Source organism: Snodgrassella sp. B3882 (assembly GCF_026535915.1).
GTDB lineage: Bacteria > Pseudomonadota > Gammaproteobacteria > Burkholderiales > Neisseriaceae > Snodgrassella.
The window spans coordinates 658,628-716,298 of record NZ_JAFNPF010000001.1 but is presented as its reverse complement, the minus strand read 5'-3'; the positions used below and the strand labels follow the sequence as shown (position 1 = coordinate 716,298).

Below are 57,671 nucleotides of genomic sequence, written 5' to 3'. Positions count from 1 at the left end.
TGCGATCGGAATTGCAGCTGCAGTGGGTTTTGTTGCCGGCATCCTGATTGGTCGCGGTCGCAACTGATTGTTTCGCCATTCCATTTTTCAGGCAAATTCCGCAAGGATTGCCTGAATCTTATTTAATCATTGATGGACGAAAGCATGAGCATTGGTAACTTTCGACGTAACCTTCGTCAGTTAAAAATCTTTCTGACTTACGGAAGTGAGTTGATGTGGATTCGAGCGCGTATGCTGCGACTGGATGCAATCGACCAAATTAAAAGCATCATTTTATTGATTTCCATATTGATTTTTACAGGTGTATTTTTCTTTCTGGGCTTTATCACCTTACTATTTGGGTTGAATGTTGTATTAACCCCGCAGGCCAAAATGTGGACTTTCTTTGGACTGGCCGGTTTTTTTATGCTGATGATCCTGATTTTCCTAGTGATCATCATCAAACTCTGGCGCAAACAAAACCATTTTATGACCGCAACCCTGAATGCCATCGAAGAAGATATCAGTTTTCTGAAGCATAGCCATGAAGACAAGGAGCATGACCAATGAGTATTAAAGAAAAACTGACGCCGTCCCAACAACGGGAATTGCTTAATTTACAGGCGCAAGGTGCTCGTTTGAAATTAATAGCAGAACAGTTAAGTAAACACAAAATTCAACCCAACTCCAAACTTTGGCAAAAATCCTTAGCCTTAGCTGAAAAAATTCCGCTGGATGGTTTGGCCTTGAAAATGGCCAGCAAGCCGAAGCGTTTACGCAATAAACTTTTGGTTGGTGCTGTATTGATCACCGCGTCCCTGATCAGCCGTAAACTGACTCGCCGTTAACGACAACGACTACACACAGCTAAATGAGGATAAAATAATATTTGTGTTCAATCTTAATGAATGGATTGAGTAATTTCATTGTTTAAATTGTAAACAATCAAAAAACCTCCGCGGAGGTTTTTTTCAGACTGGCAATATCATGGAAGAGATGAGTGCCGATTGTATAGATTTATAGTACACGAAATCAGAGCCTGTACATTTCTGAAAACAAATCACCATTTAATTATGCCAACAATTAGCGCCTATTTTCAAAACAGTGAACTTTTCACAGACTAATATAAAATTGTTTTGATTATACAAACCTCTTAAGAAGATAAGAGGTTTGTTGAAGTGCAAGATTAAATTCCGCGTAGCAGCTCATTTACCCCAGTTTTAGCTCGGGTTTTGGCATCAACTTTTTTAACGATCACTGCGCAATATAAACTATGACTACCATCTTTACTCGGCAAACTACCTGAAACCACCACCGAACCAGCAGGAATTCGTCCATAGCTGATTTCACCAGTTTCACGATCATAAATTTTGGTGGATTGGCCAATGTACACGCCCATAGAAATGACACTTCCCTCTTCCACAATCACGCCCTCAACAATTTCCGAACGCGCGCCAATAAAGCAGTGATCTTCAATGATTGTTGGCGCCGCCTGTAGCGGTTCCAATACCCCACCAATGCCGACACCACCACTCAAATGAACATGTTTACCTATTTGAGCACAAGAACCAACTGTCGCCCAAGTATCAACCATGGTTCCTTCATCAACGAAGGCACCAATATTGACAAATGAAGGCATGAGCACCACATTTTTACCAATATAACTGCCGGCACGCACCACTGCACCGGGAACTGCACGAAAACCAGCTTGTTGAAAATCAGTGGTTTGCCAGCCGGCAAACTTGGTAGCAACTTTATCAAAATAGCGGTTAACACCATCATCGGTGACCACGTTATCACTTAGTCTGAACGATAACAGTACAGCTTTTTTCACCCATTCATTAACCTGCCACCCATTTCCAACTTTCTCAGCTACCCGAATGGAACCGTTATCAAGTTGGTGTAATGTTTCCTGCACTGCTTCTTTTACTTCAGCACTTACCGAAGTTGGCGTTATATCGGCACGATTTTCAAAAGAAGATTCAATTATTTGTTGTAAAGACATAGAAGTATCCTAAAGAATTAATGATTCAAAGCAAATGGTCTGCACTCAAGGGTTCGACACCCTGTTTGACCAGTATTTGTGCCGTTACCGTTTCGGAAAGAGAGCGGCAATTGAATTGTTGCAAATAAGCCATAAAATCTTCATGTGCGATTTCAGCTGCACCAAGACTGGCTAGATGTTGAGAATAGACCTGGCAATCAATCATGGGGACACCAAGTCGCTGTAAATAACGCACAGCATGCACAAAAGCGATTTTAGATGCATCAGTAGCCAGAGCAAACATTGATTCGCCATAAAATATTTGCCCCAACAAAACACCGTATAGACCGCCAGCCAGATAAACCTGCCCGTCTTCATCCAAATACCAACATTCAAATGAACACGCATTTGCCTGCCGATGCAGCTGACGATAAGCATCCTGCATTTCCGGTAACAGCCAAGTACCATTTTGTCCTGCTCGAAACGTAGCCGCACAAGCAGCGATCACCCGATCAAAAGCATAATTAACCGTTACTGCATAACATTTATTCCGCAGGCTTTTGGCCAAAGAGCGGCTCACCTTCAACTGGGATGGAATCAACACCATGCGTTGGGGAAATGACCACCACATAATAGGCTTATCTTCATCGTACCAAGGAAAAATTCCCTGCCGGTATGCAGACAGCAAACGTTGCGGTGTTAAATCACCACCTATAGCGACCAACCCATCCCGCTCGTTATGTGCCTCGATCACATTCGGAAAATCCAGACAGCAACTATCCAGATCAATATCCGCCCATTGAATTTGCATACCGTGCCTTAGTTTATTAAGCCAAAGTTAAGCGCGCTCAGTACCCTGACATTCACCACATACGCCGTACATGTACAAAGCATGATCTACAATGCGATAACCATTGTCATCCGCAATCTTCTTTTGCAGTTTTTCAATTTCATCACTACAAAATTCAGTCACCTTACCGCATTTGATACACACCAGATGATCATGATGATCGCCACGGTTTAATTCATAAACGGCTTTACCACTTTCGAAATGATGACGTAATAAAATATTGGCTTGTTCAAACTGAGTCAACACTCGGTAGATAGTGGCAACGCCGATTTCCACCCCTTCATCGAGCAAAAGACGATAAACATCCTCCGCACTCATGTGCTGCTCTGGTCGAGCTTCAAACAATTCCAGAATTTTTAAACGTGGTCCAGTTACCTTCAGACCGTTATCTTTTAATTGAGCGATATTATTATTCATGATGCCTAAATTTACCACTTGATGATAATACTCGTTATAATACGCAATTTTAAAGCAATTGCCCACCACACTATTCTACTTATATACTGCTATACTGCCATTAAGCTTGCAGTTTGTTTACCCTATCCTTGAGGTATGCGTATGAAAAAGATTTTCTGCCTATTGGCAGTGGCTGTTGTTGGTTTGAGTGCCTGCTCAACCGCCAAACTCGCTCAGATCCCTTCCTATAAACTGGAAATTGTTCAGGGTAATGAACTGGATCAAACTATTCTAAATACCCTTCAGCCGGGAATGAGTCGTGAACAGGTTCAAATGCGACTGGGAACGCCATTATTACGCGATCCATTTCATGCCAATCGTTGGGACTATATATTTGTCGTTTCCCGCGCTAATCACATAAAAGAAGAAAAAAAATTAACCCTTTATTTTGATAATGAGGGTAAACTGGTTCATGCAGAAGGAGATGCACTACCTGTAGCACAACCTGTTATTACAGATGCAACCAGCTCAAGGGAGAAATAAACAATGAATACCTCATCTCGTCTGAAAATAGCCGTCGCTGGTGCCAACGGTCGCATGGGGCGGGCATTAATCCAAAGTATTTGCCAAAGACCAGATTGTATTCTTAGCGGCGCCATAGAGCGCGTAGGATCACCGGCAATCGGACAAGATGCAGGCTTTGCCCTTGGCATGGATTTGGGCGTGAGCATTAGCGATAGTCCGGAAAAAGTCTTAGACAACACAGATGTACTGATTGACTTTAGTCGCCCCGAAGCAACCCTAAATAATTTAGCCATCTGTGAGCGCCTTGGGGTTAAAGATGTCATCGGTACAACGGGTTTTGATGAGGCGGGTAAACAGCGCATTGCTGCCGCAGCCAAACAAATCCCCATCGTATTTGCCCCAAATTTCAGCGTTGGCGTTAACCTGACTTTTGCCTTATTGGATACAGCTGCACGCGTTTTGAATGAAAATTACGACATTGAAATCGTCGAAGCACACCATCGTCATAAAGTTGATGCACCATCCGGTACCGCCCTGCGCATGGGTGAAGTCATTGCTCAAGCTTTAGGACGAGATCTGAAAAAATGTGCCGTTTATGGCCGTGAAGGGCATACTGGCGCCAGAGATCCGCAAACTATTGGTTTCTCCACCATTCGTGCTGGCGATATCGTTGGCGATCATACCGCCTTATTTGCCACTGATGGTGAACGTGTTGAAATCAGTCATAAAGCTTCCAGTCGTGCCACCTTCGCCAATGGTGCGGTACGCGCTGCTGTTTGGCTAAAACAACATGATCGCGGTCTGTATGACATGCAAGACGTACTTAATCTTAAATAAATTCAATCTATACAATGAAGGCTAGCATACAGCTAGCCTTCATTTTATCCATTTAATCCTTGCTGTTTTGTCCAAAACTTGCCAAACCATAAGCAAGTAAAACTGGACTAATACAATCAACCATATCAGAACTAATTAGGCAGCCATCGCATCGCATTTTTCTGCACATTCATTGCAAGCCTTAGCGCAATGCTGACAATGATCCATATCGTATTTTCCACATTCTTGAGCACAGGCACGACAAATTTGGGCACATAACTTACATACGTCCATCACAAATGGACTATCCAGAGACATAAAATTCACAGCCAGGGTACAGATTTCTGCACATTGCATATCCAAATGAATGCATTTTGCCATCATTTTGACATCATCTTCACGCAAACAAGCCACTGAACAATAACGACATAAAGCAATACAGCGATTACAGGCTTCAATACATTCTTTAAATTGCATGGCATTCATGGTTTATCTCCTCATAATAAATTTAATACTCTGATCTGAAAGCATATTTCCAGAATTAGTCTATAAAACCAACGTGCTCATTGCAATCAAAGGGTATGTAAATTAATAATTTAATGAAATTTTTAACCAAAATAACTAAACTGTAAGACTACGGCAAAGCAATTGATCACCATTGCTTTGTCGCCACTAAATCCAACCATATTCGGCTCAACCAACAAAAGCGATTAAGCCAAGGTTAACCAACCATAGATTCAGCGTTGCAAGCATTACAACCGTCAATGCAAAAAAATAGAGGCAAATAGCCTCTATTTTTCATCTGTTCTAGCAACCGGAAAAGTTCAAACCCGAAAGCCGATCCTCATCACCCAACTAGTTCATACCTTGCGACCAAACCACTCAATTTTACCAATTACCTCTATGTCATTACCGTGATCGCTATTTAAATCAATCGTAAAGGGTTCATAAGCGGGATTCGCTGAAGTAATCAATAATTTATTATTGGGTAAAAGCTGAGTACGTTTAATGATCAGATTATTACCCATGCGTAAAACATACAAACCATCACCTCCAGCTTGTTTGGCAAGATTAATCAAGACAAGATCGCCATCATTCAAAACTCCGGCCATACTGTCATCTTTGACAATCAACGTACTTAAACTGGTGGGCTCCACATTCAAATTATTTTCCAGCCAATTGCGGTTAAATGCCAGATTACACGTTAACTTTTCTTCAACTGCATATTGATAATCTTGTCTTGATTCAAGCGAAAACATCGGAATAAACGCATAGTCATGCACATTGATCGAAGTTAGTCTGGCAGCATAAGCCGGCAAAGTTTCATTGAGTCCGGCGACAGCCTGAGGTAAATCAGGATGAAGCTCAATCGTAGTCAAATCATCGTGCAGAATAGTTTTGGGTCCCTTACCCGTTGCCAGCCATAACAAATTTACCTTAGCAACTTCCGCAATCTTAATGAGATTTGTTGTACTAGGTTCCGCCCCTTCTTTAACCCACTTGGAAGCTGTTGGATAAGCCACCTCTACCCTGCGAGACAATTCCGAAATACTACCAAGAATTTTTACTACTTCCTGCATTCTTGCTGCAAAGCCGACATTGAAGTCTTCCATATCTTGTAAACCTTAAAATTCAAACTGCACCACAGCATCAGTTAAATAAAATAATATTAACAATCAATAAATTAATTTTTATGTTTCATAAAACTGACAAAATTTAAACTTTAATTTAAAAATATCTTGCTAAATTTAACTTTTGGTATATAATTCAACCTATCAAAAACTCAAAGTAAGAGTAAAAAAATAAGTTATTTACAATTTAGACATTAAATTTATAAAATTAAGCCATAATTGGCTTAAAAGTTAGGATTTAAAATTTGTCAATCTTAAGTTATAACTGTGATGATTAAGAGCATCACAGCATAAACAAGCAGTCAAAACTAGCCATTTCCTCCTCATCTGGAAACAATGACAGATTCTTAAACAATCAAATCATCTGCAACTCTCCAAATTAAACTATAGCACAAATAATTGCAATGAATAATATCGCAGCATAGCATATTAATTAAAACTTAACGAGAAAATAAATAGATATAAAATCAATGACTAACGTTCAAACGAACCTGATCAACTTCACCACGGCTAATGTCTAATACAAACAAATAATTCACTGCAAATCAAAATATTAATCCAACATGATAAAAGCAAGTTAAGTTACAGTCATCAAAACAAATTTTTCTCTGTTTTCATGACTGTCAACACTGCATCAAAATGAATAAAATATTTATCTGGAATAATAGATTAAATAAAATCACCCAATAATTATGCCATAATAATTTTCATACCGCAGCTTTGGCAGACAGTCATTAGATTAGCTATCCACGTTGCCAAACGCCAGAATTTCCACCCTCTTTATGCAGCAATGCCACATTACAGATCATCATGCTACGGTCAACCGCTTTCAACATATCATAAATAGTCAACAACCCCACGCTAACTGCAGTCAAAGCTTCCATTTCCACACCAGTTTGTCCTCGTGTCTCGGTTTGCGCAGTGAGCGTAATACAACGCTGATTATCATCCGTGGTAAAAGAAATATTCACATGAGTCAGCGCCAACAAATGGCATAATGGTATCAGAGTGCTGGTTTGCTTCGCAGCCTGAATAGCCGCAATACGCGCCACTTCCAGAACATCGCCCTTTTTATTATGACCATGCAATACCTTATTATAAGCAATCTCATTTAGCATAATTTGCCCACTGGCTACAGCTACTCTTTTCGTGTACTGCTTATCACCCACATCAACCATATGCGCTTCACCTTGCGCGTTGAAATGTGTTAGTTCTTCTGAATTCATCATTCGTCACTGACAGGCTAAAACTGCTATATTACAATATAAACTCCCTTTTAGCTGCTCAGACCCCGGCAATGAATAAAAATGAAATATTGAAAATCGGCTTAGTATCCATCAGCGACCGTGCTGCAACTGGCATCTACCCTGATCAAGGCTTACCCGAATTAAAAAAATGGCTGCAACAGGCAGTCATCAATCCTTTAGAAATGATCGAACATCTCATACCGGACGAACAACCGCTTATCGAAAGCACATTGATTCGATTAGCTGATGAAGATCGCTGTCCGTTGATTTTAACCACAGGTGGTACTGGTCCGTATCTACGAGATGTCACTCCTGAAGCGACCTTAGCTGTTGCAGACCGAGTCATACCAGGTTTTGGAGAACTGATGCGACAAATCAGCTTACATTTCACTCCAACAGCGATCTTGTCACGTCAGGTGGGCGTATTACGTGGCAACAGCCTGATTTTAAATCTGCCCGGTAAACCCTCTGCTATTGCAGAAACCCTTGGTGGCGTTAAAAACAGTAACGGCGAAACCCTGATACCGGGCATTTTTGCCTCCGTTCCCATTGCCGTAGATGCTGTTGGGGGTCCACTCATTCAAACAGATGCCCATTTTTGTCCGGTTGTCAGTCCCAAACGCTAAACCAGTCATCTGATCATTTCGACTGTGAAGCAAGATCGGGTTGAGCATTGTTCATTGATCAAAATCATATTGACCGATCACATCACCTTTCGACTAACAAAAAAACAGCCTGTATTTCTACAGGCTGTTTCTACAACAAACAGTGATTACACGTATTTATCCACTTCTTCCAAAGTCGCTTTAGCATCACCAAAGCACATCTTCGTATTTTCATTATAGAACAATGGATTGTCCACACCAGCATAGCCAGACTTCATAGATCGTTTGAACACAATCACATTTTGTGCTTCCCAAACATGTAACACTGGCATACCGGCTATTGGGCTACCCGGATCCGTTACCGCAGCAGGATTAACCGTATCATTGGCGCCAATAACCAACACCACATCCGTTTCCGGAAAGTCATCATTGATTTCATCCATTTCCAGCACAATATCATAAGGCACCTTAGCCTCTGCCAGTAACACATTCATGTGACCTGGCAAACGTCCAGCGACCGGATGAATACCAAAACGCACATTGACACCTTGTGCGCGTAGCTTATTGGTCAAACTGGCAACCGCATTTTGCGCATGTGCTACGGCCATACCATATCCAGGGGTAATAATCACAGAGCTGGCATTTTTCAGCATATCTGCCACAGCTTCCGGCTTAATCTCCTGTATTTCACCAGCTGGCGCTTCGTCGCTGCTGCTGGCAACCGGATCAGAACCAAAACCGCCACCAATAACCGATAAAAATTTCCGATTCATTGCCTGACACATAATGTAAGACAGGATCGCACCAGAAGAACCAACCAGCGCACCGGTCACAATGAGCAAATCATTATTTAGCATAAAACCAGCGGCAGCAGCAGCCCAGCCTGAATAAGAGTTCAGCATAGAGATCACCACCGGCATATCCGCGCCACCAATAGAGGCAACCAAATGATAGCCAAATGCCAGCGCAATAATTGTCATCACCACCAACGCAAAAGTAGAACCACCGACACCAACAAACCAGAACAACAACAATAAAGACACCACCAACGCGCCTAAATTCAACAGATGCCGATTAGGCAACACCAACGGTTTACTGGCTATCTTGCCATTAAGTTTACCCCATGCCACCAGAGAACCAGTGAATGTGACCGCCCCGATAAACACCCCTAAAAACACTTCAACCAGATGGATCGTGTGCATATCATAAGCAACATCAATCGGGTAAATATAACTATTAAAGCCAACCAATACCGCAGCCAGTCCGACAAAACTGTGTAACATAGCAATCAGTTCTGGCATTTGGGTCATTTCCACCTTTTTGGCTTGATACAAACCAACAGCACCACCAATGATCATTGCCAAAATCACCCAGCCCAGACCATGTGCGTCCTGACTAAAGACCGTTGCCAGCAACGCAATCGTCATACCGGCAATACCAAGATAACAACCTCGTTTGGCACTTTCCTGATGAGAAAGACCTGCCAAACTCAAAATAAACATTATCGCAGCAACAATATATGCCGCTGTCACAATACCATGAGACATTACGCTTCTCCCTTACTTACGAAACATATTGAGCATGCGGCGGGTAACAGCGAAACCACCGAAAATATTGACACTTACTATAGCGACCGCAATAAATGCCAAAAATGAGACGAAACCATGCCCCTGCCCGATTTGCAATAACGCCCCCACAATAATGATGCCAGAAATCGCATTAGTCACAGACATCAACGGCGTATGTAACGAATGACTGACATTCCACACCACAAAATAACCAACCACACAAGATAAAACAAACACCATAAAATGATTGAGGAAAGCCACTGGAGCCACTGCGCCTACCCAGATCATTAATATCACCGCAACAGCCGCCCAGATCAATTTCGTATAAGGAGAAGAAGGTTTAGCAGCCGCAGCCGGTTCAGGAGCTGGTGCAACCTGCGCTTTAGATTGTGGCGCAGCGGAAACCTGAATCGGTGGCGGTGGATACATCAAATTACCATCATGAGTCACCGTCATATTACGAATAATCACATCTTCAAAATTCAGCTGCAGTTCCCCATCTTTATTCGGCGTTAGTAACTTGGCCAGATTAACCAAATTAGTACCGTATAACTGCGAAGACTGACCAGCCAAACGATTGGCCATATCCGTATAGCCAATGACCTTCACACCATTAGGCGTAGTAATGATTTTTCCTGCTTCCGTGTATTCACAGTTACCACCAGTAGCCGCCGCCAGATCCACCACTACCGAACCTTCCCGCATACTGTCAACCATCTCCTTAGTGATCAACTTCGGAGCCGGTTTTCCCGGAATAGCAGCCGTAGTAATAATAATATCGACTTGCTTAGCCTGATCGGCAAACAACTTCATTTCTGCTTCAATATAAGCGGGGCTCATCGTTTTAGCATATCCATCCCCACTACCACTCTCTTCTTCCTGATAGTCCAGATGTAAGAATTTACCGCCCATAGATTCAATTTGATCAGCTACCTCTGGCCGCGTATCAAACGCGTTCACAATGGCGCCCAACTGACGCGCAGTACCGATGGCAGCTAAACCAGCCACACCAGCACCTATAATCAATACTTCAGCCGGTGGGACTTTGCCTGCAGCGGTGATTTGACCAGTAAAAAAGCGACCAAAATTTTCAGCCGCTTCAATTACCGCACGATAACCACTAATATTTGCCATAGATGACAAAGCATCCATTGCCTGTGCCCGAGAAATACGTGGCACCATATCCATCGCCATTACCGTAATATTTTTTTCCTGCAACGCCTGGATCAATTCAGGATGCTGAGCCGGCATAATAAAACTCACCAGAATTGTCCCCGGTTGGATAACGGCGATTTCTTCCATATTCGGTGCATTGACTTTAAACAGAACCGGACACGCCCATACAGCTTTTGCATCAGTAACCGTTGCGCCAGCCTCACTATACAGTCCGTCAGACAAGCTAGCTGCTTTCCCGGCATCATGCTCTACAACCACTTCATGACCTAATTTAATCAGTTGAGCAACGGTTTTTGGAGTTGCCGCTACTCTGGTCTCACCAGCTAGAGATTCGCGTGGAATACCTATTTTCATTTAATTTCCTTTCCCAAGGACATGCACTTAAACTAATATCTGATCAAAATGTTAGCGTATTCTTGTATTACTTTTTAACTTTAGACAATCCGATGCAGCAATCATTTCATTGCTATCAAATCCGATCATTTGCGCCAGCATCTTGCAGATTCCATTCAGGCAAAGCAGGTAAAAAGCCTTAAATCAAACCAAGTATAACCTTGTTTTATCAAATAAATGTTGCATTTCCAACTCGGTACACATCATAACAACGACTTGCATCCGATCCAAAACATTTTGCATTTAATTTGTATACTATTTAAAACTCTTTAACAGTACTGTAACAGACTATAAGGAATGTTTGTTGATTTATCAATTCATGTTTGAAATAAATCACCAAATTATTTTAAATTTAACAATTTAATCAAATAGACGGCGAAGAATGCTAAATCCATTTATTTGTTACGATATTATTATGTAAGAATTTCTCTTCAAATACTGAAATTTAAGCTAACAATTCACACCTCAAGTGAGAATTGATTTATTATTCAAATGATTTTTTTAAATAAAAAAAGTACCAAATTTTCGTCATCACTGCTGCTTTTTTTAATCAGTATCTTTAAGAAATTTTAAACAAAATTCAGCATAATTAATCAGGTATCAGCCAGTTGCTCTACTGCATATCCAGAAATTGCCAGCGCGCATTCATCAATTTGAATATCCAAACTTAATCATAGTATGCATCATTTAGCCAAAGAATAGCTTATTATTAAGCTTAAAAGTTATCGTAAATATGATAAAAAAATTTTTTAACCAGCGGATAGTCATCAGATAAATACTTCAAATTCTTTCGCATATTTCGTCGGCGTAAACTCGATCAGCTCGTATTGTGCAATTTGATGAACATAAAACGGATCTTCTTGCATTATTGTTAATGCTTGTTCACGACATTCACCACGACAAAGGATGATACCTCCACAACGGGGTACTTTGCGACCAGAAGCAATAAAATGTCCTGTTTGATAATGATGTTCTAAATAATCCAAATGCTGCGGTAAGTATTTTTCTACTTCCTCAATGGGCTTAAGGTAGGTAAGAGAAAAAATAAACATATTAATTCCTAATTTTATTAATCTGCAAAAAATAAATCTCGACAAAGTGGAATATATAGATCTAAAAATTAACGATTTATATTTTACCGCAGCGTGATTGAGTAAATTTAAGACTTTTGGATGAACTCTATTTTATAGCCGTCTGGATCTTCTACAAAAGCAATCACCGTAGTGCCATGCTGCATCGGCCCAGCTTCACGAATGACCTTTTGTCCTTTGGCTCGCACGGCATCACAGGCAGCATAGGCATCATCTACTTCAATAGCTATGTGCCCATATGCATTGCCCATATCATACTCATGTGTATCCCAGTTATAGGTCAGCTCCAATACAGTGTGATCAGCTTCTTCTCCATAGCCGACAAAAGCTAGGGTAAAACGACCACCAGGAAAATCTTCTTGCCGCAGTAATTTCATCCCTAACACATCCTGATAAAACGCCAATGATTTTTCCAAATCAGTGACACGCAACATAGTATGTAACATTCTCATGGTGTATTCCTTTATCTTTTATTTATATTAAGGATATCATACAACCAAAGTTGAACGATTACTTGATTTTCCTCACCTACTATATCAATAAAAATTCATTTCAAAAGTTTTAACCGTGCAGAAGATGAAACTATTATGCAGACTGCTGCTGATTGTAATGACGATATATTGACTAAATCGATTCAACAAGAGTTAATTTTAACCAACACAGCCTATGTGGTTACATCAACTACCTTTCCCTCTCATAGATATCAATGGTAGCCATACAGACAAAAACAACTTCACGTTTAATACTGCTTTGAGCATAGTTGAAAATTGACCAAATTTCATTGCTCAAACTGGCGATATTTCAACATTCCTTTTTTCGACTTCTTCAAAACTTTTATGGCAACTAAATCTTTTTAAATATATTCAATATTTTTAATAGTCACATGATATCCTACAGGGAGCGTAATTTATTTTGTTCCATATAGTTATTTTTCCCAATGCACCATATCGTAAGGGTAGTATGGTTGGTTTTTTAGGAGGGTATCGTCTAAGCCAAGTATTTTGACCAATGCACCGCTTTCAAAGCACCAATAGCCTATATGTATATTCCATTTGCTTTTATGTCCATCATGCCAACCCAAATCAGAATGTCCTCTATACCACTCTTTTTGCAGGTATTTTTTTAATCTCTCTACCGCTGCGGTTTTATCTGTTTGAGCCAATGAAATAATGTCTTGAGTTGCTTTATAAGGTCTGGGGAATTTAAACTTTGGTGTTTGTTTGCTCCATTGGGTACAGTTTTGTAAAAGAAAATCAACCAGATAATCATTGAGATGATCCCTTTCAACCAAAGATTTTAATTTTTCCAATATATCTGGTTCTGCCTCCAGCATTATACCGATTGATAATATCCAAACCATGGATATATAGCCGGATATTGCTTTCCAACCTTTTTCCATATAAGAAACCGTTATTTTATATTCTTCTATAATGGATGATATGGGTTGACCCATTGAGTAATTCGTTATTAACGTTTGACATTGATAATTGAAAATACGTTTGTATGTCGATTTTATAATTTCATTATTTGGTTTGGGATATTTTTGGATCCCTTTTTTTTCATCTTCTGCTAAACTTTTTATTTCTAACAAATCTTCCTGAATAAATTTACTATTTTTTTCGATAATTTCTTGATATCCTTCCAGGGAGTTTAATTTATCTCTTAGTTCCATATTGTTGTCTCTCTCCAATGCACCATATCGTAAGGGTAATATGGTTGGTTTTTTAGGGGGGGTGTCGTCTAAGCCGAGTATTTTGACCAATGCACCGCTTTCAAAGCTCCAATAGCCTGTATGGATATTCCATTTGCTTTTATGTCCATTATACCAACCCAAATCAGAATGTCCTCTATACCACTCTTTTTGCAGGTATTTTTTTAATCTTTCTACCGCTGCGGTTTTATCTGTTTGAGCCAATGAAATAATGTCTTGAGTTGCTTTATAAGGTCTTGGAAATTCAAATTTTGTAGTTTGTTTTCCCCATTGGGTACAGTTTTGTAAAAGGAAGTCAACCAGATAATCATTGAGATGATCCCTTTCAACCAATGATTTTAATTTTTCCAATATATCTGGTTTTGCTTCCAGCATAATACCGATAGATAACATCCAAACCATGGATATATAGCCGGATATTGCTTTCCAACCTTTTTCCATATAAGAAACCGTTATTTTATATTCTTCTATAATGAATGATATGGGTTGCCTCATTGAGTAATTCGTTACTAACGTTTGACATTGATAATTGAAAATACTTTCGTATGTCGCTTTTATAATTTCATTATTTGGTTTGGGATATTTTTGTATTCCTTCCTTTTCATCTTGTTTTAAATTTTCAATTTTTTCAAAACGTTTTTTAATGAATTGTATATTTAAATCTATAATTTCTTGATACCCTTCCAGGGAGTTTAATTTATCTCTTAGTTCCATTATGGTATTTTTCCCAATGCACCATATCGTAAGGGTAATATGGTTGGTTTTTTAGGAGGGTATCGTCTAAGCCGAGTATTTTGACCAATGCACCGCTTTCAAAGCTCCAATAGCCACTGTGGATATTATGTTTACTTTTATGCGATTCGCTCCAACCCATTTTTTTATAATCTTTAAACCATTGTTTTGATAGGTATTGATTTAAGGCTTGTATTCCTTTTTCTTTATTAGTTATGGCTATATCTATAATTGTAGAATAACTTTTGTATTCATTTGCCTTCATTTCTACTGAGGTGGTTCTTCCGCCCAGTTTATAATTTATCATAAAGTCTAGTAGCTTATCCGGTTCGTGAACGATATCTCTTACTGTGACCAATTTTTTAAAGTCTTCATCATTAATGTTCAGTAATATTGCTAGGCTAAAAGTGAAAAGTAAAATATCATATTGGTCTGTGCTGTAATAAGGAATGGGATTTTCTCCATAAAGGAAATCTTTTGCTGATTTAGCTTCCCCCGTTAAGATAAAAAAGTTCAAATAATCTTGATAAAGATCACTCACTTCTTGTTTTCCCAAGCCTATTGAATATTCTGCTTTGATCAGGTCAATATAATAATTAATGATACTATCTTTTGTCGATTTTATAATTTCATTATTTGGTTTGGGATATTTTTGTATTCCTTCCTTTTCATCTTGTTTTAAATTTTCAATTTTTTCAAAACGTTCTTTAATGAACTGTATATTTAAATCTATAATTTCTTGATACCCTTCCAGGGAGTTTAATTTATCTCTTAGTTTCATATAGTTATTTTTCCCAATGCACCATATCGTAAGGGTAATATGGTTGGTCTTTTAGGAGGGTATCGTCTAAGCCAAGTATTTTGACCAATGCACCGCTTTCAAAGCTCCAATAGCCTATATGTATATTCCATTTGCTTTTATGTCCATCATGCCAACCCAAATCAGAATGTCCTCTATACCATTCTTTTTGCAGGTATTTTTTTAATCTCTCTACCGCTGCGGTTTTATCTGTTTGGGCCAATGAAATAATGTCTTGAGTTGCTTTATAAGGTCTTGGAAATTTAAATTTTATTGTTTGTTTTCCCCATTGGGTGCAGTTTTGTAAAAGGAAGTCAACCAGATAATCATTGAGATGATCCCTTTCAACCAAAGATTTTAATTTTTCCAATATATCTGCTTCTGCCTCCAGCATAATACCGATAGATAGCATCCAAACCATATCAATATAACCTGATATTGCTTTCCAACCTTTTTCCATATAAGAAATCGTTATTTTATATTCTTCCATAATGGATGATATGGGTTGCCCCATAGAATATTTGGCAATTAAATTGTCAGATTGATAAATGAAAATATCTTCGTATGTCGCTTTTATAATTTCATTATTTGGATTGGGATATTTTTGGATCCCCTTTTTTTCATCTTCTTCTAAACTTTTTATTTCTAACAAATCTTCCTGAATAAATTTAATTTTTTGTACGATAATTTCTTGATACCCTTCCAGGGAGTTTAATTTATCTCTTAGTTCCATTATGTTGTCTTTCTCCAATGCACCATATCGTAAGGGTAGTATGGCTGGTCTTTTAGGAGGGTGTCGTCTAAGCCAAGTATTTTGACTAACGCACCGCTTTCAAAGCTCCAATAGCCTGTATGGATATTCCATTTGCTTTTATGATCATCATGCCAACCCGTATCTGAATGTCCTTTATACCACTCTTTTTGCAGGTATTTTTTTAATCTCTCTAACGCTGCGGCTTTATCTGTTTGGGCCAATGAAATAATGTCTTGTGTTGCTTTATAAGGTCTGGGGAATTCAAACTTTGTTGTTTGTTTGCGCCATTGGGTACAGTTTTGTAAAAGGAAGTCAACCAGATAATCATTGAGATGATCCCTTTCAACCAAAGATTTTAATTTTTCCAATATATCTGGTTCTGCCTCCAGCATTATACCGATTGATAATATCCAAACCATGAATATATAGCCGGATATTGCTTTCCAACCTTTTTCCATATAAGAAACCGTTATTTTATATTCTTCTATAATGGATGATATGGGTTGCCCCATTGAGTATTTGGCAATTAAATTATCATATTGATAAATGAAAATACCGTTGTATACTGATTTTATAATTTCATTATTTGGTTTGGGATATTTTTGGATTCCTTTTTTTTCATCTTCTTCTAAACTTTTTATTTTTAAAAAATCTTCCTGAATATATTTAATATTTTGTTCGATAATTTCTTGATACCCTTCCAGGGAGTTTAATTTATCTCTTAGTTCCATTATGTTGTCTTTCTCCAATGCACCATATCGTAAGGGTAGTATGGCTGGTCTTTTAGGAGGGTGTCGTCTAGGCCGAGTATTTTGACTAACGCACCGCTTTCAAAGCTCCAATAGCCTGTATGGGTTTGCCATTTACTTTTATGATCATCATACCAACCCAAATCAGAATGTCCTCTATACCACTCTTTATTCAGGTATTTTTTTAATCTTTCTAGGGCTGCAGTTTTATCTGTTTGTGCCAATGAAATAATGTCTTGAGTTGCTTTATAAGGTCTGGGGAATTTAAACTTTGGTGTTTGTTTGCTCCATTGGGTACAGTTTTGTAAAAGAAAATCAACCAGATAATCATTGAGATGATCCCTTTCAACCAAAGATTTTAATTTTTCCAATATATCTGGTTCTGCCTCCAGCATAATACCGATAGATAGCATCCAAACCATCTCAATATAACCTGATATTGCGTCCCAACCTTTTTCCATAAAAGAAACCGTTATTTTATATTCTTCTTTAATGGATGATATGGGTTGCCCTATGGAATATTTGGCAACTAAAATATTACATTGATAATTAAAAATGTTATCATATTTTGCTTCGATAATTTCATTATTACGTCTTGGGTATTTTTGTATCCCTTTTTTTTCATCTTCTGCCAAACTTTTTATTTCTAAAAAATCTTCCTGAATAAATTTTTCTTTTTTGTTTATAAGTTCTTGGTATCGTTCCTTAGTATTTAGCTTATCTCTTAGTTCCATATTGTTGTCTCTCTCCAATGCACCATATCGTAAGGGTAATATGGTTGGTCTTTTAGGGTGGAGTCGTCTAAGCCAAGTATTTTGACCAATGCACCGCTTTCGAAGCTCCAATAGCCTATATGGATATTCCATTTGCTTTTATGAGCATCATGCCAACCCAAATCAGAATGTCCTCTATACCACTCTTTTTTTAGGTATTTTTTCAATCTTTCTAGGGCTGCGGCTTTATCTGTTTGGGCCAATGAAATAATGTCTTGGGTTGCTTTATAAGGTCTTGGGAATTTAAATTTTATTGTTTGTTTGCTCCATTGGGTACAGTTTTGTAAAAGGAAGTCAACCAGATAATCATTGAGATGGTCCCTTTCAACCAAAGATTTTAATTTTTCCAATATATCTGCTTCTGCTTCCAGCATTATGCCGATAGATAACAGCCAAACCATATCAATATAACCTGATATTGCATTCCATCCTTTTTCCATATAGGAAACCGTTATTTTATATTCTTCTGTAATGGATGATATGGGTTGCCCCATTGAGTAATTCGTTACTAACGTTTGACATTGATAATTGAAAATACCTTTGTATATCGATTTTATAATTTCATTATTTGGTTTGGGATATTTTTGGATCCCTTTTTTTTCATCTTCTTCTAAACTTTTTATTCTTAAAAAATCTTCCTGAATATATTTAATATTTTTTTCAATAATTTCTTGATAGCCTTCCAGGGAATTTAATTTATCTCTTAGTTCCATATTGTTGTCTCTCTCCAATGCACCATATCGTAAGGGTAATATGGTTGGTTTTTTAGGAGGGTATCGTCTAAGCCAAGTATTTTGACTAACGCACCGCTTTCAAAGCTCCAATAGCCTATATGAATTTTCCATTTGCTTTTATGAGCATCATGCCAACCCGTATCCGAATGTCCTTTATACCACTCTTTTTTTAGGTATTTTTTCAATCTTTCTACGGCTGCGGATTTATCTGTTTGGGCCAATGAAATAATGTCTTGAGTTGCTTTATAGGGTCTTGGGAATTCAAACTTTGGTGTTTGTTTGCTCCATTGGGTACAGTTTTGTAAAAGGAAGTCAACCAGATAATCATTGAGATGATCCCTTTCAACCAAAGATTTTAATTTTTCAAATATATCTGGTTCTGCCTCCAGCATTATACCGATAGATAACAGCCAAACCATATCAATATAACCTGATATTGCGTTCCAGCCTTTTTCCATATAGGAAACCGTTATTTTATATTCTTCTATAATGGATGATATGGGTTGCCCCATTGAGTAATTCGCTACTAACCTTTGAAACTGATAATTGAAAATACCTTTGTATATCGATTTTATAATTTCATTATTTGGTTTGGTATATTTTTGGATCCCTTTTTTTTCATCTTCTTCTAAACTTTTTATTTCTAAAAAATCTTCCTGAATATATTTTTCTTTTTTGTTTATAAGTTCTTGGTATCGTTCCTTAGTATTTAGCTTATCTCTTAGTTCCATTATGTTGTCTTTCTCCAATGCACCATATCGTAAGGGTAGTATGGTTGGTCTTTTAGGAGGGTGTCGTCTAAGCCAAGTATTTTGACTAACGCACCGCTTTCAAAGCTCCAATAGCCTGTATGGATATTCCATTTGCTTTTATGATCATCATGCCAACCCGTATCTGAATGTCCTTTATACCACTCTTTTTGCAGGTATTTTTTTAATCTCTCTACCGCTGCGGTTTTATCTGTTTGAGCCAATGAAATAATGTCTTGAGTTGCTTTATAAGGTCTTGAGAATTTAAATTTTGGTGTTTGTTTGCTCCATTGGGTGCAGTTTTGTAAAAGGAAGTCAACCAGATAATCATTGAGATGGTCTCTTTCAACCAAAGATTTTAATTTGTCAAATATATCTGCTTCTGCCTCCAGCATAATACCGATAGATAACATCCAAACCATCTCAATATAACCTGATATTGCTTTCCATCCTTTTTCCATATAAGAAACCGTTATTTTATATTCTTCCATAATGGATGATATGGGTAGCCCCATTGAATATTTGGCAATTAAAATATCAGATTGATAAATGAAAATACCTTCGTATGTCGCTTTTATAATTTCATTATTTGGTGTAGGATATTTTTGGATCCCTTTTTTTTCATCTTCTGCTAAACTTTTTATTTCTAAAAAATCTTCCTGAATAAATTTAATTTTTTTTTCAATAATTTCTTGATATCCTTCCAGGGAGTTTAATTTATCTCTTAGTTCCATATTGTTGTCTCTCTCCAATGCACCATATCGTAAGGGTAATATGGTTGGTCTTTTAGCGGGGTGTCGTCTAAGCCGAGTATTTTGACCAATGCACCGCTTTCAAAGCTCCAATAGCCTGTATGAACTTTCCATTTGCTTTTATGATCATCATGCCAACCCGTATCTGAATGTCCTTTATACCACTCTTTTTGCAGGTATTTTTTTAATCTCTCTACCGCTGCGGTTTTATCTGTTTGGGCCAATGAAATAATGTCTTGAGTTGCTTTATAAGGTCTGGGGAATTTAAACTTTGGTGTTTGTTTGCTCCATTGGGTACTGTTTTGTAAAAGGAAGTCAACCAGATAATCATTGAGATGATCCCTTTCAACCAAAGATTTTAATTTTTCAAATATATCTGCTTCTGCCTCCAGCATTATACCGATAGATAACATCCAAACCATCTCAATATAACCTGATATTGCTTTCCAACCTTTTTCCATATAAGAAACCGTTATTTTATATTCTTCTATAATGGATGATATGGGTTGCCCCATTGAGTATTTGGCAATTAAATTATCATATTGATAAATGAAAATACCTTTGTATGTTGATTTTATAATTTCATTATTTGGTTTGGGATATTTTTGGATCCCTTTTTTTTCATCTTCTGCTAAACTTTTTATTTTTAAAAAATCTTCCTGAATATATTTTTCTTTTTTGTTTATAAGTTCTTGGTATCGTTCCTTAGTATTTAGCTTATCTCTTAGTTCCATATTGTTGTCTCTCTCCAATGCACCATATCGTAAGGGTAATATGGTTGGTTTTTTAGTGTGGTGTCGTCTAAGCCGAGTATTTTAACTAATACACCACTTTCAAAGCTCCAATAGCCAAAAAATATATCTGCTTTGCTTTTGTGATTATCGTACCAGTAGGTTAATTTCATACTCTTATACCAATCATTATCCAGATAATTTTTTAGAATCGCTATCGCTTTGTTTTTATCCATTTCTTTAGTTGTTTCACATAGTGGTCTAAATTGCTCATAAGTTAACTTATTTACCATTGACGGGTAACCTGTTTTATAAGAAATGATAAAAGAAAATAAGTCATCTTTACGGTTACTTTTATGGAGTACTTCTATTATTTTATTGAAATCATATTGATTTGTCTCTAATAAGACGCCAAGCGATAACATTCTTAACATTAATAGGTATTCATCAAAATGAACATCATCTTCTGGTGTGCTGTCATGATCATTCCAGCCTTCTACAAATCTATTTATCACTAAGGGAAATTCTCTCCTTAGTTCTTCAATAGCATATCCTGAAGTGTATTTTGCAATTAAAATATTTAAAGAAATAATGAAAAGTTGTCTTTTTATGGAAGGAATTCTATTTTCAACCACTTTGCCCATTTCTAACCAATTATCAAATTTAAGTATTCTTTGATTTTCGCTATTAATAAAATAATTAAAATAATCCTGTGTTTTTAAATTTGTTCTCATTTTCATCCTTTTTTATGTAAAAATAATATTTTATGGTCAATTTCCTGCTTTTCCTCTAATAATGTAACCATGAGTATCTACTTTCCTATATAATATATTTCTGTAATCATCTAATTTTATTAATTAATTTTTTAATATTCAAATAAAATTCTCCTACCGACAACCAGAATATCGGCAACATGATCTTCAAATAGTTTACACAATTTGATTAATTTCATTTTTATCATATAATCAAATAAATTGTTACTTGAAGAGAAAACAATGGTATTTGCATTATTTCAATTCATATTCATTATTGTTTTAATTATAATAATGGTTTTTGGTCTAATTTGTGTAAGTGCGCGCATCAATGCTTTGCAAAATCAAGTTATTGAGCTCAAAAGAAATATACACCAGATAAAAGATCACCAAATCGAATCTATTGAAAAGAATGAAATATCATCGCCATCTTCAGATCCCAAACAAACACCAACTACGACTGTTGATCATCAAAGAGACACTGTTGCAGAAATAGTCCAAATAGCAGAGCCAGAAGTTGCCGAATCCCAACCTACAGTTAGTTTTGCAGCAGTAGCAGCTGAGCAAGAACCCACTAAAATTTCACACAAAGAAGCTTTATTTGCCCAAACGCCAGCTCCTGCACCACATGGATTCAGTCATTGGTTTAAGAGTCTGGTAACTGATAATTTAATTTCTAAAGTAGCCATCATCATTCTGTTTTTTGGTCTTTCTTATCTGTTTAAATACAGTATTGACCATCAATTATTGTCACCACAACTGCGAGTGTTGGGCACTTTTGTTTTCGGCATCGGAATGTTATTTACAGGATGGTATTTAAAAGATAAAAAGACAATTTATGCAATGATACTGCAAGGCGGTGCTCTAGGTATTATCTACATTACTGTATTTGCCGCTTTCAAATTATATGATCTTATTCCATATTTATTAGCGCTGGTTGCCCTAATTATTATTTGTGCTCTATGCGTATATATGGCTTTAGTCCAGCGCACTAAAAGTTTAGCCATACTAGCCTGTATTGGCGGTTATTTAGCGCCCGTTTTGCTATCTTCTCATACCATCAACCATACTGCCTTATTCAGTTACTATTTAGCCATATCTAGTGCCATTCTAGTGATAAGCATCTGGCAATCGTGGCGAGTGCTCAACCTCATCGGATTTTTATTTACTTTTTTTGTTTCGTTAATATGGGGCACAACTAGCTTCCGTTCAGATTATTTTGCTGAATGTGAGTTTTTTATACTCGGTAACATGTTAATTTACGGCATCTTAGCGGTAATACTGTCTATTCGCAGTTTAACCAAAGAGCGTCATCAGAACATGATTGATCTGATTTTACTCTTTGGCACACCTTTAGCCGCATTCGCACTGCAACATGCCATTACTAAACACTGGGAATACGGACCAGCCATTTCAGCATTTGCATTTGGATTATTTTATCTAATAGGTTCATATATCTGCTTACATTTTCATGGTTTTATTTCCAAAATCATTTCTCAGCTTGGCTTGGCAATAGGTCTTTCATTTATCACTTTATCAATTGCACTTGCCTTCAGTCTTGAATGGACAAGTTTAATTTGGTTATTTGAAGGAACAGCCTTAACTTGGGTGATGCTGAATCAAAAGCAGTCCCAATTTGCCAGATTTGGCGCGTTGATTAATATGTTGGCTTTTGTGACCAGCTTTTATAGCGTAGTAATCACGCATTTTACCCTAACGCAATATATACTATTTAATGGCTTTGTCAGTATCAGCCTGCTGCTAAACGCTTGCCTCTGGCATCATTACCTCGATCAAAATGAATCAGCTAAAGAAAACAGATTAACATTTATTCTAATGGCATGTGTTGTCTGGGTATTCTGGATTCTCTCCAGCATCAACCGCCTCTCTATAACGTCGGATGAACGTAGCACATTAATATGCTTATGTTTCACTGTGGCAGTATGGCTATGGTATTTTATTGGTAAAAAAATTAAATGGGATGGGCTTTGCTACGCTTTTCTATCCCTATGGCCGGTGCTCTTTTTGTCGCTAACAGTTTATGCCGGTACACGCACTAATGATTTCCTTCTGCTTCATCTATTGTGTGATTTAGTTTGGATTTGTGCTTTTATTAGTGGTTATACCTATTTAAATATCGCTAAAAAAATCTTTATTCGTTCATCGCAAGGCTTCTATTTATTTTTACATATTAGTTTATTCTGGATCACTTTGTATTGGATTTTCGATCAAGCCAAATACCTGTTAAATTTATTACCAGCAGGCTTCAGTACCATTGAGTTCAGTGTTTTACTCAGCATCAGCAGTATGACCGTATTAATTATTAATGCTTTATTGAAGAAAAAACTGATGGGTGATCCAAAAACCATCAAAGCCTATGTATGCTATGGACTCATTCCTATTGTTTTACATATCTACCTGTCTTTAATATCTGGGCTTTTCAAATACGGTCAAATTGATCACTGGCCTTATATTCCTTTGATTAACCCGCTAGAAATCAGTGCAATTTTTGCTATATTGATGTTAGGTGTCTGGTTTAATCTGTGCGCAAATTACAAAACGTATAGAGATTCTAATAACATTAAACAACCCATTTCTAATTTTGCGTTCTGGGTTATGATTGTATTCAGTTTCTTATGGGCAAATAGTCTGATTTTAAGATGCTTAAGTCAGTGGCTAAATGTTCAATGGACTTTAGGTCATTTATGGAATTCTAAAATTATTCAAGCAACGCTGTCGCTGATATGGGCTTTTGCTGGCGTTCTTTTAATTTCCATAGGGCATCGTTTTGCGCAACGTAAGACCTGGTTTACTGGAATGATTATCCAGTTGGCAGTAGTGATTAAATTATTTTTGGTTGATAGCATGGAACTGGAAGGGTTATTGCGTGCAGCTGCATTTATTATCATTGCCCTACTGATGTTATTTATCGGTTATCTGGCTCCTCTGCCTCCTAAAACCCATAAAACGGATCAATCTTATGATGAGTAATCTATTTATTGGTTCTCATGTTCATATCAATGCATATTTGTCGGATTGATCCTATTGTTTTGTGGATTGGAAAAAACTTATTGAAGTTAATTTGCTGTAACCAATATTTATTTATACCGATAGAAGAATGAGTAAAAGAAGAATTTATATATGCAGCTACTCTTTTATTTCCTGCAATGATTCCTTTGGTATGTAGATATGACAAAGGAAGTGGGAATAAAATTATGCTCGCTTTAGAAAATAGCAGGGGTGAAACTCTCTGAAAACTGATACAAGAATTACCAGCTAAACATACTGAAATGTTGAAATCTTCGATTAAATACTCTTTGACGAAGTATCAATATTCTTTAGTTGTATTTTAAAACTAAATACACAATCCGAACTTTTGGGTAGTGATTAAGAAATCTTCAAGAGTATGGAAAATGCAATAACACTACGCCTCAATTTCATAGCTAAAAAATTTTAATCATCAATGGATTATTGTTGACAAAAAAAAGTGAGTCTATAATTTTAGAACATTACCTAGACACGATTTCTCCTCAATATTTGATTGATTTAAATTTCTGACAACATCAAACAAAATAAACAATCGATGACTTATATCCTAACTAACTAGATTAATATGCCCTCCTATTTACCAGAAAACACTTACGTCGTTTGCACTAATCAAACGGGAAATAATTCGCTTTTTCAGAAATAGGAATGCTCAGCCCATTTCAATTCAAAGGTGGACAACTGGTTATTTGGATCATAATAAATCATGTTATTGGTCAGTGACGCAAACAAGCGTCGATTGAATATCTTAAAGCAGATGACCTTTGGATGGTGCTAAAGTCAATCTCGTCAGCAGAAATTGACTTTAGCTAGGTTTATGATGGCGATATTTATGCAAAAGTCGAAAAATAAACACCTTTTTTATTATCTTAGTCACCTCAAAGTAACCATTTGGAAAAGTTGCTTGGACTATTAGTTGCCTTACTCTGCAATTTGTTCAATAGAGATAACCATTCTAAAACCATTTGAGCAATGCTGTTTTGAACCTTAATGTTTAAAGGTCTCATATCTTTGAGATGTTATGCCTAATCATAGAAACTAAACCACTTGAATAGCATATTATTGTTAATTCTGTCGATCTTTTGCCAAATTATTTCAATACTAAGTGCTTGCTAACAGTATGTTGCGCTTTTGTGGTTTGGGGATTAACCGCCGGTGTTTTTTCCTAGCAACATGGCATCGCCATAACTGAAAAAACGATATTTTTGGGCAACCGCATGTTGGTAAAGCTCACGGATATCTTGATAACCTCTAAAAGCACTAACCAGCATCAACAGTGTTGATTTGGGTAAATGAAAATTGGTGATCATTTGATCGACAACTTTAAACTGATAACCTGGGGTAATGAATATATTGGTGTCACCTTGCCCAGCTTGCAGTTGCCCGCTACGCGCGGCAGACTCTAATGCGCGCACCGCGGTGGTGCCTATCGCCCAAACTTTGTTGCCTCGTGCCTTAGCAGCCGCAATTTCGGCCACAACTTGCTCACTGACTTCATACCACTCACTGTGCATATGGTGTTGTGCTATATTTTCAACCCGTACAGGCTGAAAGGTGCCTGCGCCCACATGCAATGTGACTTCGGTGAGATGAGCACCTTTATCGCGCAATCGTTGCAGAATGGATTCGGTAAAATGTAAGCCAGCAGTGGGTGCAGCAACGGCACCTTGATATTTGGCATACACTGTTTGATACCGTTCGTCATCATGATCATCTGCACCACGAGTAATATACGGAGGCAAAGGTAAGTGCCCATGTGCCTCTAATAATGACCAAACTGTTTCGGTATGGTTGAATCGCAATATAAACAATTCTCCCTGGCGTTGCAGCATTTCTGCCTGAATATTGCCTTCAAAAATGAGTTTCGCCCCAGGTTTAGGTGATTTGGAAGAACGGATATGTGCTAACGCAGTATGTTCATCTATGACCCGTTCGATTAATGCCTCAATCTGTCCACCAGTGATTTTATGTCCAAATAAACGCGCTTTCATGACGCGTGTGTTGTTAAATACCAGCACATCACCGGCATTAATAAAGTCTTCTAACTGACTAAAGTGGCTATCTATCACTTGCTGACCCGGTAAAGCTACCAATAATCTGCTGCTGCCACGTTGTGCCGGAGGATGTTGTGCAATCAGTTCTGCTGGCAAATTAAAATCAAAATCGTTAATGTGCATGTTTTCGTGCCTGTTCAGGCAAAAGGATCTATTATAGCTTGCTTATTCTATGTGCAAAATAGTTAAAGTATAACGAATGTAAAAGCCTTGATAGATGGTATCTTGACGACTGTACAAGTCGAAAAATATGCATATTTGATTTGTTTAAAGTGGGAAATAAATACAAAATTACTGGACATCTGCGCTCATTTTCGGCAAAAATGACGGAAATTTGATTTAACTAAGCAAATATGAGTGCCTCTATTCTGGTTCTGAATGGACCTAATCTTAATTTACTGGGCGCGCGCGAACCGCATATATATGGCCATACTACGTTGGCTGATATTAACCAAAATTTAGCACATCTTTCGCAAGCTGCCGGCTTATCTCTGGAAACTCTGCAGAGCAATGCTGAGCATGTTCTGATTGATCGTATTCAGAGCGCGTTGAGTGACAACACTGCTTTTATAATCATCAATCCCGGTGCCTTTACGCATAGCAGTATTGCCATTCGTGATGCATTGTCGGCAGCGGCTAAGCCTTTTATTGAGGTACATATTTCTAATATTCATGCACGCGAAGCCTTTCGCCATCATTCCTATCTGTCTGATATCGCGTTAGGGGTTATTTGCGGACTAGGTGTTTATGGCTACGAAGCCGCACTGTGCCGTGCAATACAATACATTAAAGAGAATGACCACTCATTCTAAGAGCAATGGTGGTCAGATCATATTCACAAGGGTTCATCATTATGGATTTACGCAAACTAAAAAAATTAATTGATTTGGTTGAAGAATCAGGTATTGCTGAGATTGAAGTAACTGAGGGTGAAGAAAAAGTACGTATTACCCGTACCACGACGGTAGCTCAACCTGTATTTCATTCTGCCCCAATGCAACAACAGGCAGTTACCTCAGCTCCAGCTAACACTGCCGTTGCTGACACTGCTGAACCAGCTCAAGCCACTCCTAGCCTGAATTTGGATAAAGCATTCAAATCGCCTATGGTCGGAACTTTTTACCGTGCTGCCAGCCCTACTTCTGCCCCATTTGTCGAAGTGGGTCAGACTGTTAACGCTGGGGATACTTTATGCATTATCGAAGCCATGAAGCTGATGAATGAAATTGAAGCGGACACCAGCGGTGTGGTGAAAGAAATTCTGGTTTCCAATGGTCAGCCAGTTGAATATGGCGAACCATTGTTTATTATTGAGTAACGGGCAGTACCTCTTTTATTTCCCGATTTTTTAAAGGTATTGCTCTATGCTTAAAAAAGTTCTTATAGCCAATCGTGGCGAAATTGCCTTACGTATTCTGCGTGCCTGTCATGAAATGGGTATTGCAACAGTTGCGGTTCATTCAGAAGCAGACAGTGAAGCGTTGCATGTTAAACTGGCAAACGAATCTGTCTGTATTGGACCGGCCAGCTCTGCGCTTAGTTATCTGAATATTCCGGCACTGATCTCTGCTGCCGAAGTAACTGATGCAGATGCCATACACCCAGGTTATGGTTTTTTGGCGGAAAATGATGATTTTGCAGAAAAAGTAGAAGAATCCGGATTTGTTTTTATCGGTCCCCGACCGGAAACTATTCGGCAGATGGGTGACAAGGTTTCAGCTAAGGCAGCGATGAAAGCGGCAGGAGTGCCATGCGTTCCTGGTTCTGATGGTGCTTTACCTGAAGACCCAACCGAAATTCAGCGCATTGGTGCAGAAGTTGGCTATCCGGTTATCATCAAGGCTTCTGGTGGCGGTGGTGGTCGTGGTATGCGGGTAGTGGAAAGAGCAGAAGATCTGCTCAATGCGGTAGAAATGACCCGAACTGAAGCAGGTGCGGCATTTGGCAATCCAGAAGTGTATATGGAACGCTATCTGCAAAAACCTCGTCATATTGAAGTTCAGGTATTATGTGATGAGCATGGCAATGCTATCTATTTAGGAGAACGTGACTGCTCTATGCAGCGTCGACATCAGAAAGTCATTGAAGAAGCACCTGCCCCATTTATCAGCGAAAAAGAACGCAAAAAGATTGGCGAAGCATGTGTTGCGGCCTGTAAACGTATTAATTATCGTGGTGCAGGCACTTTTGAATTTCTGTATGAAGATGGAGAATTCTTTTTTATTGAGATGAATACCCGTGTTCAGGTTGAACACGCCATCACTGAATTGATCACTGGGGTGGATATTGTCCAAGAACAAATCCGCGTTGCTTCTGGATTACCGCTATCCTACAGCCAAAAAGATATTCACATTCAGGGACATGCGTTTGAATGTCGCATCAATGCTGAAGATCCCTATACTTTCGTACCCAGTCCTGGTTTGATCGCTAGTTGCCATCAACCTGGTGGTAATGGTGTACGGATCGATAGTCACATCTATCAGGGTTATACCGTTCCACCTTATTATGACAGTATGATAGGCAAAGTGTGCACTTTAGGACGCGATCGCGCTGAAGCCATTGCTAAAATGCGTGTCGCTTTAAATGAATTGGCGATTACTGGTATTAAAACCAATACCAATTTGCATCGTGATATTTTCATGGATGCAGGCTTCATTAAAGGTGGAGAAAGTATTCATTATCTTGAGCAATGGTTACAAAAACACAAAGATGAGCAAAAATAATTTACAATAGGCATACATTGCGCCTTTATTATTCAGGCAGCCGCAGTGGCTGCCTTAAGTTTTTTCTAAAAACATATTATTACGGTGTTAAAAAAAATTATGCATTACCAACAAGTTGTCATAACGGTACCACAAGATCAGGTGGATGTTTTATCCGATGCGCTGATTGAGCACGGTGCACTCAGTACAGCCATTGAAGACGCCAATGCCGGCCAGGAAAATGAGCAACCCATTTTTGGTGAACCCGATATGCCTACTGAGGAAGTATGGCAACAAAGCAACATTGTGGCATTATTTGATCAAAATAGTGATATTGATTTGATTGTCAAGGAGGCTGCACAAGCCTGTACGATTGCTGTACCTTCATATTGTCTGGAAACTGTTCAGGAACAAGATTGGGTACGACTTACACAATCACAGTTTGAACCGATACAGATATCAGACAGGTTGTGGATTACTCCATCCTGGCACTCTATACCCAATGCATCTGATATTATCAATTTGCAATTAGATCCCGGTTTGGCTTTCGGAACCGGTAGCCATCCAACTACTCATTTATGTTTACAATGGTTGGATCAAAATATCCATGGGGGTGAAAAAATTCTTGACTATGGTTGCGGATCGGGCATTCTTACGATAGCTGCATTAAAACTTGGTGCACAAAGTGCAACTGGAGTCGATATTGACCGTCAAGCTATCCGTGCCAGTCAGGATAATGCACTTAATAATCAGGTTGAAGCCCAGTTTTTTCTACCTGATGATCTGCCTGAAAATGAGCAGTATGATATTGTTGTGGCAAATATTCTCGCCAATCCGTTACGCTTGTTGGCGCAAATGCTGGCCGAACGCACTCGAACTGGTGGCCAGATTGTATTGTCCGGAATTTTAGCTGAACAAACTGAGGAACTGAGCAGTATTTATGCTCAATGGTTTGACTTAAATCAACCAAAGATAGATGATGGATGGGTATGCATAAGTGGTACTAAGAAGGCATAATCTAATTATGAGTTTGGTACTAATGATGTTTTGAAGATAAATTGAATGCTGTTCTGTATTTATGAAAAATGAAACAGAACAGATTCAGCACTTTATTTAATTATGAAATAGCTGTAAATAACTATGACTAAGATGATTACTGTGATCTGTCCTAAATGCCGCATGGAAAATTCTGTTACTTCCCCAGCTCCCAGCAGTGGGAGCCGTGTTGAATGCCGACAGTGTCAGCATCAGTTTACTGTGGTCTCTAAGGCTAATAGTAATAAAACAGCCAATCAAAATTCAACTAGCGAAAATGGATCTTCTCAGCCTAATTCTGTTCCAAATGCTGCTGAGGTCATGGATATGCTATCTAATGCCTTGAGTATGAATCAGACTACACCAGGTAAACGTCATTCAATAAAATCGAATGATCATGCAAATCATACCGTGTCCTCACCCAATAAAGCTACCACCGATAAATGTCCGAATTTGAATACGTTGCTTAATCCATCAAGCAGAAGAATCGAAATTCCTATGCCGAATGCAGCTCAAACTCAAACCATGAATCAGGTTGATCTGCCAACAACAATGGATATGAATTCCACCGCTTCTTTGGTGAATACTCCTCAGAGCAACAATACACCGATTCATTTACCGGAAAACGGTGCCACTAATATTGAAATGAATGGCAATATCGGTAATCTAAATAATCTGGTTTTTACGTTATTACCAGGTGAATCACAACGTCAAGCAGATGTTCCTTTATTACTGAATGATGCTATTGAAAAAACCGATGCGATTCATGCTAAAACGGAATTTCTGCACCATCAACAGGATAAACTTTCAAAAGAGTTTAACTGGACTCTAGCTTCTATAGTTGCCTTAACGGTTTTGATCATGCAGTTATTTTATCTGATGTCAGTAAGATAAATTGAGTGATGTTGGTTATATCCCTTTAAGCTTCATAAGTGGTTAAAATCGGTAGACGATCAATTTTTAATCTTACTTGATGTTTTTTGGTAATTGTCTTCTGCAATCGCAGGGTTAAATAACTTTCGCTTGTTTGTATCAATTTTTTCATCACGACATCGCTGCGATTAATTGCTTTATCAGTAGGCACATCTGCCTTTTTTATCGCAAAAGGTGGCAAAAATTAAACTATCTGCCTGCTTAATACCGCAAATATAGTCAAAAATTGATTATATTTTCTCTGTGCTTTGCTTTTTTAACTGCATGGCGGTAATAATTTTCTCAATCTTGAGTAGTTGCTGGTGTTCAAATCCTTTTGAATATAACTACTGTTTTTTGTTTAAAAAAACGATTCTTGGTAATTCCCCTACTCTAAATTGCCGCAAAAGCGGTAAAATCTTTTACAATCTTTTTTTTCTGTATTGCAGTAAGGAAGCGATATGACTCACATGGTTCATTGCATCAAACTGGGTAAAGAAGCACCCGGAATGAAATTTCCTCCATTACCAAATGAATTAGGTAAACGCATTTATGATAATGTATCACAGGAAGCATGGGATGGTTGGTTACGTTATCAAACCATGATTATTAATGAAAATCGTCTTAGTCTTGCTGACCCGAGAGCACGAGAATATATTAGTCAGCAAATGGAAAATTATTTCTTTGGTGAGGGTGCCGACCAAATCAGTGGTTACACTCCTCAAGAAAATTAAATAATGGGGCTGTTCTGTTATTCATCAGGACAGCCCTTTGCACAGGTATTGAGCAATTTGAGATTATATGGTTATTGAGCTTATTAAAAGTGATTTATTCCGCTACTGTGGGCGAACCTGTTTTAAGGCTTTTGTTAAACAGTATTTGTTTAACCGCGGATTTCGCTTTACCTTCTGGCTACGTTTAGCCGCCGCAAAAAGCAGGTGGCATTATTTAGCATTACCTATGTATATGTGGCAAAAACGGCTAAGCGGCATTATGATAAGCCCTCGTACCCAAATCGGTTATGGTTTGTATATTGGTCATGGCGGACCGCTGATTATCAACCGCACAGCGCAGCTAGGGAACAATGTCAATTTATCCCCTTATACGGTCATTGGAGCCAATTTAGGCAATGCTGCAAAAATAGGTAATCACGTTTATATTGGTCCAAATTGTAATGTTATCGAAAATGTTTGTATTGGCGATAATGTCACTATTGGCGCTGGCAGCGTTGTAACCAAGGATATTCCCACCAATGCCACGGCGGCGGGAAATTATGCTAAAGTTTTGAATTTTAACCATCCTGGTCAGTATATCCATAATCCATGGTTGAATTCATTGTGAATAAGTCTTGACCGCCAGCCAGAATAGTGACAAGGTTAGTACCCTTAAAATTAACTGACCAAATCTGACATACCAAAACAGTCAAAGGTATTTATTATGTCCGAACCGCAATCACGCTTACTTTGTCGGGAACTCAGTCTACTGGCTTTCAATCGCCGTGTTTTGGCGCAAGCTCAGGATGAACAAATTCCCCTGCTAGAACGTCTTCGTTTTTTATGTATCGTATCTTCCAATCTGGATGAATTTTTTGAAGTTCGTATGGCATGGTTGCGACGTACCAGACAACGTTTTCCATTGATTCCTTTAGCAAATGGCGAAGTACCGGATACAGTTATCGCCAATGTCACCCGTGAAGCACATTCCTTGATTGCTGAACAATATCGAATATTCAACGATGTATTGATTCCAGCACTACGCCATGAAGGAATTTCTTTTTATCCGCGCAGTTCTTGGAATACTCAACAACAACAATGGGTGGCACAATATTTCAACAATGAATTATTGCCAATTCTGACGCCGATCGGACTTGATCCTTCTCACCCATTCCCGCGCTTACTGAATAAATCATTGAACTTCGCCGTTGAATTAGAAGGCAAAGACGCTTTCGGTCGCAGCGGTGGCATGGCAATCGTGCAAGCACCGCGCATTCTGCCACGCGTTTTGAAGATGCCAAAGGATATTTGCGATGGTCACGATGGTTTTGTGTTCCTGTCATCGATATTGCATGCGCATGTGCATACCCTGTTCACTGGTATGAACGTCAAAGGTTGTTATCAATTTCGCTTGACCCGCGATAGTGAATTAAGCGTAGATGAGGATCTGGAAAATCTGGGCGTTGCCATTGCCGGCGAATTGCAGGACAGACAATATGGCGATGGGGTCAGATTGGAAGTGGCTGATAATTGTCCAGAGCATGTTTATCAGTTTCTGCTTAGCCAATTTCATCTGAGTCCGGATGCGCTATATCGCGTAAATGGACCTGTTAATTTGGTTCGCTTAATGGCTGTGCCAGACATGATTGATCGTAAAGATCTAAAATTTAAACAATTTACCCCTGGAATACCAACTGCCTTAAGTAAAAACCATAATTTATTTGATGTTATACAACAAGAAGATGTGCTTTTATATCATCCTTATCAGTCGTTTGAACCAACGGTACGCTTAATTCAACAAGCAGCAGAGGATCCAGAAGTTATCGCCATTAAAATGACCATATATCGAACTGGCAGCAACTCTGATCTGGTAAAAGCGCTGATGAAAGCCGCTCTGGCTGGTAAACAAGTGACTGTAGTCGTTGAATTGATGGCGCGGTTTGATGAGGAAACCAATTTAAACTGGGCCAGCCAGCTTGAAGCAGTTGGCGCGCACGTGGTATACGGGGTATTTGGTTACAAAATCCACGCCAAAATGGCATTGATTGTACGACGAGAGCAAGGTAAGCTAAAACGCTATGCCCACATCAGCACAGGTAACTACCATCAGGGAACCAGCCGCATTTATACAGATCTGGGATTGATGACCAGCGATGCAGATATAACTGACGATGTTAATACCGTCTTTATGGAAATCACCGGCTTAGGTCAGCCAAATAATCTGCATAAAATTGCCCAAAGCCCTTTTACTTTACATAAGATGTTGCTGGACAGTATTGCTGGTGAGATTGAACATGCTAAAGCTGGTAAACCTGCTCGCATTATTGCCAAAATGAATGCGCTCGTGGAGCCGACAATTATCGAAGCACTTTATGCTGCTAGTCAGGCGGGTGTCCAAATTGAACTGATTGTTCGTGGAATGTGTGTTTTGCGTCCGGGCGTCAAAGGATTGTCGGAAAATATTCGTGTACGCTCTATCGTGGGTCGTTTACTTGAGCATGCGCGTGTATACTGTTTTACTAATGGTGGGCAGAGTAAAGTATGGATTTCCAGTGCCGACTGGATGGGACGTAATTTATTCCGACGGGTTGAAATTTGTACTCCAATTGAAACGACAGATTTAAAACATCGTATCATGAAGGAAGCATTACTTTTGGCGCTGTCAGACAATCAATGCGCTTGGATGATGCAATCCAACGGAGAATATAGACGAATCAAACGTACTGACGCAGAAGCGCCGGTCAATATGCAGGAAACCCTTATCGAGCGCTATAGTCAGCAATAATTTCGCGCAGCATCAAGATCAAGATGCCAGAATTTCTTTAATGCCATTGCCATGGCAAAAAGCAAGGTAATCCATTTGGATTCCTTGCTTTTCGTCTATATTATATTTTAATTATTTATTGATGACCCGTGCTGCCGAAGCCACCTTCTCCACGCTCACTGTGATTAAATTCTTCTACCACTTCAAAAGCAGCCTGCATCACTGGCACAATGATCATTTGGGCAATCCGAGCCAAGGGTTCAATCTCAAATGCTTCCTGCCCACGATTCCACAATGACACTTTCAACTCACCTTGGTAATCGGAATCAATCAAACCCACCAGATTACCTAACACAATACCGTGTTTATGTCCCAATCCTGACCGCGGTAAAATCAGTGCCGCATATTTCGGATCCGCCAGATGTATGGCTAGTCCTGTCGGCACCAGATAGGTTTCGCCAGGTTGTAAAATCACTTTTTCTTCAATGCAGGCACGTAAATCCAGCCCGGCTGAACCAGCTGTAGCATATTGAGGCAATTGTTCAGTCATCAAAGGATGCAAAATTTTAATTTGTACAGATATTTCAGAATTACTCATAAACCCATCTTTAATATAATTAGATTAACTCATTCAAATAAACTCACTGCTGACAGCAACTATACTGAATCATGCAGCAGTTGGGCTAAACGATTGACAATAGCCATCGCCGTATCGTCTTTACTCATTTGCGGTAAAGCTGTCTCAGCTTCATTATCCATCAAAATAACCTGATTGGTACTTTTACCCATTGCTGTCGCAACCTGATTAGCCACCAGCAAAGGCACACCTTTCTTTTGCCGCTTTATGCGCGCATTTTCCACCACCTGCTCACTCTCTGCCGCAAAACCAACGCAGAAAGGAGCATTAGGCATCTGTGCAACTGAGCTCAAAATATCTTGATTTTCCGCTAGTTCAATCACAGGAACAGGTTCACCTACAGTTTTTTTAATTTTTTGGTCACGACGATTCTTGACTTTATAATCTGCAACAGCGGCCACAGAGATGAATACATCCTGTTGACCGATCAAACGATGTACTGCTGTATACATGCTTTCGCCACTTGTTGCCTGCTCACAGTAGCTCAGACCAGCAGGTATGGCTGTCTGCAACAGTCCATAGATGAGTGAAACCGATGCACCGGCTGCACGACAAGCACGAGCCAATGCCATGCCCATCTGCCCACTCGATATATTGGTAATCCCACGCACAGGATCAATAGCTTCAAATGTTGCTCCAGCTGTGATCAATACCCGTTTACCTGCTAATACAGAAGGTGTCCAGACATCTGTCAACAGATCGACTAATTCTCGTGCCTCCAGCATTCTCCCGCTACCGTTCTCACCACAGGCCTGTTCACCAACAGCCGGACCGAGAATCTGTATCCCATCCTTTCGCAATAATTCAAGATTACGCAAATTGGCTGGATTATTCCACATTTGCACATTCATTGCTGGTGCCACCGCCAAAGGACAGGTACGTGCTGCAACCAAGGTGGTTAGCAAATTATCGGCTGTACCATGAGCAATTTTTGCCAAGGTATTTGCAGAAGCAGGCGCAATCAACATCACATCCGCGTGTCGCGAAAGATTAATATGTGCCATGCCATTACCGCTGTTATCAGCAAAAGTATCTATCGCCACAGGCTCACCACTAAGCGCCTGAAACGTGCTTGGGCTGATGAACTCCGTTGCTGCCTGAGTCATCACCACATTGACCTGATGACCGGCCTTTTTCAACAAACGCACCAGCTCACAACTTTTATACGCTGCAATGCCGCCACTGATGCCAAGTAAAATCTTTTTCTTCACATTTACCTCATTAATCACACTCATTATACCTGCCACATTCTCATCACATTCCTTTTAAGCGAAAAGTGAGCTAAGCATGCATGGCAAGTCCAAGTAAAATTATTTATCTTATTAAAAAAGAATTCTACTCTATCCAAATATCAAGTTTTCAGTACTATAATACAACACTTATTTGTCCTACCCTAAGCAGCATGAGAACTTAGCCTTGATTATTAAGCTTAATTGGCGATTAATTGCGTTATATTGTCATAACAAAATTTAATCTAAGTAATGTTGCTTCACTAAACATTTGTTTATATGCAAAGATTTTCCCAATATATGGAATTTTAGTGTATTAACGCTTAAATTTCATTGCCCCACACAAAATGCTTGCATACAATGCACCCTCTTAAGGCAGGAGCAGATTTGTTTTTGCATCGTTCTTTATACACCACAGAACATTTGCATATGCACTGCATTGGCTGGAACGATTATACTGGAGCACCTTATCATGAGCGAAAACTCAACCACCAAGCCAAATGTTGATCAGGCACATTACCTTCAGATCAAAGACATTGTCAAAACCTTCGGCGACAACTATGCCGTAGACCATGTCACCCTTAATATCGAAAAAAATGAAATATTTGCCTTGCTTGGTAGCTCTGGTAGCGGTAAATCAACATTGTTGCGCATGCTAGCGGGCATGGAAACGCCTTCTCAGGGTCAGATCATTCTTGATGGAGAAGATATTACCAAACTACAACCTTACGATCGCCCTATCAATATGATGTTTCAGAGCTACGCATTATTTCCACATATGACTGTGGAACAAAATATTGCCTTTGGTTTGAAGCAGGATAAGCTACCGAAAGAAGAGATAGCAGAGCGCGTCCAAGAAATGCTGCGGCTAGTGCAAATGACAAAGTATGCCAAACGTAAACCACATCAGCTTTCTGGCGGTCAGCAACAGCGTGTTGCATTGGCACGCAGTCTGGCTAAACGTCCTAAATTACTGTTACTGGATGAACCTTTAGGTGCATTGGATAAAAAATTACGCCAACAAACCCAGCTTGAGCTCGTCAACACACTTGAAAAAGTGGGTGCCACTTGCATCATGGTGACCCATGATCAGGAAGAAGCCATGACCATGGCCTCGCGCATTGCCATCATGTCTGATGGACAACTTATGCAAGTCGGTACCCCTTCTGACATTTATGATTATCCCAATAGCCGTTTTACAGCCGAATTTATGGGAGAGACCAACATTTTGCCCGGCACCGTGACAGAAGATGGCTCCGATCATACTGTTATTCACTGCCCTGATGTAGAACAACCAGTATATTTGGGACATGGTATCAGTGGACCAGAAGAGCAAAATATCTGGTTGTCTATTCGTCCGGAAGACATCAACATCTATCGGGAACAACCACAACAGGAATATAACTGGTCGGTCGGCATCGTTAAAGAGATTGCTTACTTAGGTAGTTTCGGCATTTTTCACATTCAGCTGCCATCAGGCAAAATTATCAAGAGTCAAGTTTTGTCATCCTATTGGGAACAAAGCAATATACCGATGCCAACATGGGAAGAAAAAGTTTACATCAGCTGGCCAGACGATCAAGCCAGCCCACTGACGTACTAAAGATGTTGAGGGCTTTATTATGAATTGGTTTAAACGTCTGCATGGGCTGCGCCCGACACAGGGAGTGGTGGTATCCATCCCCTACATCTGGCTCATTCTGTTGTTTTTGGTGCCTTTTTTTATTGTACTGAAAATCAGCTTTTCACAACAGGATGTGGCGATACCTCCGTATACCCCTTTATACGAAGTTGATGCACAGTTGGGCAGAATTAATCTTATTATCAGCTATCAGAATTACGCCGATATTTTCAACGATTTTGGTCACTCCCTATTGCAAATGTTAATGGGGCGTCCGGGGAATAATATCTATTTGCTGGCCTATTGGCTTTCGATAAAAAATGCCTTTATTACTACTTTTATTTGCTTAGTGGCAGGATATCCCATTGCCTATACCATTTCCCGTGCACCAGAAAAATATCGTAATGGCCTGCTATTGGCCATCATGCTGCCATTTTGGACATCATTTTTATTACGGGTTTACGCTTGGATAAGCTTACTTGGACGCAACGGTATCATCAATACTTATTTGCTGAAATGGGGAATAATTCAAAATCCATTAGATATGTTTTATAACAATTTTTCCTTAATTCTGGTGATGGTCTATGCTTATCTACCCTTTATGATATTGCCATTGTATACCCAGCTAGTCAAAATGGATAACCGCTATCTGGAAGCCGCAGCCGACCTGGGTGCCGGACCGATAAAAACCTTTTGCTCCGTTACCCTGCCCTTGTCTAAAGCGGGCATTATATCTGGTTCCATGCTGGTATTTATTCCGGCAATTGGCGAGTTTGTCATACCTGAACTGGTTGGCGGTACGGAAAATCAAATGATTGGTAAAGTATTGTGGCAAACATTCTTTAATGAAAACAACTGGCCGTTGGCTTCTTCTTTAGCCGTTATCATGGTTGTGCTGCTGGTGATTCCCATTACCTTGTATCAGCGTTTTGAAAGTCGTGAGATTGAAAAAGGAACCGATCATGCATCATAAAACCTACTCATGGTTCTTGAAAGGAATGCTGCTACTGGGATTGGTATTCTTATACCTCCCGTTGGTGGTTTTAGTTATCTATTCATTTAACAGCTCACGACTGGTAACCATATGGGGAGGATTATCCACTCAGTGGTATAGCAAACTGCTGCATAATGAACAGATATTAGATGCTGTGTGGCTATCTATCCGCATAGCCTTATGTTCAGCAGCAGCAGCCGTTATTCTGGGTACACTGGCCGGATACGCCCTAGCACGTATCAAACGTTTCCGTGGCAGCACTTTATTTACCGGCATGGTGTCCGCACCAATGGTAATGCCAGACATTATTACTGGTTTATCTATGCTGTTATTGATTATCCAAGTACAAATGTTTTTACAAAATAGTGGTTTGGACGTTCTTTATTTTGAACGTGGTTTTTTTACCATTTGGCTTGGACATACCACCCTGTGCATGGCTTATGTCACCGTAATCATCAGATCACGTTTGACCGAATTGGATCAGTCTTTGGAAGAAGCAGCTAAAGATTTAGGCGCCAGACCGTTAAAAGTCTTCTTTTTAATCACTTTGCCTTCCATCGCCCCAGCTATCGCTTCCGGTTTTCTGCTCTCCATCACCTTATCGCTAGATGATTTGGTGATCGCCTCTTTCTTGTCTGGTCCAGGTTCTTCTACCTTACCTATGATCATTTTTTCCAAAATCAAATTGGGACTTGATCCACAGATGAATGTATTGGCCACAATTATTATTGCTTTAGTGGGTACTTTAGCTATTGGCATTAATTACTTCATGATGCGCCAGAACACCAGACGTGAACGAGAAATGGTAGAGGCTTATTACCAAAACCCATAATTTTTATCAGTTAACTATACACCTTAATCTTCTCAGGTCATGATCCCAAAATTCATCATGACCTGATTGAAATGGTTAGGCAAGATTAATAAAACGGTTTGATCTTTCCTCGAAGCACCATTAATGTTCCAACTCAACAAATTCGGCTTTCAGTTAATCTAAAATATTGGATTACCTTCATCTTCATTACCATTTCAAACCAGAGTTTACCCTACTGATTAATTACATATTGCTATTTTATCTTCCTGAACAGAGTAAAACAGATCAACTATAGTACAATCTGCTTTTAATCGATTAGCCGGCAATCTGCGCACATGTCACAAACCACCAACTCTACTTTTTATCAGCTAGCCCTCCAGCAATGCGTCAGCGTGCAAAGCAAACTTATGCAGCAACATACTTTATCAAATGGAGAAAAAGTCTGGGTAAGACTGGCTGGAAAACGCAATAGCATTTGGCGCTATCGATTACTGAAAATAGCTCAGAAAATAAGTGGCATACATATGTTGCAACCGGTGCCTAACCTTGGTGGTGTCTCATCTTTACGAACCGAAGTTAAAAGACTTCAGGAGCTGGCACAAGCCAATATTTGTGTACCTAAAGTGCTGGCGCAAGAGCCTAATGCCACCATGATCAGCAATATTGGTGAACACAATCTGGAAAAAGAGTGGTGGGAATGTCATGAGGATCCGCAAACCTTGCTGCAACGCTGGCGGTTAGGTTTAAGGGCGATTGTTCATGTCCATCAACAGCAACAATATCTGAGCGAATCATTTGCACGCAACATGATATTCATCAACGATCAACAAATCGGATTTATCGATTTTGAAGATGATCCGCTCACAGCGATGCCATTAACTCAGTGCCATGCCCGCGACTTATTGTGCTATCTGCATTCTGGCGCACAATTAATGAATCAATTTGGAATTAGCATAGAAGCGCAACAATCATGGCATCAGATCATTGCTGAGCAACCAGCATCAACTCAATCCATTATTCAAAATAGTTTGCGTAAAATCCGTTGGATGCGCCGATTCACTGCCGAATTTTACGGCAAAGACACCCTAAAACTGGCAGCCATGGCCAATTTTAATTGAATTGATGACCGCTTATCAGCAAAACCACGCATCTTCGAGATAACAGATTGCAAAACTATAGCCGTTATAAAACGGCTTGATGACACGACACCACAATTTACCCGACTGCTTTTTGGCAACTTAATACGATCTCATGCAGGATCCAAGGTTGCACCAATTGAATATGCTTATGTTCAACCTTAATCAACCCTTCATGCTGAAATTTGGACAAAGTTCGACTCACGGTTTCCAGTTTCAATCCAAGATAACTGCCAATTTCTTCTCGCGACATACGTAATATAAAATCATTGGCTGCAAAACCGCGAAAATTCAGACGTTGCGACAAATTAACCAAAAAGGCAGCCAGCCTTTCTTCCGCCCGCATATTACCTAGCAACAGCATGATTTCCTGATTTCGTACAATTTCCTGACTCATCAGTTTATAAAAATGCGTTTGTAGAGAAGGAACTAAATTTCCAGCTTGCTCCAGATTAACAAAAGGCAACTCACAAACTTCACTGTCCTCCAGAGCAACTGCATCACAACTGTGGTAATTATTGCAAATCCCATCCAGTCCCAGAAGTTCACCAGACATAAAAAAACCTGTAACCTGATCCCGACCGTCTTGGCTGGTTACAATGGTTTTAAAGAAGCCAGTGCGCACTGCGAACATTGACTTGAATGGCTCACCCGCACGAAAAAGATACTCACCCTTTTTCAAACGCTTGCTGTGACGAATAACAGTATTTAATTCATCTAACTCTTTATCTTTCATAATCACAGGCATACATAGCACGTGAAAAGAACATTTTTCACATAAATTTTGTACTATTTCGCTCTGTTTGTGTATTTTTATCATAATATTTGTCTGATTTTTGCTGACGAATGGTCAAAATTACTGCCCCCAATATTTGATTTAAATCAAATCTATTTTAGATAATGACAAACATCAGCAGAAAATATTGAATTTTCTAATCAATCCTGATCTAATAGAAAGTATTTTTCGATGTTACAGCTAAAAAGCCCCCAAAACTTATTCTAACACAAATAATTATTATACTGATCTTTAAGCACCGTCATTCCTTCAAAGAATACCTGTAACGCCTGATGAACACACCTAGATTTGCTATCGAATTTGACCGTAAATTGATTGCATCATTGCCATCATTAGGACCTCGCTATACCTCTTATCCTACGGCAGATCGCTTTTCTCCTGAATTTGGAGCCAGTCAATTACAAGCCACGTTGCAGCAGCATATTGGATCCAAGCCGATATCGCTATATGTGCATATCCCCTTTTGTAATACTATCTGCTATTACTGTGGATGCAACAAAATCATTACCAAAGACACCAGCCGCGCCGATACCTACATCCAGTATCTGGATAAAGAACTGGCCTTATTAGCACAAAACTGGACTGGTAAACCTGAATTAGCACAGCTACATTTTGGCGGTGGCACGCCCACTTTTCTCAATACCGAACAGCTCAATCATATCTTTACCAGCATCAGGCGTTATTTTACTCTGATCGATCATGGCGAATATTCCATCGAAATTGATCCTCGCAATGTTTCCGCCGAAACTGTCGCCTTTTTAGGACAGTTAGGCTTTAATCGTATCAGTGTCGGCATCCAAGATTTTAATCCGATCGTACAAAAAGCCGTCAACCGGGTACAAAGCGAAGCAGAAACCCGTTACGTTATCGACGCTGCTCGCCAAAATGGCTTTCGTTCCATCAGTATCGATTTAATTTACGGACTTCCGTATCAGACTGAGCAATCGATGCAGGAAACCCTGCAACAAATCTTGGATTTACAACCAGATCGCATAGCGATGTATCATTATGCGCATCTGCCCCATTTATTTAAACCGCAACGACGTATCAATACCGCTGCGGTACCAGACAGCAGTACCAAACTGGACATACTGCAAAACACCATACATTTTCTGCTGGAAAATGGATACATCTTTATCGGCATGGATCACTTTGCCAAGCCACAGGATGAACTGGCCATCGCTTTGGCAGAAAACCGACTACAACGTAATTTTCAAGGATATTCTACACACGCTGACTGCGATATGATTGCCATTGGCGTATCAAGCATTGGTAAAATTGCCGACATATATAGTCAAAACGAAAAAGATTTGAACGCCTACTATTTGGCTTTGGATAAAAACCGACTCCCTGTACTGCGAGGTTATCAGCTTAATGCAGATGATCTGTTACGCCGTCGCATCATTCAGGATCTGATGTGCCATTTCGAATTAAATTACGCTGACTATGCCAGTATTTTGCCACAACCCTTTAAGCTTTATTTTGCTGATGAACTAACCGAATTAACACAGCTGTCCCAACTTGGACTTTTACATTTGCATGAAAATAAAATTCAAGTCACCCCAAAAGGACGGCTGCTAATTCGTAATATTGCCATGGTTTTTGACTATTATCTGCGACTGAAACGAACGCATAATCATTATTCGCAAACAGTGTAGCACATGCACTTCATCGTCATAGCAATGAAGTTGCATAGGCGAAGTAGTACACTAAGCAGTAACCATAACCGTGTAGCGTATTTCCCCATAAAGCGCGGATTAGCTCACTAAATCAATATTAATGATTTCACCACATAAAGCCGCGACTTCCGCCAAACAATGAGCAGGTTTTAATGCGTGAAAAACATAAGTCAATTGTGCTTGAAAACTACCGTCCGCAATCACATCCCCATCACCGGCTACACCACTGGGTAAATCCAACGCAAGCGTAACAGCAGCGCTATTATTCACCGTGGCGAAACATTGTTTGATTTCAAACGGGAGCGTACCGCGAAAGCCTGTTCCATAAACCGCATCCACAACCAACGGAGCATGAGACAAAATCAAATTCAATTCAGTTATGTCCACCGTACGAACTGATACCGGTAACAGCTGGTGATTCATCTGAGCCAAAGCGGATAAATGCTGTCCTTGTAACCACAATACATAGACTGTCCAGCCATGCTGAGCCAGAATACGAGCCAGCACCAAACCATCACCGGCATTATTGCCTTTACCACAAAGAACCACAACTTCCCGTCGAGAAAAACGACGCATCAAATCCTTAGCAACTCCAGTGCCGGCATTTTCCATCAGTTGTGCATAACTGATGCCGTTGTTATCTTGTTGAGCTTCCCATTCTTTCATCTGAGAAACCGTTAAAACCCTATTGTTCATCCTGTTTTTTTCTTAATTATTTTCTAATACGACACGTTGTCGCTCAATCATCACCCCCACTTGGGCCACAGAAGCCAATATTCCAGGTTTAACGACTTTGACCTTGACTGACAAAGCTTGATACCGGGTCAGAATAAACTGCGCGACATATTCAGCCAATGCTTCCAGCAACAAAAAACTCTGTTCTGCCAGCGCAGAAATGATCTCCTCTGCCACTTGAGCGTAATGAATTGTATCTGCAACATCATCACTTTGCGCTGCTTGCAGAAAATCAGTCCCTATATCTAGATCTAGCAGCAAAATCTGCGGCTGCTGACGCTCCCATTCATACACCCCGATCAACGTTTTCGCTTTTAAACCATGTAAAAAGATAGTATCCATGAACAACCTGCTCAGTTAGAATATTAACCTTGAAATTGTAGACTAAAGAAACACCCTTATGGCGAACTACTTTGTAATTATCGGCGCCTATCTGCTTGGCTCCTTGTCTTTTGCCGTTATCGTATCCCGCTGTATGGGCATGCCAGACCCACATAGCTATGGTTCCGGCAACCCTGGTGCAACCAATGTGTTGCGCTCTGGACGCAAAAGTGCTGCCGCGCTTACCCTGCTTGGTGATGCATTAAAAGGCTGGCTAGCAGTGTGGCTGTGCTGTCACTACCAAACTAGCTGGCACCTAAGCCACTATTCCATTGCCGCTGTTGCTGTGGCGGTTCTGGTGGGTCACATGTGGCCAATATTTTTAAAATTTAAGGGAGGTAAAGGCGTGGCTACCGCGCTAGGTGTATTACTGGCGCTTTCCTGGCCAACCGCGCTCATTTGTGCAGCAGTATGGCTAATCATTGCCTTTGGCTTTAAAGTGTCCTCATTAGCCGCCCTCATCGCCACCATCATTAGCCCTTTAGTGGCTTGGTGGTTTATTCCTTGGCCAAGCTGGATTATCGCCATCATCATTATCGATATATTGGTTCTTTATCGTCACAAAAGCAACATCACCAAACTACTGAATGGTCAAGAAAGTAAGATCGGACATTCTAATTAATCAAAAAAAGACAACTTTGATTAGTTGTCTTTTATTTTATTTTTTCTACCATCAATACAGTCAGATAGAATTCATCTATTTCAATACTTACTTGTTCTCATAGTGACTTTTTTTATCGGCTTTAGCCTGTCGAAATTCAGCCATCTTATTTCTAAAAAATCTGGAACGCTGACGTTTTTTGCGCCAATAATAAACCAAAACTATTGCTCCTAAGGCCACAGCTACGTACAAGCCTGCCTGAAACTGATGAACCTTATGCATCAACCAATCAACATTTTCGGCACCATATTCACCCAGATAAATCCATATAGGCACGGATAGCAAAGCTGCCAGCGTATCCATAATTAAAAACTTCAAGACCGAAACGTTGCCACTCATACCTGCTGTCAGAAAAATAGGCGCACGCAAACCCGGTAAAAACCGACCAACAAATAAAACCCTATTGCCATAGCGACTAAACTTGTCCTGCACTTGAGCGTAACGCTCTGGTGTTAACAAACGTTGCACAAATCTGAATTTAAGGATGCGATCACCATATAAACGTCCAAGAACAAACATCAGACTATCGCCAACTAATACCCCACTCATACCTACTGCAAACATCATATGTACATTAGCATGTCCCAGACCAGCGATCACCCCGCCGGCAACCAAAGTTACATCTTCTGGAATGGGAATACCAAAACCACATATCACCAGAACCAGAAACACGGCAGCATAGCCATATTGTGTGAAAAAAGCTTCTAGTAAAGCAAACATATCATGCCCGTCTTTCAATCATCTTGGTACAACTGCTCAATTGGATAATCCAGCCTTAATTGCATTGGCTATCTTCTCTGCTGCAGCTTGAGCGTCCTCTGCTTGACGGGCTTCTACCATCACCCGAACCACTGGTTCCGTCCCAGAAGGACGTAACACGACGCGACCACTCTCGCCCAGCTCGGTCATAACCTGATCAGCAACCGGATTGGCAATACTTGACCAATCCTGATCCTTATCAATGCGAACATTAATCATCGTTTGGGGAAATGGTTGCCAGTCGGTCTGTATACTGGCCAAATCCTGCTTCAAAACCTGCATCGCTGCCAAGACCTGTAAAGCAGCGATGATACCGTCACCCGTATTGTGTTTATCCAAACAGACAATATGCCCAGAGGCTTCACCCCCCAATTCCCAGCCACGTTGATGCAACTGTTCCAGAACATAACGATCACCCACCTTGGCACGAACAAAATCAATATTGACCCGTTTGAATGCCTGCTCCATGGCCAGATTAGTCATCACCGTGCCGACCACACCACCTTGTAACGTTCCTGCATAGGCACGCGCTTTAGCAATAAAATAAATGAGCGCATCACCATCATATACCCTACCGACCTTATCAACCATCATCAGCCGATCGCCATCGCCATCGAGTGCAATACCATAATCAGCTTCATTCTGTAGCACCGCTGCCTGCAAAGATTTAATATAAGTGGCACCAACTTTTTGATTGATGTTATAACCATCCGGCTTATCACCAATACTGACGACATCTGCACCCAATTCGTGAAATACTTTCGGTGCTACCGCATAAGCGGCACCATTAGCCGAATCAATAACCAGCTTCAAACCACGTAAATGAAAATGATTGGGAAAAGTCGATTTACAGAATTCAATATAACGATCAACGGCACCATTAATCCGCCTCGCACGTCCTAACTGAGTTGAAGGTACTGTTTGCATCGGCTTGTCTAATTCGGCCTCAATTTCCAGTTCCAACTCATCACTCAGCTTAACACCGCCTTCAGCGAAAAATTTAATCCCATTATCATGAAAAGCATTGTGTGACGCAGAAATCATAACACCACAATCCAGCCGTAAAGCACGCGTCAGATAAGCCACACCAGGAGTTGGTAACGGACCGGTCAGCAAAACGTTTACTCCTGCGGCAGTAAAGCCTGCCTCCATAGCAGCCTCCAGCATATAACCAGAAATCCGCGTATCCTTACCGATTAAAACCGTAGGTTGGTGGTCCAAACCATGCTGTACCAGAACATGACCGGCAGCATAAGCCAGTTTCAGTACAAACTCAGGCGTAATCGGGTATTTTCCCACTTCACCGCGCACACCATCCGTACCGAAATACTTCTTAACCATTACCCTCTCCAACAGAATGAGACAAAGTGACCATTGTAAAACAGCCCACAAAGATCAGTCAGCAAATAAAATATCTTAAGCTCAACAGCAGCCTGATCAGCTTAACCTTGTTTGAATCAGAATTACTTCATTTCAAGATTATTTCTACCTTACACATAGAAATTCAAGTTTTATGTTGAATGTAACAACATCAAAAATAGTCCGCATCATTAGCTATCCTGAATTCATAGCCCATTATAGCCGTTCCTATTTCAGGAAAAAATATTCACACAACCACATCAACCATCATAATGTATTTACCTATCTATTCAACCGAAGCGACTAACTATTTACAGTACAGAACAAAGGCAGCTAGCTAAATCGTATGCTGATCACAAAACCTTATCACCTATCCCTAGCTACAACTTAATATCATTGCCTTATCATCTCACAACATCCAGACCATCAAATCAGCTTACCACCCATGGCCGCCCACACTTGTAACCCCTGATGTGTCTGGCGTACATCATGCACACGTACTATCGCCGCACCACGAGCCACCGCAGCAATAGCAGCTACAACGCTGCCCATTACCCGATTAGACGGCTCCTGCTCATCCGTCAGCACGCCGATGGTTTTTTTTCGTGACAAACCAACCAGTACCGGACAATCAACCTGCTTGTGCCACTCAACAAAATGTTGCATTAACTGAATATTGTGCTGCATCGTTTTACCAAATCCAAAACCCGGATCCACAACTATACGCTTGCGGTCAATACCGGCTTGATCACATACCGCTACCCGTTGTTGTAAATAACCTCCAACTTGCGTCACCACGTCATCGTACCGCGGATTGAAATGCATAGATTGCGGTTGTCCCTGCATATGCATCAAACAAATACCTGTCTGCGGACAAGCAGCCAGCAGAGCCACCGCGTCCTCATCTTCCAGTGCCTGAACATCATTGATCCCATCGGTTAATTCCTGTTCAAGCAACTGACGCATCACCCATGCTCGACGAGTATCAACCGTGATAGGGACATTCCAACTGATCAGTTCCTGCAATACAGGCTCAATCCGTGCCCATTCTTGTTGCACAGACACCTCTGCTGAACCAGGGCGGGTACTTTCTCCACCAATATCCAGAATATCCGCGCCATCTTTCAACAATTGCTCAGCATGCTTCAGTGCAGAACTAACTGACAAGTCATACCGACCACCATCAGAAAATGAATCCGGTGTCACATTAACAATGCCCATAATTTTAGGCTGCGTTAGAGCCAATTGAAAGCGACCACATTGCCAAAAAGTCTCTGTAACATCCTGCGCACAATCATTCATTTATCGCCATTCCCTTAACTTCTGGCTTCTTTTCCAGCTTTATCTTCATCACCAATATTTAATCCGTCCCATCACCACAATCAACCAAACATGATCATTCAAATTTCACCGCGAATACTCGCGCACATTTCCAAATAAAATGCAGCAAGCAATCATATTAAGCTAAATATAGAAACACAATATATGCTCAGAACTCCGCCCCAAAAACAAAAGGTAGCCCGAAGGCTACCTTTTATATACGTCAGATCAATCGGCTGTATGCGGTTTCTGAGTCTCTGAATCTTCCACCGTTTCTTGTGCTGAAGTATTCGAACCAGAATCATCGGCAGTAGTGACTGATTCTGTATCCTTAACTTCAGATTGAGAGTCCGCTTCTGGCTCAGCCTCTTTCTCAGCATCAGTTGGAATCACATTTTCGTCATAGACTTTAGGAGGACTGGGTTGCTTACCAGCCATAATTTCCAATACCTGATCACGATCAATAGTTTCCCATTCAATCAGTGCTTTAGCCATGGTATGCATCTTGTCGCGATTTTCATCCAGAATCTTATAAGCAATCTCATATTGCTCATCCAGAATACGGCGCACTTCAGCATCGACTTCTTGCATGGTTTTTTCAGAAATATTCTGCGATTGGGTCACAGAGCGCCCTAAGAATACTTCGCTCTCATTTTCACCATACACCACCGGACCCATTTTTGCCGACATACCGTAACGGGTCACCATATCCCGCGCCAGTTGAGTAGCACGTTCAAAATCATTTGATGCCCCAGTAGAAATGCGCCCGATAAACAATTGTTCAGCAATTCGACCACCAAACAGAATTGAAATCTGATTCAACATCTGATCTTGATACATGCTGATGCGATCTCGCTCCGGTAATTGCCAAGTCAAGCCCAGTGCTCGACCACGCGGCATAATCGTTACCTTATGCACAGGATCAGTGAAATCCAAAACCTCAGCGATCACGGCATGACCGGACTCATGATAAGCCGTCGCTCTCTTTTCATCTTCGTGCATAACCATGGAACGGCGTTCCGGTCCCATATAAATCTTATCTTTGGCGTCCTCAAAGTCACCCATATCAACTTTGGATTTATTGCGACGACCAGCAAATAAAGCCGCTTCATTCACTAAATTGGCCAGATCAGCACCAGAGAAACCCGGTGTACCACGAGCCAACAACGGCAAATCAACCGATTTATCCAGCGGAATTTTAGCCGCATGAACTTTCAAAATCTGCTCACGACCACGAATATCTGGTAATGACACCACAACCTGACGGTCAAAACGACCAGGACGCATCAGAGCAGGATCCAAAACATCTGGGCGGTTGGTTGCTGCAATCACAATAACGGTCGTATTGCTTTCAAAACCATCCATTTCAACCAATAGTTGATTGAGCGTCTGTTCACGTTCATCGTTGCCACCGCCCAGACCTGCTCCACGCTGACGACCCACAGCATCAATCTCATCAATGAAAATGATACAAGGAGCGTTTTTTCTAGCTTGTTCAAACATGTCCCGAACGCGAGCAGCACCAACGCCGACAAACATTTCCAAAAAATCCGAGCCAGAAATACTGAAAAAAGGTACTTGTGCTTCACCAGCTATCGCTTTAGCTAAAAGCGTTTTCCCCGTACCAGGGCTACCACACATCAAAATACCGCGAGGAACACGACCACCCAAAGATTGGTAACGTTGTGGCGCGCGTAAATATTCTACAATTTCCTGTACTTCTTCTTTTGCTTCATCACAGCCTGCAACATCGGCGAAGGTAACTTTATTGCTGTCCTTATCCATTAAACGGGCACGGCTTTTTCCAAATGAAAGCGCACCACCTTTGCCGCCACTCTGCATAGAACGCATAAAATAAACAAATACGCCTACCACCAGTAATAACGGTAGCATGCTGATCAAAAGATTACTTAAAAAACTGGGTTTCTTTTCCGGAATCACATTAACCCGAATGTTTTTAGCCAACAGTGTACTGATAAAATTTTCTTCCAAAGGGGTCGGCGCATTAACAACAAAAGCAGATTTATCGTTACGCTGGCCTTCAAGAACAAAGCCATTCACCAGCGACCCCTGAACATTCACATTGGCAATCTCACCCTTGTTAACTTGTTGCATAAACTGCGAATATTCAATTTGCTTATTATCTTTTTTATTACTTACTGCATTGAATGCGGCCATACAGAAAAGAGCCAGCACCAAAAAGCACAAAAGATTTTTAACGCTATTACGCACTATCACAAACTCCTAAGGAGGTTAAATAATTATTCTTTACCCAAAGCAACGACAACCAAATGTAGTTGCAAAGGCTAGTCCCTATTTTTTCCCACGTCCCAATAAATAGATTTCATTCGAACGATCACGGGAAGCTTTCGGTTTACGCACGAGCACCTGACTAAAACTACTTTTCATGGCCTGTTGAAACTCATCTTGCCCTACGCCTTGAAAAATTTTAACCAGAAAATCACCGCCACGTTTTAAATGTACCTGAGCAAACTCCAGACCAAGCTCAGCGAGATAAAAGCTTCTGGCTTGATCAGTAATGTTATTACCCGACATATTGGGTGCCATGTCACAAATTACAAGATCTAACTCGCATCCAGCTAATAAAGTTTCAAACTGAATCAGCACATCATTTTCACGAAAATCCCCTTGAATAAACTCTACCCCCTCTACAGGATCCATAGGCAGAATATCTAAAGCAAATACCCGACCTTGGCTACCCACCAACTTCGCCGCCACCTGCGACCAGCTTCCCGGCGCGCTGCCCAGATCAGCCACAACAACACCAGATTTAATTAAATGATCTTTATCATTTATTTCCAGCAATTTATAAGCCGCACGTGCACGATAGCCTTCTTTTTGAGCGAGATGAACATAATGATCATTAACATGCTCATTGAGCCACGCACTGGAAGATTTAGAACGAACACCCATAATGCAAATTCTTGAAAAAACCACTCTATTGTAGCGTGAAATCGCAAGAGAATATACACTTTATCATCAGCAAAAAAAGATTATTTCACGAAATTAAAATATATTTCCTAATTGTGGCACTGAAGGTCTCTGGAAACTTAAACCAGCGCAAATTAAAACTCATTAGATTGATCATTCACTTTTTAGCAACCCATGGCGATTTGCCCGCTATCTGATGCCACACCATAGAATATGTTTTTAACCAGTGCAGATGGAAAAGTCACCATCAATGCTCAGAACGAGTTATTGCTTCTCAGTGGTGGCGGTGGTATCCGCATTAAAATTTTTGCAGGAGACTAACCAGATTTTTTACTTCATAGACAATATTAATCATCGAATCAACGCGGCAAAACTAAAACAAACACACATTATTGAACTAGCTATTTCACCCAACATCGATGAATATCTCATGGCTGAGTTACTTCGTATCTATCAAGAATACTATTCACAAACACAACTCAATATTCACGAATAATCCTACCAAAATTAATTATATCTTATTGATTATTAGATATATTTTAATGTTAAACAATTATTATAAAATATTGGTAGATGTTCAAATTTACAACTTATTTTGAGTAAAATAATATGATTTTCAATTAAAGTCGAACCAGAGTTTTGAGTGTCACAAATTATTTTTTTGTTAATTATTGTAACGGTAACTTTTGTTTGTTGGCTTATGTTCTTCCTTAATTTGACAGTATCGGTTTACTTGATTAATGGGTAAGATACTTATAATATTCAATAGCTAAGTTAATTGGGTTCACGGAGAACTAACTATGATCTATCAGAACAAAAAGCAATTAATAGATGAAATCAATAAAACGGCTAAGTTATTTATTGAAGAGTTTAAAACGATCACTGAAGATAAAAAAGATAGTTTAGTGGATGGTGTTGATAAAACACCGGCTCAAATGATTGCTTATCAACTAGGTTGGTTAGCGTTAGTAAAGTCATGGGATGATACCGAACTCTTGGGAGAGATTCCCATTTTACCTGCCAAAGGCTACAAATGGAATCAATTAGGTGAGCTTTATCAGTCATTCTATCAAACATATAAAGAATTATCTTTAAAAGAGCTTATACAGCAGTTTGAACAAGCGGTCGATATTTGGACTGGCTGGATTGGTTCATTGTCGGAGGAGACACTATTTATAAAAGATAGCAGGAATTGGACTAAGCCTTATCCTGAAAGCTGGACTGTTGCAAGATTTATTCACATCAACTCGGTTGCTCCCTTCAAAAGTTTTCGGACTAAAATCAGAAAATGGAAAAAATTAACGCAATAAGTGTGTATCTGATAAAAAATTACCTACATATAGTAGGTAAATTAAAAGACATAGCCATTTTTGGTATTTGGGTAATAGAAAGGTGGAAAGTTACCCTTTAGGCTTATATAAAATCTTTACATATTAGCTCATCGCCGAGTATTAATAGATAGCATATGGATACTTTATCATTACCGTCATTTAGTCGAAAATACGCTTGTAAGATTAAAGCATTTTAGCGTTCGCTTATTGTTATATTATATTACCGATGTGGACTGATTAAGATCAAAACTCAACAGCCCCAAGAATAAGCAATAAAAACGCAAACACGATTACCAATTTAGCTCATCAACTGATCATCAGGCATGCCTTACCATCAGCTACGGAACAATCGCGAAGCATAAATACCTCACTTAAAATTGAAATTAATTCGTCATAACAGCCTCGATTTAGTAGATGGCTTATTTCCCAATTCCAATAAATTGTTACCAAAAATATTCCATTATTCAATCAGAAATTAAATTCGGACTACCTAGCTAATGATCATTAAACCGCTGCATCAGCAGATTATTCAGGCGATCAATCTTTCACCAGAGCAGCGTATCATGATCGGGAGTCGGACAACATGAAAGTATCAATTACACGCTGGCACTATCATCAAATTAGTAATAATGAATTAATGCAGTAGGTTAAGCGCAAGAATTCTAAACAACTTGTCATTGCAAAAATACAATTGATCCACTACAAAAAACCCTATACGCAACTTGAAGATTTTCTCTAACTTATTAAATTTAAGAATGATTTTAGTATCTCGTTAGTTAAGCAAATTGTATTCAGACCATTGAATAAAGCGAAATTTTAGCAACCCATTTTAGACAATTTAAACAAAATACTGCCAAGTGTAAAAAGCGTTCATTGCTCTTTTTTTCACATCGTCGTCAAGAATAGAGATTAACTATAAAAAATTATCGTTGTCATTTAAAATAGCTTATTGACAATCGAACCTGCAATCCGCTTATCGGATTCAAAGTTCAAGCAACATGGAAAGAAAAATGCCAACAGATAATTTAAGCAGTAAAGATAAAATGGCCTTGAAAGCCCGCGCTCATCAGCTTCATGCAGTAGTCCTGATCGGTCAACATGGACTGACGCCAGAAGTCATCGCCGAAACCAATCGCAATTTAGATGCACATGAATTGATAAAAGTGCAGGTAGCCGGTGATGACCGCGCCAAACGTATCGCTATTGCACAAGAATTGTGTGCTGCGACCCATGCCGAGCTAATCCAGCATATTGGCAAACAATTAGTCTTATTCCGCCGTAAAAACACAGACGAATAAATAAAAGCGATTCTTCAATTGAATCGCTTTTAAGTTCTTCTTAATTGCTTCTGCCGTTTTATAAAGCTTATTTCTTAAATCATCTAGAATATTATTTTCTTGTTTACATAAAACACTATCTTTAAAGAATTAATTCATTAAAAGAGCCCATCGCTCCATATAATTGGAAAATTTTTCTACTAAATGGTTTATCATCATTAGAAATTTTTTTAGTGGCTAAAAAGATTTTTCCAATTATATTCTTCAACCTCATCTAAAAATGACATTATTTGCTTGCAATATTCTGTCATAACTTACTAAATATTAATCTATCTTTAATACTGGGAATTCTTCTAAAACTTTTATTCCATTAAGTGTCCATGGTTTTGCAAATAGAGAAAGCCAAATTATATAAGTTAGCTTTTATTTTTAAGAATTATTAATCATTTAATATTACTTTCTTTTCTCCATTAATATTAGTAGTTTCTATTTTTATTAGTTTATTTTTCTCATAAACATAAACATACCTAAAAAAAAGATTATTATTTATATATTTTTCAACTACTTCAAGTTTATTATTTATATAAATAGCTTTTAAATAAATATTTTTATCTTTTAAACTATTAATATCGATCTCATTGTTTAATTTTATTGGATGATCATATCCAGAAAAACTTTCATAATATTTCACTTCTTCCATACTTAAACTTTTTTGAGTGCAGAAAGAGAAAAATAAAACTTGGATGAAAAGAAATATTTTTTTCATTATTTACATTTCTTTATTTCTAAATTCAAATCTTTTAGCATTTTCTCCTAAAAAGAATGAAAATGTTGTCCTACCGGCCAACTCCAATCACCACAATATTTTATAGCCTAATCTCTAATCTGATCTGTAATCTCATCCTTAGTACGCCCATCTTTAGAATAGACTTGAAATACATTAACACCCTTACCTCTATCTCCATGATGAGGATCTAAGGTAAATGATTACCGGACCAAAAACAAATGCTAATAGGCGGTTAATTAAATGTAAAAGACTTCAAGGATTTCATACTCACGTATGCCACCGGGCGCCTGAACCTCGGCAATATCCCCTTCTTCCTTACCAATCAGCGCGCGTGCAATTGGTGAGCCAACAAAAATTTTAGCTTGCTTAATATCAGCCTCATCCTCGCCGACAATCTGATAACTGACCACTTCTTCCGTTTCCAGATCCTGCATTTTTACAGTAGCCCCAAAAACGACCTTCCCGTCAGCATTGGTTTCTTTCGGATCAATGATATGCGCTAGCGAAAGTTTGTGTTCAATCTCCGCAATACGGCCTTCAATAAAACCCTGTTTTTCTTTAGCTGCTTCGTATTCTGCATTTTCCGACAAGTCACCATGCGAACGTGCCTCAGCAATAGCCTCAATCACAGCAGGACGAGCCACACTTTTAAGCTGTTGCAGTTCCTGTTTTAATAATTCGGCACCAAATACGGTCAAGGGAATTTTTTGCATCATGTTTCTCCAAGATACCGCCGTGAATGCGCAACGGTATATCGTATTAATAACAAAAAGCAAGCCGCCCGGTGTTTGGCGGCTTGCGCAGTTCCATGTATGATATTTTAACAGACCCGCTAAAATAAGCAAAGATTATAATGATGATAAATTTCTTTTAAAAGGCACCAACACTGCCGTGCAGATCATCAATCCAGCCATGATAAAAACCAAAAAACTTCAATATAATGATAAAGTTAAACGCAATAAATTCCTTCAATATTTCTTAATCATTTTATCAAAACATCTAATTCAAACGGCAAAATTCAATTTAGAAATCTGAATGAATAAATTAAATAGCTCGTTGATTAAAATTTAAGTACTGGTTACGTGTGGATGCATCGGACTAATTCTATAAATTACGGAATAAGCGACGTTAAAAAAAACCTGCTAATAACATGGCAGGTTTTTTTATACCAGCATTGACTAATCAATACTCTCTTGATCCATACACCATTGCCCTAAAGGCAAACTTTAGAATGGAATATCATCATCAATATCATCCACCGGCGCAGGTGTAGGCGCGGTACGAGGTGGCTGACGACGTGGAGCAGCGGGAGGCGCATTTGAGGCGGCAGGGGCTGAATCATAATTTCCCGGATTTGCATTGCTGTTTGACGCAAAATGATCACCGCCATTGGGAGAATCATAACCCGCGCTACCCCCATCATTACGACTACCCAGCATTTTCATTTCATTGCCGATAATGTCGTACGCAATACGCTCAATTCCATCTTTACCGTTATATTTGCGACTTTGGATCCGCCCTTCAATAAATACCTGACTACCTTTACGTAGATACTGGCTGGCAATTTCACCGAGCTTGCCAAAAAGAGTAATGTTGTGCCATTCCGTGCGCGTTTGACGCTCACCATTACGATCGCGCCATTGCTCATCAGTTGCAATGGAAAAATTGGTTACTGCATCGCCGCTGGGCATGTATCGTGTTTCAGGGTCACGACCCAAGCGACCAACCAAGATGACTTTGTTAACAGACATGGTGGTTTCCTATATGGATTCAGGCTGCTTTAACAGGCAACCGAAGTTAAAAACTGGTATTTATTCTAAAGAATGATTATGACCACTGCCAATGTTTTTGCCAGGCACCGATCACCGCATCAGAATAAGTTGTACGTCCTAGACTACCATTATACCGCGCCAGCGCGCGAACCATATTACCATTCTCGCGATTGCGGTAATACCGTAAAATGGTGCAGCCATAACGTAAGTTAGTGCGAATATCAAACAAGTTATGTTCTGCTCGCCCAATTTGCTTAACCCAGAACGGCATCACCTGCATTAAACCTCTTGCACCAACACGGGAAATAGCATATTGACGAAAACGACTTTCCACTTCAATCAGCCCAAGAACAACTTGCGTATCCAGCCCTGCCCGCATTGCTTCATACTGAATATTAGTCAGCAAGCGTGTTCGACCATATACTTCCGGAACGTAGCGCTCGAGCCGTGAGGACATCGCATTTAGCCAGCGATTGGCTTCTGCCTGCGATTTAAAAATCAGTCGAGGTGGATTTGCATTACTAACGGCATGACGCATTACAGAGGCAACATCATCAGCCAACGTCTCTTCACGTTGTGCTCCAGCGAAAGCCTGTTTTGGTAATAGGGTGCCTAGTAGCGCCACACTGCCAGACATCAGCATTTGTCGCCGCGACAGACCATCTAACTTGGACAATATAAGATTTCTTTTCATTCAGACAACTTCAACTAA

General features: G+C 39.6%; 58 protein-coding genes (1 of these 58 cut by a window edge). 23 read left to right on the top strand and 35 right to left on the bottom strand.

Annotated features, from left to right (window positions below; all coding sequences use genetic code 11):
* From J3U68_RS03075 to J3U68_RS03065, 3 genes are all read left to right on the top strand, one after another.
* Nucleotides 1-67, top strand: partial view of a DUF883 family protein gene (locus J3U68_RS03075; RefSeq protein ID WP_267374499.1) — the end only. 248 nt of this gene lie to the left of the window's left edge; 67 of the gene's 315 nt are visible here — the last part of the coding sequence; the start codon falls outside the window, past its left edge; its stop codon occupies nucleotides 65-67.
* A 77-nt stretch (nucleotides 68-144) separates the two neighbouring features.
* The gene (locus tag J3U68_RS03070) at nucleotides 145-549 is read left to right on the top strand and encodes a phage holin family protein (RefSeq protein WP_267374496.1); all 405 of its coding nucleotides are present in this window, start codon (nucleotides 145-147) and stop codon (nucleotides 547-549) included.
* A complete protein-coding gene (locus tag J3U68_RS03065) occupies nucleotides 546-827 on the top strand; it encodes a hypothetical protein (RefSeq protein ID WP_267374494.1) in 282 nt (93 codons plus the stop codon). The genes J3U68_RS03070 and J3U68_RS03065 overlap by 4 nt, the downstream gene beginning before the upstream one ends.
* Nucleotides 828-1,165: 338 nt before the next feature.
* On the opposite strand, the gene dapD is transcribed toward J3U68_RS03065, so the two are convergent.
* Genes dapD through fur form a run of 3 tightly spaced genes read right to left on the bottom strand, consistent with a single transcriptional unit; the run spans nucleotide 1,166 to nucleotide 3,296 of the window.
* Nucleotides 1,166-1,984 carry a 2,3,4,5-tetrahydropyridine-2,6-dicarboxylate N-succinyltransferase gene (dapD, locus tag J3U68_RS03060; RefSeq protein ID WP_267374492.1) on the bottom strand — a complete coding sequence of 273 codons (819 nt, stop codon included), beginning with the start codon at nucleotides 1,982-1,984 and terminating at the stop codon, nucleotides 1,166-1,168.
* A 25-nt stretch (nucleotides 1,985-2,009) separates the two neighbouring features.
* Nucleotides 2,010-2,774, bottom strand: coding sequence for a leucyl/phenylalanyl-tRNA--protein transferase (gene aat, locus J3U68_RS03055; RefSeq protein ID WP_267374490.1), 765 nt, complete (start codon nucleotides 2,772-2,774; stop codon nucleotides 2,010-2,012).
* Between the two features lie 27 nt (nucleotides 2,775-2,801).
* Complete coding sequence (fur, locus tag J3U68_RS03050; RefSeq protein WP_323811421.1) at nucleotides 2,802-3,296, bottom strand: ferric iron uptake transcriptional regulator; 495 nt, start codon at nucleotides 3,294-3,296, stop codon at nucleotides 2,802-2,804.
* Between the two features lie 75 nt (nucleotides 3,297-3,371).
* Between fur and J3U68_RS03045 the strand changes: the two genes are divergently transcribed.
* Nucleotides 3,372-3,752, top strand: a complete 381-nt coding sequence (locus tag J3U68_RS03045) for an outer membrane protein assembly factor BamE (protein ID WP_267374485.1) — start codon at nucleotides 3,372-3,374, stop codon at nucleotides 3,750-3,752.
* 3 nt (nucleotides 3,753-3,755) lie between these two features.
* A complete protein-coding gene (gene dapB / locus J3U68_RS03040; protein ID WP_267374484.1) occupies nucleotides 3,756-4,571 on the top strand; it encodes a 4-hydroxy-tetrahydrodipicolinate reductase in 816 nt (271 codons plus the stop codon).
* A 135-nt stretch (nucleotides 4,572-4,706) separates the two neighbouring features.
* Here the strand turns inward: dapB and J3U68_RS03035 are convergent, their stop codons facing one another.
* From J3U68_RS03035 to moaC, 3 genes are all read right to left on the bottom strand, one after another.
* Nucleotides 4,707-5,036 (bottom strand): four-helix bundle copper-binding protein, encoded by a 330-nt coding sequence (locus J3U68_RS03035; protein WP_267374482.1) that lies wholly within the window; start codon nucleotides 5,034-5,036, stop codon nucleotides 4,707-4,709.
* Between the two features lie 374 nt (nucleotides 5,037-5,410).
* Complete coding sequence (locus J3U68_RS03030) at nucleotides 5,411-6,163, bottom strand: XRE family transcriptional regulator (RefSeq protein WP_267374479.1); 753 nt, start codon at nucleotides 6,161-6,163, stop codon at nucleotides 5,411-5,413.
* Between the two features lie 761 nt (nucleotides 6,164-6,924).
* Complete coding sequence (gene moaC, locus J3U68_RS03025) at nucleotides 6,925-7,407, bottom strand: cyclic pyranopterin monophosphate synthase MoaC (RefSeq protein WP_267374477.1); 483 nt, start codon at nucleotides 7,405-7,407, stop codon at nucleotides 6,925-6,927.
* 71 nt (nucleotides 7,408-7,478) lie between these two features.
* Between moaC and mog the strand changes: the two genes are divergently transcribed.
* The gene (gene mog / locus J3U68_RS03020; RefSeq protein WP_267374475.1) at nucleotides 7,479-8,054 is read left to right on the top strand and encodes a molybdopterin adenylyltransferase; all 576 of its coding nucleotides are present in this window, start codon (nucleotides 7,479-7,481) and stop codon (nucleotides 8,052-8,054) included.
* 146 nt (nucleotides 8,055-8,200) lie between these two features.
* Here the strand turns inward: mog and pntB are convergent, their stop codons facing one another.
* The 14 genes from pntB to J3U68_RS02950 all read right to left on the bottom strand — a co-directional run bounded on the left by pntB (nucleotide 8,201) and on the right by J3U68_RS02950 (nucleotide 21,479).
* Nucleotides 8,201-9,580, bottom strand: coding sequence for a Re/Si-specific NAD(P)(+) transhydrogenase subunit beta (pntB, locus tag J3U68_RS03015; RefSeq protein ID WP_267374473.1), 1,380 nt, complete (start codon nucleotides 9,578-9,580; stop codon nucleotides 8,201-8,203).
* A gap of 12 nt (nucleotides 9,581-9,592) precedes the next feature.
* A complete protein-coding gene (locus J3U68_RS03010; RefSeq protein ID WP_267374471.1) occupies nucleotides 9,593-11,131 on the bottom strand; it encodes a Re/Si-specific NAD(P)(+) transhydrogenase subunit alpha in 1,539 nt (512 codons plus the stop codon).
* An 806-nt stretch (nucleotides 11,132-11,937) separates the two neighbouring features.
* Complete coding sequence (locus J3U68_RS03005) at nucleotides 11,938-12,222, bottom strand: YciI family protein (protein WP_267374469.1); 285 nt, start codon at nucleotides 12,220-12,222, stop codon at nucleotides 11,938-11,940.
* A gap of 107 nt (nucleotides 12,223-12,329) precedes the next feature.
* Entirely contained in the window at nucleotides 12,330-12,713 is a 384-nt protein-coding gene (gene gloA / locus J3U68_RS03000; RefSeq protein ID WP_267374466.1) for a lactoylglutathione lyase, read from the bottom strand.
* Between the two features lie 473 nt (nucleotides 12,714-13,186).
* Complete coding sequence (locus J3U68_RS02995; protein WP_267374464.1) at nucleotides 13,187-14,686, bottom strand: PoNe immunity protein domain-containing protein; 1,500 nt, start codon at nucleotides 14,684-14,686, stop codon at nucleotides 13,187-13,189.
* A complete protein-coding gene (locus tag J3U68_RS02990; protein WP_267374462.1) occupies nucleotides 14,670-15,485 on the bottom strand; it encodes a PoNi-like cognate immunity protein in 816 nt (271 codons plus the stop codon). The genes J3U68_RS02995 and J3U68_RS02990 overlap by 17 nt, the downstream gene beginning before the upstream one ends.
* A 4-nt stretch (nucleotides 15,486-15,489) precedes the next feature.
* On the bottom strand, nucleotides 15,490-16,236 hold the full coding sequence (locus J3U68_RS02985; RefSeq protein ID WP_267374460.1) for a PoNi-like cognate immunity protein: 747 nt from the start codon (nucleotides 16,234-16,236) through the stop codon (nucleotides 15,490-15,492).
* On the bottom strand, nucleotides 16,236-16,988 hold the full coding sequence (locus J3U68_RS02980) for a PoNi-like cognate immunity protein (protein WP_267374458.1): 753 nt from the start codon (nucleotides 16,986-16,988) through the stop codon (nucleotides 16,236-16,238). The genes J3U68_RS02985 and J3U68_RS02980 overlap by 1 nt, the downstream gene beginning before the upstream one ends.
* Complete coding sequence (locus J3U68_RS02975; protein WP_267374456.1) at nucleotides 16,988-17,740, bottom strand: PoNi-like cognate immunity protein; 753 nt, start codon at nucleotides 17,738-17,740, stop codon at nucleotides 16,988-16,990. Before J3U68_RS02975 ends, J3U68_RS02980 begins: the two co-directional genes overlap by 1 nt.
* Complete coding sequence (locus J3U68_RS02970; RefSeq protein WP_267374454.1) at nucleotides 17,731-18,492, bottom strand: PoNi-like cognate immunity protein; 762 nt, start codon at nucleotides 18,490-18,492, stop codon at nucleotides 17,731-17,733. The genes J3U68_RS02975 and J3U68_RS02970 overlap by 10 nt, the downstream gene beginning before the upstream one ends.
* Entirely contained in the window at nucleotides 18,483-19,244 is a 762-nt protein-coding gene (locus J3U68_RS02965; RefSeq protein WP_267374451.1) for a PoNi-like cognate immunity protein, read from the bottom strand. Before J3U68_RS02965 ends, J3U68_RS02970 begins: the two co-directional genes overlap by 10 nt.
* Entirely contained in the window at nucleotides 19,244-19,996 is a 753-nt protein-coding gene (locus J3U68_RS02960; protein ID WP_267374449.1) for a PoNi-like cognate immunity protein, read from the bottom strand. Before J3U68_RS02960 ends, J3U68_RS02965 begins: the two co-directional genes overlap by 1 nt.
* Nucleotides 19,987-20,748 carry a PoNi-like cognate immunity protein gene (locus J3U68_RS02955; protein ID WP_267374447.1) on the bottom strand — a complete coding sequence of 254 codons (762 nt, stop codon included), beginning with the start codon at nucleotides 20,746-20,748 and terminating at the stop codon, nucleotides 19,987-19,989. The genes J3U68_RS02960 and J3U68_RS02955 overlap by 10 nt, the downstream gene beginning before the upstream one ends.
* Nucleotides 20,739-21,479: a PoNe immunity protein domain-containing protein gene (locus tag J3U68_RS02950; protein ID WP_267374445.1), complete on the bottom strand. Its 741-nt coding sequence runs from the start codon at nucleotides 21,477-21,479 to the stop codon at nucleotides 20,739-20,741. The genes J3U68_RS02955 and J3U68_RS02950 overlap by 10 nt, the downstream gene beginning before the upstream one ends.
* A 312-nt stretch (nucleotides 21,480-21,791) precedes the next feature.
* On the opposite strand from J3U68_RS02950, the gene J3U68_RS02945 reads away from it, so the two are divergent.
* Nucleotides 21,792-24,488 (top strand): DUF2339 domain-containing protein, encoded by a 2,697-nt coding sequence (locus tag J3U68_RS02945; RefSeq protein WP_267374442.1) that lies wholly within the window; start codon nucleotides 21,792-21,794, stop codon nucleotides 24,486-24,488.
* A gap of 1,199 nt (nucleotides 24,489-25,687) precedes the next feature.
* Here the strand turns inward: J3U68_RS02945 and queA are convergent.
* Entirely contained in the window at nucleotides 25,688-26,719 is a 1,032-nt protein-coding gene (gene queA, locus J3U68_RS02940) for a tRNA preQ1(34) S-adenosylmethionine ribosyltransferase-isomerase QueA (RefSeq protein ID WP_267374439.1), read from the bottom strand.
* Between the two features lie 230 nt (nucleotides 26,720-26,949).
* Between queA and aroQ the strand changes: the two genes are divergently transcribed.
* From aroQ to ppk1, 8 genes are all read left to right on the top strand, one after another.
* Nucleotides 26,950-27,408, top strand: a complete 459-nt coding sequence (aroQ, locus tag J3U68_RS02935; protein ID WP_267374437.1) for a type II 3-dehydroquinate dehydratase — start codon at nucleotides 26,950-26,952, stop codon at nucleotides 27,406-27,408.
* 41 nt (nucleotides 27,409-27,449) lie between these two features.
* Complete coding sequence (gene accB, locus J3U68_RS02930) at nucleotides 27,450-27,914, top strand: acetyl-CoA carboxylase biotin carboxyl carrier protein (RefSeq protein ID WP_267374434.1); 465 nt, start codon at nucleotides 27,450-27,452, stop codon at nucleotides 27,912-27,914.
* 46 nt (nucleotides 27,915-27,960) lie between these two features.
* Nucleotides 27,961-29,319 carry an acetyl-CoA carboxylase biotin carboxylase subunit gene (accC, locus tag J3U68_RS02925; protein WP_267374432.1) on the top strand — a complete coding sequence of 453 codons (1,359 nt, stop codon included), beginning with the start codon at nucleotides 27,961-27,963 and terminating at the stop codon, nucleotides 29,317-29,319.
* 99 nt (nucleotides 29,320-29,418) lie between these two features.
* Nucleotides 29,419-30,315 carry a 50S ribosomal protein L11 methyltransferase gene (gene prmA / locus J3U68_RS02920; RefSeq protein WP_267374430.1) on the top strand — a complete coding sequence of 299 codons (897 nt, stop codon included), beginning with the start codon at nucleotides 29,419-29,421 and terminating at the stop codon, nucleotides 30,313-30,315.
* Between the two features lie 123 nt (nucleotides 30,316-30,438).
* Complete coding sequence (locus tag J3U68_RS02915) at nucleotides 30,439-31,227, top strand: hypothetical protein (protein WP_267374428.1); 789 nt, start codon at nucleotides 30,439-30,441, stop codon at nucleotides 31,225-31,227.
* 479 nt (nucleotides 31,228-31,706) lie between these two features.
* Nucleotides 31,707-31,979, top strand: coding sequence for an oxidative damage protection protein (locus J3U68_RS02910; RefSeq protein ID WP_267374426.1), 273 nt, complete (start codon nucleotides 31,707-31,709; stop codon nucleotides 31,977-31,979).
* Nucleotides 31,980-32,046: 67 nt separating this feature from the next.
* Entirely contained in the window at nucleotides 32,047-32,586 is a 540-nt protein-coding gene (locus J3U68_RS02905) for a serine O-acetyltransferase (RefSeq protein WP_267374424.1), read from the top strand.
* A 69-nt stretch (nucleotides 32,587-32,655) separates the two neighbouring features.
* Entirely contained in the window at nucleotides 32,656-34,743 is a 2,088-nt protein-coding gene (ppk1, locus tag J3U68_RS02900; RefSeq protein ID WP_267376194.1) for a polyphosphate kinase 1, read from the top strand.
* Between the two features lie 115 nt (nucleotides 34,744-34,858).
* Here ppk1 and dut read toward each other — a convergent pair whose 3' ends face one another.
* Together dut and coaBC are read right to left on the bottom strand one after the other, a co-directional pair.
* On the bottom strand, nucleotides 34,859-35,320 hold the full coding sequence (dut, locus tag J3U68_RS02895; protein ID WP_267374422.1) for a dUTP diphosphatase: 462 nt from the start codon (nucleotides 35,318-35,320) through the stop codon (nucleotides 34,859-34,861).
* 59 nt (nucleotides 35,321-35,379) lie between these two features.
* On the bottom strand, nucleotides 35,380-36,570 hold the full coding sequence (coaBC, locus tag J3U68_RS02890) for a bifunctional phosphopantothenoylcysteine decarboxylase/phosphopantothenate--cysteine ligase CoaBC (protein ID WP_267374420.1): 1,191 nt from the start codon (nucleotides 36,568-36,570) through the stop codon (nucleotides 35,380-35,382).
* Nucleotides 36,571-37,060: 490 nt separating this feature from the next.
* Between coaBC and J3U68_RS02885 the strand changes: the two genes are divergently transcribed.
* From J3U68_RS02885 to J3U68_RS02870, 4 genes are all read left to right on the top strand, one after another.
* Nucleotides 37,061-38,191, top strand: coding sequence for an ABC transporter ATP-binding protein (locus tag J3U68_RS02885; RefSeq protein ID WP_267374418.1), 1,131 nt, complete (start codon nucleotides 37,061-37,063; stop codon nucleotides 38,189-38,191).
* Between the two features lie 19 nt (nucleotides 38,192-38,210).
* Complete coding sequence (locus tag J3U68_RS02880) at nucleotides 38,211-39,182, top strand: ABC transporter permease (protein WP_267374415.1); 972 nt, start codon at nucleotides 38,211-38,213, stop codon at nucleotides 39,180-39,182.
* Complete coding sequence (locus J3U68_RS02875; RefSeq protein WP_267374413.1) at nucleotides 39,172-40,035, top strand: ABC transporter permease subunit; 864 nt, start codon at nucleotides 39,172-39,174, stop codon at nucleotides 40,033-40,035. The genes J3U68_RS02880 and J3U68_RS02875 overlap by 11 nt, the downstream gene beginning before the upstream one ends.
* A 314-nt stretch (nucleotides 40,036-40,349) precedes the next feature.
* Complete coding sequence (locus tag J3U68_RS02870) at nucleotides 40,350-41,132, top strand: hypothetical protein (protein ID WP_267374412.1); 783 nt, start codon at nucleotides 40,350-40,352, stop codon at nucleotides 41,130-41,132.
* A gap of 97 nt (nucleotides 41,133-41,229) precedes the next feature.
* Here J3U68_RS02870 and fnr read toward each other — a convergent pair whose 3' ends face one another.
* Nucleotides 41,230-41,967 carry a fumarate/nitrate reduction transcriptional regulator Fnr gene (gene fnr, locus J3U68_RS02865; RefSeq protein WP_416384653.1) on the bottom strand — a complete coding sequence of 246 codons (738 nt, stop codon included), beginning with the start codon at nucleotides 41,965-41,967 and terminating at the stop codon, nucleotides 41,230-41,232.
* Nucleotides 41,968-42,218: 251 nt separating this feature from the next.
* On the opposite strand from fnr, the gene hemN reads away from it, so the two are divergent.
* Nucleotides 42,219-43,604, top strand: coding sequence for an oxygen-independent coproporphyrinogen III oxidase (gene hemN / locus J3U68_RS02860; RefSeq protein ID WP_267374407.1), 1,386 nt, complete (start codon nucleotides 42,219-42,221; stop codon nucleotides 43,602-43,604).
* Nucleotides 43,605-43,703: 99 nt separating this feature from the next.
* Here the strand turns inward: hemN and J3U68_RS02855 are convergent, their stop codons facing one another.
* Both J3U68_RS02855 and folB read right to left on the bottom strand, forming a co-directional pair.
* Nucleotides 43,704-44,291, bottom strand: coding sequence for an NAD(P)H-hydrate epimerase (locus J3U68_RS02855; protein WP_267374405.1), 588 nt, complete (start codon nucleotides 44,289-44,291; stop codon nucleotides 43,704-43,706).
* 42 nt (nucleotides 44,292-44,333) lie between these two features.
* A complete protein-coding gene (folB, locus tag J3U68_RS02850; protein ID WP_267374403.1) occupies nucleotides 44,334-44,702 on the bottom strand; it encodes a dihydroneopterin aldolase in 369 nt (122 codons plus the stop codon).
* A 58-nt stretch (nucleotides 44,703-44,760) separates the two neighbouring features.
* Here folB and plsY point away from each other — a divergent pair, with 58 nt between their 5' ends.
* Nucleotides 44,761-45,363, top strand: coding sequence for a glycerol-3-phosphate 1-O-acyltransferase PlsY (gene plsY, locus J3U68_RS02845; RefSeq protein WP_267374401.1), 603 nt, complete (start codon nucleotides 44,761-44,763; stop codon nucleotides 45,361-45,363).
* An 87-nt stretch (nucleotides 45,364-45,450) separates the two neighbouring features.
* Here the strand turns inward: plsY and J3U68_RS02840 are convergent, their stop codons facing one another.
* From J3U68_RS02840 to J3U68_RS02820, 5 genes are all read right to left on the bottom strand, one after another.
* A complete protein-coding gene (locus tag J3U68_RS02840; protein WP_267374399.1) occupies nucleotides 45,451-46,122 on the bottom strand; it encodes a DedA family protein in 672 nt (223 codons plus the stop codon).
* 36 nt (nucleotides 46,123-46,158) lie between these two features.
* The gene (gene glmM / locus J3U68_RS02835) at nucleotides 46,159-47,502 is read right to left on the bottom strand and encodes a phosphoglucosamine mutase (protein ID WP_267374397.1); all 1,344 of its coding nucleotides are present in this window, start codon (nucleotides 47,500-47,502) and stop codon (nucleotides 46,159-46,161) included.
* Between the two features lie 444 nt (nucleotides 47,503-47,946).
* A complete protein-coding gene (folP, locus tag J3U68_RS02830; RefSeq protein ID WP_267374395.1) occupies nucleotides 47,947-48,822 on the bottom strand; it encodes a dihydropteroate synthase in 876 nt (291 codons plus the stop codon).
* Between the two features lie 246 nt (nucleotides 48,823-49,068).
* Complete coding sequence (gene ftsH, locus J3U68_RS02825; RefSeq protein WP_416384652.1) at nucleotides 49,069-51,018, bottom strand: ATP-dependent zinc metalloprotease FtsH; 1,950 nt, start codon at nucleotides 51,016-51,018, stop codon at nucleotides 49,069-49,071.
* Between the two features lie 135 nt (nucleotides 51,019-51,153).
* Complete coding sequence (locus J3U68_RS02820; protein WP_267374391.1) at nucleotides 51,154-51,774, bottom strand: RlmE family RNA methyltransferase; 621 nt, start codon at nucleotides 51,772-51,774, stop codon at nucleotides 51,154-51,156.
* 818 nt (nucleotides 51,775-52,592) lie between these two features.
* On the opposite strand from J3U68_RS02820, the gene J3U68_RS02815 reads away from it, so the two are divergent.
* Both J3U68_RS02815 and yhbY read left to right on the top strand, forming a co-directional pair.
* Nucleotides 52,593-53,102, top strand: a complete 510-nt coding sequence (locus tag J3U68_RS02815) for a ClbS/DfsB family four-helix bundle protein (protein ID WP_267374389.1) — start codon at nucleotides 52,593-52,595, stop codon at nucleotides 53,100-53,102.
* Nucleotides 53,103-54,133: 1,031 nt separating this feature from the next.
* Nucleotides 54,134-54,421, top strand: coding sequence for a ribosome assembly RNA-binding protein YhbY (gene yhbY / locus J3U68_RS02810; RefSeq protein ID WP_267374386.1), 288 nt, complete (start codon nucleotides 54,134-54,136; stop codon nucleotides 54,419-54,421).
* Nucleotides 54,422-54,839: 418 nt separating this feature from the next.
* On the opposite strand, the gene J3U68_RS02805 is transcribed toward yhbY, so the two are convergent.
* From J3U68_RS02805 to J3U68_RS10660, 4 genes are all read right to left on the bottom strand, one after another.
* Entirely contained in the window at nucleotides 54,840-55,166 is a 327-nt protein-coding gene (locus J3U68_RS02805) for a DUF6156 family protein (protein ID WP_267374384.1), read from the bottom strand.
* Nucleotides 55,167-55,423: 257 nt separating this feature from the next.
* Complete coding sequence (greA, locus tag J3U68_RS02800; protein ID WP_267374382.1) at nucleotides 55,424-55,900, bottom strand: transcription elongation factor GreA; 477 nt, start codon at nucleotides 55,898-55,900, stop codon at nucleotides 55,424-55,426.
* 513 nt (nucleotides 55,901-56,413) lie between these two features.
* Entirely contained in the window at nucleotides 56,414-56,878 is a 465-nt protein-coding gene (locus J3U68_RS02795) for a single-stranded DNA-binding protein (protein ID WP_416384651.1), read from the bottom strand.
* 136 nt (nucleotides 56,879-57,014) lie between these two features.
* Nucleotides 57,015-57,653 carry a lytic transglycosylase domain-containing protein gene (locus J3U68_RS10660; RefSeq protein WP_416384622.1) on the bottom strand — a complete coding sequence of 213 codons (639 nt, stop codon included), beginning with the start codon at nucleotides 57,651-57,653 and terminating at the stop codon, nucleotides 57,015-57,017.
* Between the last annotated feature and the right edge of the window lie 18 nt (nucleotides 57,654-57,671).

What these genes read in the sequence shown, in the direction of transcription:
- J3U68_RS02880 (WP_267374415.1), top strand. Translation starts at nt 38,211, where the DNA reads ATGAATTGGTTTAAACGTCTGCATGGGCTGCGCCCGACACAGGGAGTG.
- J3U68_RS02840 (WP_267374399.1), bottom strand. Translation starts at nt 46,122, where the DNA reads ATGTTTGCTTTACTAGAAGCTTTTTTCACACAATATGGCTATGCTGCC.
- J3U68_RS03065 (WP_267374494.1), top strand. Translation starts at nt 546, where the DNA reads ATGAGTATTAAAGAAAAACTGACGCCGTCCCAACAACGGGAATTGCTT.
- J3U68_RS02975 (WP_267374456.1), bottom strand. Translation starts at nt 17,740, where the DNA reads ATGGAACTAAGAGATAAGCTAAATACTAAGGAACGATACCAAGAACTT.
- J3U68_RS02915 (WP_267374428.1), top strand. Translation starts at nt 30,439, where the DNA reads ATGACTAAGATGATTACTGTGATCTGTCCTAAATGCCGCATGGAAAAT.
- prmA (WP_267374430.1), top strand. Translation starts at nt 29,419, where the DNA reads ATGCATTACCAACAAGTTGTCATAACGGTACCACAAGATCAGGTGGAT.
- aroQ (WP_267374437.1), top strand. Translation starts at nt 26,950, where the DNA reads ATGAGTGCCTCTATTCTGGTTCTGAATGGACCTAATCTTAATTTACTG.
- J3U68_RS02950 (WP_267374445.1), bottom strand. Translation starts at nt 21,479, where the DNA reads ATGAGAACAAATTTAAAAACACAGGATTATTTTAATTATTTTATTAAT.
- J3U68_RS02960 (WP_267374449.1), bottom strand. Translation starts at nt 19,996, where the DNA reads ATGGAACTAAGAGATAAATTAAACTCCCTGGAAGGATATCAAGAAATT.
- J3U68_RS02955 (WP_267374447.1), bottom strand. Translation starts at nt 20,748, where the DNA reads ATGGAACTAAGAGATAAGCTAAATACTAAGGAACGATACCAAGAACTT.
- J3U68_RS02985 (WP_267374460.1), bottom strand. Translation starts at nt 16,236, where the DNA reads ATGGAACTAAGAGATAAATTAAACTCCCTGGAAGGGTATCAAGAAATT.
- J3U68_RS02885 (WP_267374418.1), top strand. Translation starts at nt 37,061, where the DNA reads ATGAGCGAAAACTCAACCACCAAGCCAAATGTTGATCAGGCACATTAC.
- J3U68_RS02875 (WP_267374413.1), top strand. Translation starts at nt 39,172, where the DNA reads ATGCATCATAAAACCTACTCATGGTTCTTGAAAGGAATGCTGCTACTG.
- mog (WP_267374475.1), top strand. Translation starts at nt 7,479, where the DNA reads ATGAATAAAAATGAAATATTGAAAATCGGCTTAGTATCCATCAGCGAC.
- J3U68_RS02990 (WP_267374462.1), bottom strand. Translation starts at nt 15,485, where the DNA reads ATGAAACTAAGAGATAAATTAAACTCCCTGGAAGGGTATCAAGAAATT.
- queA (WP_267374439.1), bottom strand. Translation starts at nt 26,719, where the DNA reads ATGCACATTAACGATTTTGATTTTAATTTGCCAGCAGAACTGATTGCA.
- J3U68_RS03005 (WP_267374469.1), bottom strand. Translation starts at nt 12,222, where the DNA reads ATGTTTATTTTTTCTCTTACCTACCTTAAGCCCATTGAGGAAGTAGAA.
- J3U68_RS02905 (WP_267374424.1), top strand. Translation starts at nt 32,047, where the DNA reads ATGGTTATTGAGCTTATTAAAAGTGATTTATTCCGCTACTGTGGGCGA.
- J3U68_RS02820 (WP_267374391.1), bottom strand. Translation starts at nt 51,774, where the DNA reads ATGGGTGTTCGTTCTAAATCTTCCAGTGCGTGGCTCAATGAGCATGTT.
- pntB (WP_267374473.1), bottom strand. Translation starts at nt 9,580, where the DNA reads ATGTCTCATGGTATTGTGACAGCGGCATATATTGTTGCTGCGATAATG.
- J3U68_RS03030 (WP_267374479.1), bottom strand. Translation starts at nt 6,163, where the DNA reads ATGGAAGACTTCAATGTCGGCTTTGCAGCAAGAATGCAGGAAGTAGTA.
- J3U68_RS02795 (WP_416384651.1), bottom strand. Translation starts at nt 56,878, where the DNA reads ATGCCCAGCGGCGATGCAGTAACCAATTTTTCCATTGCAACTGATGAG.
- J3U68_RS02805 (WP_267374384.1), bottom strand. Translation starts at nt 55,166, where the DNA reads ATGAAAAAAATATTTCTTTTCATCCAAGTTTTATTTTTCTCTTTCTGC.
- J3U68_RS02945 (WP_267374442.1), top strand. Translation starts at nt 21,792, where the DNA reads ATGGTTTTTGGTCTAATTTGTGTAAGTGCGCGCATCAATGCTTTGCAA.
- accC (WP_267374432.1), top strand. Translation starts at nt 27,961, where the DNA reads ATGCTTAAAAAAGTTCTTATAGCCAATCGTGGCGAAATTGCCTTACGT.
- J3U68_RS02965 (WP_267374451.1), bottom strand. Translation starts at nt 19,244, where the DNA reads ATGGAACTAAGAGATAAGCTAAATACTAAGGAACGATACCAAGAACTT.
- J3U68_RS10660 (WP_416384622.1), bottom strand. Translation starts at nt 57,653, where the DNA reads ATGAAAAGAAATCTTATATTGTCCAAGTTAGATGGTCTGTCGCGGCGA.
- dapB (WP_267374484.1), top strand. Translation starts at nt 3,756, where the DNA reads ATGAATACCTCATCTCGTCTGAAAATAGCCGTCGCTGGTGCCAACGGT.
- J3U68_RS03045 (WP_267374485.1), top strand. Translation starts at nt 3,372, where the DNA reads ATGAAAAAGATTTTCTGCCTATTGGCAGTGGCTGTTGTTGGTTTGAGT.
- J3U68_RS02870 (WP_267374412.1), top strand. Translation starts at nt 40,350, where the DNA reads ATGTCACAAACCACCAACTCTACTTTTTATCAGCTAGCCCTCCAGCAA.
- aat (WP_267374490.1), bottom strand. Translation starts at nt 2,774, where the DNA reads ATGCAAATTCAATGGGCGGATATTGATCTGGATAGTTGCTGTCTGGAT.
- gloA (WP_267374466.1), bottom strand. Translation starts at nt 12,713, where the DNA reads ATGAGAATGTTACATACTATGTTGCGTGTCACTGATTTGGAAAAATCA.
- J3U68_RS02995 (WP_267374464.1), bottom strand. Translation starts at nt 14,686, where the DNA reads ATGGAACTAAGAGATAAATTAAACTCCCTGGAAGGGTATCAAGAAATT.
- folP (WP_267374395.1), bottom strand. Translation starts at nt 48,822, where the DNA reads ATGAATGATTGTGCGCAGGATGTTACAGAGACTTTTTGGCAATGTGGT.
- ftsH (WP_416384652.1), bottom strand. Translation starts at nt 51,018, where the DNA reads ATGGCCGCATTCAATGCAGTAAGTAATAAAAAAGATAATAAGCAAATT.
- hemN (WP_267374407.1), top strand. Translation starts at nt 42,219, where the DNA reads ATGAACACACCTAGATTTGCTATCGAATTTGACCGTAAATTGATTGCA.
- accB (WP_267374434.1), top strand. Translation starts at nt 27,450, where the DNA reads ATGGATTTACGCAAACTAAAAAAATTAATTGATTTGGTTGAAGAATCA.
- folB (WP_267374403.1), bottom strand. Translation starts at nt 44,702, where the DNA reads ATGGATACTATCTTTTTACATGGTTTAAAAGCGAAAACGTTGATCGGG.
- J3U68_RS02815 (WP_267374389.1), top strand. Translation starts at nt 52,593, where the DNA reads ATGATCTATCAGAACAAAAAGCAATTAATAGATGAAATCAATAAAACG.
- J3U68_RS02980 (WP_267374458.1), bottom strand. Translation starts at nt 16,988, where the DNA reads ATGGAACTAAGAGATAAATTAAACTCCCTGGAAGGGTATCAAGAAATT.
- dut (WP_267374422.1), bottom strand. Translation starts at nt 35,320, where the DNA reads ATGAGTAATTCTGAAATATCTGTACAAATTAAAATTTTGCATCCTTTG.
- moaC (WP_267374477.1), bottom strand. Translation starts at nt 7,407, where the DNA reads ATGAATTCAGAAGAACTAACACATTTCAACGCGCAAGGTGAAGCGCAT.
- J3U68_RS02970 (WP_267374454.1), bottom strand. Translation starts at nt 18,492, where the DNA reads ATGGAACTAAGAGATAAATTAAATTCCCTGGAAGGCTATCAAGAAATT.
- greA (WP_267374382.1), bottom strand. Translation starts at nt 55,900, where the DNA reads ATGCAAAAAATTCCCTTGACCGTATTTGGTGCCGAATTATTAAAACAG.
- J3U68_RS03010 (WP_267374471.1), bottom strand. Translation starts at nt 11,131, where the DNA reads ATGAAAATAGGTATTCCACGCGAATCTCTAGCTGGTGAGACCAGAGTA.
- J3U68_RS02910 (WP_267374426.1), top strand. Translation starts at nt 31,707, where the DNA reads ATGACTCACATGGTTCATTGCATCAAACTGGGTAAAGAAGCACCCGGA.
- J3U68_RS02855 (WP_267374405.1), bottom strand. Translation starts at nt 44,291, where the DNA reads ATGAAAGAATGGGAAGCTCAACAAGATAACAACGGCATCAGTTATGCA.
- glmM (WP_267374397.1), bottom strand. Translation starts at nt 47,502, where the DNA reads ATGGTTAAGAAGTATTTCGGTACGGATGGTGTGCGCGGTGAAGTGGGA.
- J3U68_RS03070 (WP_267374496.1), top strand. Translation starts at nt 145, where the DNA reads ATGAGCATTGGTAACTTTCGACGTAACCTTCGTCAGTTAAAAATCTTT.
- dapD (WP_267374492.1), bottom strand. Translation starts at nt 1,984, where the DNA reads ATGTCTTTACAACAAATAATTGAATCTTCTTTTGAAAATCGTGCCGAT.
- J3U68_RS03035 (WP_267374482.1), bottom strand. Translation starts at nt 5,036, where the DNA reads ATGAATGCCATGCAATTTAAAGAATGTATTGAAGCCTGTAATCGCTGT.
- yhbY (WP_267374386.1), top strand. Translation starts at nt 54,134, where the DNA reads ATGCCAACAGATAATTTAAGCAGTAAAGATAAAATGGCCTTGAAAGCC.
- plsY (WP_267374401.1), top strand. Translation starts at nt 44,761, where the DNA reads ATGGCGAACTACTTTGTAATTATCGGCGCCTATCTGCTTGGCTCCTTG.